Origin of the sequence: Chryseobacterium daeguense DSM 19388 (assembly GCF_000430825.1) — a bacterium.
GTDB lineage: Bacteria > Bacteroidota > Bacteroidia > Flavobacteriales > Weeksellaceae > Chryseobacterium > Chryseobacterium daeguense.
Genome location: NZ_AUMT01000001.1, coordinates 56497 through 114167, shown reverse-complemented (window position 1 = coordinate 114167; position 57671 = coordinate 56497). Strand labels below are relative to the sequence as shown.

Annotated in this window: 54 protein-coding genes, 1 tRNA gene and 1 pseudogene (1 of these 56 running past the window's edge); 35 read left to right on the top strand and 21 right to left on the bottom strand. The window is 36.1% G+C overall.

Annotated features, from left to right (window positions below):
• From alaS to H560_RS0100665, 3 genes are all read left to right on the top strand, one after another.
• Positions 1-200 carry the end of an alanine--tRNA ligase gene (alaS, locus tag H560_RS0100675; protein WP_027378249.1) on the top strand. The gene continues 2404 nt to the left of window position 1, outside the view, so the window shows 200 of its 2604 coding nt (coding positions 2405-2604); its start codon lies off the left edge, out of view; the stop codon is at positions 198-200.
• A gap of 144 nt (positions 201-344) precedes the next feature.
• A complete protein-coding gene (locus H560_RS0100670) occupies positions 345-2771 on the top strand; it encodes a peptidase associated and DUF5686 domain-containing protein (protein ID WP_027378248.1) in 2427 nt (808 codons plus the stop codon).
• Positions 2772-2923: 152 nt separating this feature from the next.
• The gene (locus H560_RS0100665) at positions 2924-3160 is read left to right on the top strand and encodes a hypothetical protein (protein WP_027378247.1); all 237 of its coding nucleotides are present in this window, start codon (positions 2924-2926) and stop codon (positions 3158-3160) included.
• Positions 3161-3181: 21 nt separating this feature from the next.
• Here the strand turns inward: H560_RS0100665 and folP are convergent, their stop codons facing one another.
• Entirely contained in the window at positions 3182-4036 is an 855-nt protein-coding gene (folP, locus tag H560_RS0100660; protein WP_027378246.1) for a dihydropteroate synthase, read from the bottom strand.
• A gap of 112 nt (positions 4037-4148) precedes the next feature.
• On the opposite strand from folP, the gene H560_RS0100655 reads away from it, so the two are divergent.
• The 6 genes from H560_RS0100655 to tpiA all read left to right on the top strand — a co-directional run bounded on the left by H560_RS0100655 (position 4149) and on the right by tpiA (position 8959).
• Complete coding sequence (locus H560_RS0100655) at positions 4149-4721, top strand: DUF1599 domain-containing protein (protein WP_027378245.1); 573 nt, start codon at positions 4149-4151, stop codon at positions 4719-4721.
• Entirely contained in the window at positions 4718-5944 is a 1227-nt protein-coding gene (locus H560_RS0100650) for an AAA family ATPase (protein WP_027378244.1), read from the top strand. The genes H560_RS0100655 and H560_RS0100650 overlap by 4 nt, the downstream gene beginning before the upstream one ends.
• 3 nt (positions 5945-5947) lie before the next feature.
• Positions 5948-6583: a hypothetical protein gene (locus H560_RS0100645; RefSeq protein WP_027378243.1), complete on the top strand. Its 636-nt coding sequence runs from the start codon at positions 5948-5950 to the stop codon at positions 6581-6583.
• Positions 6580-7692 carry a BT_3928 family protein gene (locus H560_RS0100640; RefSeq protein ID WP_027378242.1) on the top strand — a complete coding sequence of 371 codons (1113 nt, stop codon included), beginning with the start codon at positions 6580-6582 and terminating at the stop codon, positions 7690-7692. Before H560_RS0100645 ends, H560_RS0100640 begins: the two co-directional genes overlap by 4 nt.
• Before the next feature lie 82 nt (positions 7693-7774).
• Positions 7775-8122 carry a tellurite resistance TerB family protein gene (locus H560_RS0100635; protein ID WP_027378241.1) on the top strand — a complete coding sequence of 116 codons (348 nt, stop codon included), beginning with the start codon at positions 7775-7777 and terminating at the stop codon, positions 8120-8122.
• Positions 8123-8200: 78 nt separating this feature from the next.
• Positions 8201-8959, top strand: a complete 759-nt coding sequence (tpiA, locus tag H560_RS0100630) for a triose-phosphate isomerase (RefSeq protein ID WP_027378240.1) — start codon at positions 8201-8203, stop codon at positions 8957-8959.
• Positions 8960-9143: 184 nt separating this feature from the next.
• Here tpiA and H560_RS0100625 read toward each other — a convergent pair whose 3' ends face one another.
• The 4 genes from H560_RS0100625 to dnaG all read right to left on the bottom strand — a co-directional run bounded on the left by H560_RS0100625 (position 9144) and on the right by dnaG (position 14298).
• Positions 9144-10403 carry an esterase-like activity of phytase family protein gene (locus H560_RS0100625; protein WP_027378239.1) on the bottom strand — a complete coding sequence of 420 codons (1260 nt, stop codon included), beginning with the start codon at positions 10401-10403 and terminating at the stop codon, positions 9144-9146.
• A gap of 134 nt (positions 10404-10537) precedes the next feature.
• Positions 10538-11086, bottom strand: a complete 549-nt coding sequence (locus H560_RS0100620) for a type 1 glutamine amidotransferase domain-containing protein (RefSeq protein ID WP_027378238.1) — start codon at positions 11084-11086, stop codon at positions 10538-10540.
• Between the two features lie 434 nt (positions 11087-11520).
• Positions 11521-12207, bottom strand: coding sequence for an ATP-dependent Clp endopeptidase proteolytic subunit ClpP (clpP, locus tag H560_RS0100615; RefSeq protein ID WP_027378237.1), 687 nt, complete (start codon positions 12205-12207; stop codon positions 11521-11523).
• Positions 12208-12318: 111 nt separating this feature from the next.
• Positions 12319-14298 carry a DNA primase gene (gene dnaG, locus H560_RS0100610; protein WP_027378236.1) on the bottom strand — a complete coding sequence of 660 codons (1980 nt, stop codon included), beginning with the start codon at positions 14296-14298 and terminating at the stop codon, positions 12319-12321.
• Between the two features lie 355 nt (positions 14299-14653).
• Between dnaG and H560_RS0100605 the strand changes: the two genes are divergently transcribed.
• The 9 genes from H560_RS0100605 (at position 14654) to H560_RS0100565 (ending at position 23709) form a co-directional block, all read left to right on the top strand.
• Positions 14654-15550 (top strand): hypothetical protein, encoded by an 897-nt coding sequence (locus H560_RS0100605; RefSeq protein WP_027378235.1) that lies wholly within the window; start codon positions 14654-14656, stop codon positions 15548-15550.
• Positions 15489-16433 (top strand): T9SS type A sorting domain-containing protein, encoded by a 945-nt coding sequence (locus H560_RS0100600; protein ID WP_027378234.1) that lies wholly within the window; start codon positions 15489-15491, stop codon positions 16431-16433. The genes H560_RS0100605 and H560_RS0100600 overlap by 62 nt, the downstream gene beginning before the upstream one ends.
• Before the next feature lie 153 nt (positions 16434-16586).
• A complete protein-coding gene (tsaE, locus tag H560_RS0100595; protein WP_027378233.1) occupies positions 16587-16994 on the top strand; it encodes a tRNA (adenosine(37)-N6)-threonylcarbamoyltransferase complex ATPase subunit type 1 TsaE in 408 nt (135 codons plus the stop codon).
• A gap of 72 nt (positions 16995-17066) precedes the next feature.
• The gene (locus H560_RS0100590; protein WP_027378232.1) at positions 17067-18260 is read left to right on the top strand and encodes an alanine dehydrogenase; all 1194 of its coding nucleotides are present in this window, start codon (positions 17067-17069) and stop codon (positions 18258-18260) included.
• Positions 18260-18631, top strand: coding sequence for a hypothetical protein (locus H560_RS0100585; protein WP_027378231.1), 372 nt, complete (start codon positions 18260-18262; stop codon positions 18629-18631). The genes H560_RS0100590 and H560_RS0100585 overlap by 1 nt, the downstream gene beginning before the upstream one ends.
• Positions 18632-18720: 89 nt before the next feature.
• Positions 18721-19491 (top strand): histidine kinase, encoded by a 771-nt coding sequence (locus H560_RS0100580; RefSeq protein ID WP_027378230.1) that lies wholly within the window; start codon positions 18721-18723, stop codon positions 19489-19491.
• Positions 19469-20179 (top strand): LytR/AlgR family response regulator transcription factor, encoded by a 711-nt coding sequence (locus H560_RS0100575; protein WP_027378229.1) that lies wholly within the window; start codon positions 19469-19471, stop codon positions 20177-20179. Before H560_RS0100580 ends, H560_RS0100575 begins: the two co-directional genes overlap by 23 nt.
• Before the next feature lie 110 nt (positions 20180-20289).
• A complete protein-coding gene (locus tag H560_RS0100570; protein ID WP_027378228.1) occupies positions 20290-22569 on the top strand; it encodes a cation:proton antiporter domain-containing protein in 2280 nt (759 codons plus the stop codon).
• Positions 22570-22860: 291 nt separating this feature from the next.
• On the top strand, positions 22861-23709 hold the full coding sequence (locus H560_RS0100565; protein WP_027378227.1) for a prephenate dehydrogenase: 849 nt from the start codon (positions 22861-22863) through the stop codon (positions 23707-23709).
• 222 nt (positions 23710-23931) lie between these two features.
• Here H560_RS0100565 and H560_RS0100560 read toward each other — a convergent pair whose 3' ends face one another.
• The 8 genes from H560_RS0100560 to H560_RS0100515 form a co-directional block, all read right to left on the bottom strand.
• Positions 23932-25350, bottom strand: a complete 1419-nt coding sequence (locus tag H560_RS0100560) for an L-serine ammonia-lyase (RefSeq protein WP_027378226.1) — start codon at positions 25348-25350, stop codon at positions 23932-23934.
• A 211-nt stretch (positions 25351-25561) separates the two neighbouring features.
• On the bottom strand, positions 25562-26905 hold the full coding sequence (locus H560_RS0100550) for an ammonium transporter (protein ID WP_027378225.1): 1344 nt from the start codon (positions 26903-26905) through the stop codon (positions 25562-25564).
• 107 nt (positions 26906-27012) lie between these two features.
• A complete protein-coding gene (locus H560_RS0100545) occupies positions 27013-27654 on the bottom strand; it encodes an alpha/beta hydrolase (RefSeq protein ID WP_027378224.1) in 642 nt (213 codons plus the stop codon).
• A 64-nt stretch (positions 27655-27718) separates the two neighbouring features.
• Complete coding sequence (locus tag H560_RS0100540) at positions 27719-28372, bottom strand: hypothetical protein (protein ID WP_027378223.1); 654 nt, start codon at positions 28370-28372, stop codon at positions 27719-27721.
• Between the two features lie 373 nt (positions 28373-28745).
• Positions 28746-29381, bottom strand: a complete 636-nt coding sequence (locus H560_RS0100535; protein WP_027378222.1) for a YceI family protein — start codon at positions 29379-29381, stop codon at positions 28746-28748.
• Between the two features lie 78 nt (positions 29382-29459).
• Positions 29460-30026 carry a YceI family protein gene (locus tag H560_RS0100530; protein ID WP_027378221.1) on the bottom strand — a complete coding sequence of 189 codons (567 nt, stop codon included), beginning with the start codon at positions 30024-30026 and terminating at the stop codon, positions 29460-29462.
• Positions 30027-30175: 149 nt separating this feature from the next.
• Entirely contained in the window at positions 30176-31225 is a 1050-nt protein-coding gene (locus tag H560_RS0100520; RefSeq protein ID WP_027378220.1) for a glucokinase, read from the bottom strand.
• 113 nt (positions 31226-31338) lie between these two features.
• Complete coding sequence (locus H560_RS0100515; protein WP_027378219.1) at positions 31339-31902, bottom strand: hypothetical protein; 564 nt, start codon at positions 31900-31902, stop codon at positions 31339-31341.
• Positions 31903-32224: 322 nt separating this feature from the next.
• Between H560_RS0100515 and H560_RS0100510 the strand changes: the two genes are divergently transcribed.
• Positions 32225-33604, top strand: a complete 1380-nt coding sequence (locus H560_RS0100510; RefSeq protein ID WP_027378218.1) for a DUF1800 domain-containing protein — start codon at positions 32225-32227, stop codon at positions 33602-33604.
• Between the two features lie 102 nt (positions 33605-33706).
• Entirely contained in the window at positions 33707-34891 is a 1185-nt protein-coding gene (locus H560_RS0100505) for a DUF1501 domain-containing protein (protein WP_027378217.1), read from the top strand.
• Between the two features lie 146 nt (positions 34892-35037).
• Here H560_RS0100505 and H560_RS23150 read toward each other — a convergent pair whose 3' ends face one another.
• From H560_RS23150 to H560_RS0100490, 3 genes are all read right to left on the bottom strand, one after another.
• Positions 35038-35175, bottom strand: a complete 138-nt coding sequence (locus H560_RS23150) for a hypothetical protein (protein ID WP_169725959.1) — start codon at positions 35173-35175, stop codon at positions 35038-35040.
• A gap of 71 nt (positions 35176-35246) precedes the next feature.
• The gene (locus H560_RS0100495; RefSeq protein ID WP_027378216.1) at positions 35247-36266 is read right to left on the bottom strand and encodes a helix-turn-helix transcriptional regulator; all 1020 of its coding nucleotides are present in this window, start codon (positions 36264-36266) and stop codon (positions 35247-35249) included.
• A gap of 342 nt (positions 36267-36608) precedes the next feature.
• Entirely contained in the window at positions 36609-36941 is a 333-nt protein-coding gene (locus tag H560_RS0100490; protein WP_027378215.1) for a HopJ type III effector protein, read from the bottom strand.
• 99 nt (positions 36942-37040) lie between these two features.
• Between H560_RS0100490 and H560_RS0100485 the strand changes: the two genes are divergently transcribed.
• From H560_RS0100485 to H560_RS0100465, 5 genes and pseudogenes are all read left to right on the top strand, one after another.
• Positions 37041-38423 carry an RtcB family protein gene (locus tag H560_RS0100485; protein WP_027378214.1) on the top strand — a complete coding sequence of 461 codons (1383 nt, stop codon included), beginning with the start codon at positions 37041-37043 and terminating at the stop codon, positions 38421-38423.
• A gap of 415 nt (positions 38424-38838) precedes the next feature.
• Positions 38839-39392 (top strand): annotated as a pseudogene (locus H560_RS20890) (nucleotidyltransferase domain-containing protein).
• Between the two features lie 81 nt (positions 39393-39473).
• Positions 39474-40745, top strand: a complete 1272-nt coding sequence (locus H560_RS23530) for an AAA family ATPase (protein ID WP_027378213.1) — start codon at positions 39474-39476, stop codon at positions 40743-40745.
• A complete protein-coding gene (locus H560_RS23525) occupies positions 40667-41665 on the top strand; it encodes an AAA family ATPase (protein WP_027378212.1) in 999 nt (332 codons plus the stop codon). Before H560_RS23530 ends, H560_RS23525 begins: the two co-directional genes overlap by 79 nt.
• A gap of 77 nt (positions 41666-41742) precedes the next feature.
• Entirely contained in the window at positions 41743-42837 is a 1095-nt protein-coding gene (locus H560_RS0100465) for a nucleotidyltransferase domain-containing protein (protein WP_027378211.1), read from the top strand.
• A 72-nt stretch (positions 42838-42909) separates the two neighbouring features.
• Here H560_RS0100465 and H560_RS0100460 read toward each other — a convergent pair whose 3' ends face one another.
• Positions 42910-43344, bottom strand: coding sequence for a cold shock domain-containing protein (locus H560_RS0100460; RefSeq protein ID WP_027378210.1), 435 nt, complete (start codon positions 43342-43344; stop codon positions 42910-42912).
• Positions 43345-43733: 389 nt separating this feature from the next.
• Here H560_RS0100460 and H560_RS0100450 point away from each other — a divergent pair, with 389 nt between their 5' ends.
• Genes H560_RS0100450 through H560_RS0100440 form a run of 3 tightly spaced genes read left to right on the top strand, consistent with a single transcriptional unit; the run spans position 43734 to position 46617 of the window.
• Positions 43734-44174: a MarR family winged helix-turn-helix transcriptional regulator gene (locus H560_RS0100450; protein ID WP_027378209.1), complete on the top strand. Its 441-nt coding sequence runs from the start codon at positions 43734-43736 to the stop codon at positions 44172-44174.
• A 5-nt stretch (positions 44175-44179) separates the two neighbouring features.
• Positions 44180-44638: a carboxypeptidase-like regulatory domain-containing protein gene (locus H560_RS0100445; RefSeq protein ID WP_027378208.1), complete on the top strand. Its 459-nt coding sequence runs from the start codon at positions 44180-44182 to the stop codon at positions 44636-44638.
• Complete coding sequence (locus H560_RS0100440; RefSeq protein WP_027378207.1) at positions 44635-46617, top strand: outer membrane beta-barrel family protein; 1983 nt, start codon at positions 44635-44637, stop codon at positions 46615-46617. The genes H560_RS0100445 and H560_RS0100440 overlap by 4 nt, the downstream gene beginning before the upstream one ends.
• Positions 46618-46687: 70 nt before the next feature.
• Here the strand turns inward: H560_RS0100440 and H560_RS0100435 are convergent, their stop codons facing one another.
• Complete coding sequence (locus H560_RS0100435) at positions 46688-48931, bottom strand: polyribonucleotide nucleotidyltransferase (protein WP_027378206.1); 2244 nt, start codon at positions 48929-48931, stop codon at positions 46688-46690.
• Positions 48932-49416: 485 nt separating this feature from the next.
• On the opposite strand from H560_RS0100435, the gene H560_RS0100430 reads away from it, so the two are divergent.
• On the top strand, positions 49417-50838 hold the full coding sequence (locus H560_RS0100430; protein WP_034752072.1) for a sugar MFS transporter: 1422 nt from the start codon (positions 49417-49419) through the stop codon (positions 50836-50838).
• A 255-nt stretch (positions 50839-51093) separates the two neighbouring features.
• Here H560_RS0100430 and rpsO read toward each other — a convergent pair whose 3' ends face one another.
• Positions 51094-51363: a 30S ribosomal protein S15 gene (gene rpsO / locus H560_RS0100425; protein ID WP_027378204.1), complete on the bottom strand. Its 270-nt coding sequence runs from the start codon at positions 51361-51363 to the stop codon at positions 51094-51096.
• Between the two features lie 172 nt (positions 51364-51535).
• Between rpsO and H560_RS0100420 the strand changes: the two genes are divergently transcribed.
• The 4 genes from H560_RS0100420 to H560_RS23520 all read left to right on the top strand — a co-directional run bounded on the left by H560_RS0100420 (position 51536) and on the right by H560_RS23520 (position 54751).
• On the top strand, positions 51536-52087 hold the full coding sequence (locus H560_RS0100420) for a hypothetical protein (protein ID WP_027378203.1): 552 nt from the start codon (positions 51536-51538) through the stop codon (positions 52085-52087).
• Between the two features lie 312 nt (positions 52088-52399).
• Positions 52400-53746, top strand: coding sequence for a magnesium transporter (gene mgtE, locus H560_RS0100415; protein ID WP_394330250.1), 1347 nt, complete (start codon positions 52400-52402; stop codon positions 53744-53746).
• Positions 53747-53772: 26 nt separating this feature from the next.
• A complete protein-coding gene (locus H560_RS0100410) occupies positions 53773-54510 on the top strand; it encodes an ABC transporter substrate-binding protein (protein ID WP_027378201.1) in 738 nt (245 codons plus the stop codon).
• 109 nt (positions 54511-54619) lie between these two features.
• Entirely contained in the window at positions 54620-54751 is a 132-nt protein-coding gene (locus tag H560_RS23520; RefSeq protein ID WP_262486250.1) for a hypothetical protein, read from the top strand.
• A 7-nt stretch (positions 54752-54758) separates the two neighbouring features.
• Here the strand turns inward: H560_RS23520 and H560_RS0100405 are convergent, their stop codons facing one another.
• Both H560_RS0100405 and H560_RS0100400 read right to left on the bottom strand, forming a co-directional pair.
• Positions 54759-55208, bottom strand: a complete 450-nt coding sequence (locus H560_RS0100405) for a GAF domain-containing protein (RefSeq protein WP_027378200.1) — start codon at positions 55206-55208, stop codon at positions 54759-54761.
• A 12-nt stretch (positions 55209-55220) separates the two neighbouring features.
• The gene (locus tag H560_RS0100400; RefSeq protein ID WP_027378199.1) at positions 55221-56648 is read right to left on the bottom strand and encodes a nicotinate-nucleotide adenylyltransferase; all 1428 of its coding nucleotides are present in this window, start codon (positions 56646-56648) and stop codon (positions 55221-55223) included.
• A 54-nt stretch (positions 56649-56702) separates the two neighbouring features.
• Between H560_RS0100400 and H560_RS0100395 the strand changes: the two genes are divergently transcribed.
• Together H560_RS0100395 and H560_RS0100390 are read left to right on the top strand one after the other, a co-directional pair.
• Positions 56703-57470, top strand: a complete 768-nt coding sequence (locus tag H560_RS0100395) for an MBL fold metallo-hydrolase (RefSeq protein WP_027378198.1) — start codon at positions 56703-56705, stop codon at positions 57468-57470.
• Between the two features lie 78 nt (positions 57471-57548).
• Positions 57549-57628 (top strand) — tRNA-Leu (locus tag H560_RS0100390).
• Positions 57629-57671 lie beyond the last annotated feature (43 nt).

Here is a 57671-nt window from a genome sequence, read left to right as displayed (position 1 = left end):
TGTCTGATGCAGACGGAAAACCAATGATTACCGTTGGAGTTTCAGATGATTTGGCCGGAATTTATCAGGCTGGAGCTCTTATTAAAGATTTAGCAAAAGAGATCCAGGGCGGCGGCGGCGGAAACCCGGGCTTTGCAACTGCAGGCGGCAAAAACCTTGACGGTCTGGAAAATGCTTATCAAAAGGCGCTTAGTATTTAAACAACAGTAAATTCATATATAAAACTCCCGGGCTTTCGGGAGTTTTTTATTTGAAAGATAAATACAATGACAATGCATATTAATATCAATTAACAAAACTTTTCCAGAAGAATAAATATCACTAATTTTACCCAGTTTTTTCAGATGAAAAGGGTCTTACTGTTTATATTTTTATGGCTTGGTATTTTTGGTTTTTCACAATCAAAAATTACTGTTGTTGATGATACAGACAAGTCTCCTATTGCGGGCGCAGCCATTTCTTGTAAAGGGAAAATCCTCGGAAAAACAGATTCCAACGGCTTTCTTGAATTTAGTTCAAAATGCAAAAACATACAGGTTCAGGCACCCAATTATCAGAAAGAAACTACCGTTGTAGAAGATGATATTAAAATTTCACTGCTTAAAACATCTTCCAAAACCACTTCCATCGAAACCGTTATCATTGAAGATAAAAGTGACCCGCGGGCTTTGGAAATCCTGAAAAAGGTAAATCAACAGTTTAGGGAAAATTCTCCAAAATCACTGGATTCTTACACTTATAAATTCTACGAAAAAGTTTCTATGGATATTGATGAAGACAGTATTTCACAATTCAACCAGCTATTTGAGGACAGTAATTTTTTTAAAAAGAAAAGAAAAAAAGATTCATTAAATAACAGTACCGCAAGGAAAATATTTTCTAAAAGTAAACTTTTCCTTTGGGAAAGGGCTCAGGAATTTTTATACTCTAAAAAATACGGCGAAAAAATCAATATTCTGGACAACAGAATCTCAGGACTCAAACAGCCGATCTATGAAATGATCGCTCTCCAGCAGAGCAACAGAGACAAGCTTCCCTCTCAACTGAAACAGGAAAACAGAGGTCTTTACAGGTTTTTTTTAGCAGACACCATGGAAATGGACGGACGAAAAAATTTTGTTATCCGTTTCAGGGAAGTTAATTTTAAAAAACCGGATAAAAAAAGAAAATACAACGGCAGCATCTACATTGATACCGAAACTTACGGAATTAAAAAAATTGAAAATTTCAGTAAAAATAAAAATGACGGAATTATTACAAGCACCTGGATTTTCTTTAACAACAAATGGTTCCTTGCCCATGAAACCGTAAAGCTCAAAATGAGCAATATGGCCATGGAACAGGAAGACAAAGAAAATAAAGAGAAAACCGACAATATTCCCGCCGACAAGAAAAGCAAACAAAGCTTCGGAACCTATGCGTATCTGACTTCGAAATATTTTGATTTTCAATCACCCCTTGAGCACAGCAAGGATGATTTTAAAGGCTACACCTTTTCAGTAAAAAATACGGACGGAAAAACATTAGACCAATACCGTACAGAACCTTTAACAGCCAGAGAAAAAAATACGTACACCACAATCGACAGCCTTGGAAAAATTTATAATATTGACACCAAAGCCAGAGTATTAACCGGCTTACTGAACGGCCAGATCCGGGTTGGCGTTCTGGATTTTGCAGTAGATGAAATCGTAAATTATAACTCGTATGAAGGTGTCAGGGTTGGTTTAAAAGCTAAGCTTAATGAGACTTTCAATCCTTATTTCTCACCAGATTATTACTTTGCCTATGGTTTCAAAGATGATAAACTTAAATACGGAATCGGGCTTGATGTAAAGACAACTCTCGATAAAAACTCATTTTTCAGAATAGAATATGTAGATGACGTAACTGCTTCCGGAGAATTTTACAGAAGGCTCTGGAATTTCAAGATGAGAATGGCAAATTTTGGAAACAATCTTAATAATGATAAATATTTTCATTTTAAAAGTGCTTCCGTATCCTATTTAAATGACGTCAGCAACAGCCTTACGCTCGTTTTTGCGGCCAGAAGAAATTACGAGGAAGCAATGTTTGATTACCAGTTCAGAAACAAGGGAGCCGCGTTTGATAACTTTAATACGTTATTTACTTTAAAATATTCCCCGAATTCTACCAATATCATGACACCACAGGGAAAATCCCTTATCGATCAAAAATACCCGGAATTGTATTTTAATTATGAACAGAGCTACAAAATCTTAGGCGGGGATTTTAATTACACCCGTTTTGATGCTCTTTTTGTACACAATGTGAAGACAATGCTCGGAACCACTGGATTCAGGCTCTATGGCGGGATAGTTTTCGGAGAGGCGCCGATCTGGAAAAACTTTACGATGAACGGATTGGCATCTCCAAAAAGGGACTTTAATTTCAACCTCACTTCGTTCCTCGGGTTTGCAACACTGGAGGGAGGAAAATATTACAATGACAGGTTTGTAGCTTATTATTTTACCCATAAGCTTCCTTTTTATTTCAAAAGTTTTGGGAGAAATATTTCCAGCTTCGACTTTGTTTTGAGGGGAACAATTGGAAACATGAAGCATCCGGAGTATCACCAGTTCAGGTTCCGCCCGCTGAATCACCTGTATCAGGAAGTCGGACTGGAATGGAATAATTTTCTTTCGAGTTACTTTAATTTAGGATTATTTTATAGAGTGGGTTATTACACAACACCGAATTTTATGCAGAATTTTGCAGTTCAGTTTAAATTAAAGCTTTTAGAATTTTAAAATTAAAAACCACAATTTACGATCACGAAATTCCTCCTTTGGATGGGTGGTGAAAATTTCAAAGAAATTTTTGACGGGGTGGTTAACAATATAAGTAATAAGTAATAAGTAATAAGTAATAAGTAATAAGTAATAAGTAGTAAACAATAACAATGCAGAAAATCGAAATCAAAGCAGAACAGTTCTTCGAATTATTAAGGCTAAAGGATACTTCCATGTGGGAAATTTTTTCGCAGATGATTGATAAAGAAGAAAAAGAAATTATCTTTCTGGATGCAGAAAATAAAGTTTTGTTTAATTATATTCTGCCATCCACACAGGAAAAACTGGAAGAAGACCGAAAAGAATTCTCAAAACAATTCGCAGATAAACTCGCGAATCTGAATTAAAATATTGGAGAGTTTAGCATCTTAAACTCTCCCACTCTCAAACTCAATCATTGTTTTCTTCGCTTCCGCAACATCATGAACTCTGAGGATTTTTGCGCCCTGTTTTAGAACGTTCATGTGAAGTTTCTGGGTTTCTTCATTGATGTCGAGCGGAGATTTACCTAAAGGTTTATAAATAAAAGATTTTCTTGAAATTCCTATTAATAAAGGAAATTTTCCAAAGCCTAAAAATTCAACCTCATTAATCATTTTCATCTGGTCGTCCACCGTTTTTCCAAATCCAAAACCGGGATCAAGGATGATATCTTTCACCCCCTTTTTCAGTAATTCGTCTGTTTTTTGCGATAAATACTGATTCACAGAAAGCATAATATCTGCGAATTTTATTTTGTCATGCATCGTTTCATAAGAAGGATTTACATGCATTAAAATATAAGGAAGCCCGGTTTCTGCAGTAGTATCAAACATTTTCTCATCATAATGCCCGCCGGAAATATCATTAATAATATCAATTCCTTCATTAAAACCAAACTTCATCGTGTCCGAATAAAACGTATCCAGCGAAATTAGAGCTTCCGGAAACTCTTTTTTAATTAAAGAAATCATATTTCCAATTCTTCCGATTTCCTCTTCAGAAGTCAAGAATTCCGCATTCGGACGTGTGGACTGAGGCCCGATATCAATAATCTCAGCGCCATCTTTCAACATTTTTTCCGTCTGCTCCAAAGCAGATTTTTCATTATTAAACTTACCGCCGTCAGAAAAAGAATCCGGAGTCAGGTTAAGAATTCCCATAATTTTAGGCGCAGAAAGATCCACAAGCCTTCCGTTACAATTTAGTGAATGATGAGTGATGGATGATATATGATTTTGCATTCTGTAAAAATACAACTTCCGGCTTTTAACCTCCAACTTCAGCCTAAAAAACTAAGCCCTGATTCCTGATACCTAAAACCTAATTCGTATATTTGAAAGATTAAGAAATTTTATGTCAAAAACATCAGTACAGTTCGAGAAAATTATTGGCATGTGCCGTGAGCTTTTCAGCAAAAAACTACAGGATTACGGTGCGGCGTGGAGAGTTTTGAGACCGAGTTCAATTACGGATCAAATTTACATTAAAGTCAACAGAATCCGTACGTTACAGATGACCGACAAAAAAATGGTGGATGAAAGTGAAGAAGACGAGTTCATTGCTATTGTCAACTACTCAATTATCGGACTGATTCAGCTTGAAAAGGGTTTCTCTAATGATTTTAACGAAAATAAAGAAGAAATTTTAAATCTTTATGATAAATATTCCGTTGAAGCTCAACAATTAATGGAAAGAAAAAATCATGATTATGGAGAAGCGTGGAGAGACATGAGAATTTCTTCCATCACGGATTTGATTTATCAAAAGGTGTTACGAACAAAACAAATTGAAGATAATCAAGGAGTTACAATCGTTTCAGAAGGTCTTGATGCTAATTATTTTGATATGCTGAATTATGCCGTATTCTGCTTAATAAAATTCTCCGAAAAGGAAAACAACATTGAATCCAAAACTTTACAAGAATGAAATTACTCGATTTACATTTAAAAAATATAGGACCCTTTATTGATGATACGATAGAATTTGCAACTTTTGAAAACTCTAAAAAGCAAGTAACAATTTTGACCGGGGAGAACGGAACTGGAAAAACGATTATACTTGATGCAATAAGAGGATTGCTTTTGGGAAAAGTTTATGATAACTTTTTAACTAGGAAAATTTCAAATAACAATGAATTTAACTTAAATATTTCTCTATTTGTAGATAATAAGAGAATTGAAATAAATTCCCAAAAATATAATATACATTTCACTAATAGCTTTGAAACGAATTACCAATTTGGAAGTCGCTTAACCGATCAAGCTAAAGCTAAAGACAATCATTGGATAGTTAATTATTGGACATCACAAAATGATAACCAACCATTCAATATTTCAAGTTTAGATTTTTTGAAGCTCGAAGAATATTTAATTAATTCTTTAAATGGGATTCAAAAAAATGCTGAAACTACTAAAATTATAACATTTTTTGATTATTATAAATCATCAGATAAACTTGAACAAAAACAGGAAGGAGAATTTATTTATGAAACCATAAAGCGTATTTTTAAAATAAGTTTAAACGAAGGAGAATTAAAATACGTTGATAGAACTTCATTACTCCCAATAATAGATATTAATGGAAATGAGATTTCTCTAGAAAAACTAAGCAGCGGAAATTTATATTTAATCCAGAGAATGTTGGGGTTATTATCTCAAATGTATTCAGTTTATAAATTGAATAATTTAGCATTAGAAGACATGTTAAAAACTCCAGGAGTTTTATTAATAGACGAAGCCGAAAATCACCTTCATCCGAAATGGCAAAAAACGTTTTTAAATTCAATTTTAGAAATTTTTCCAAATCTTCAAATTATTGCCACAACTCATTCACCTTTTATTGTCGGATCTGTTGAAGGAGCAAAAGTTTATGTCTGTAAATCACAAGAAAATCACTCTATCATATCCGATGAAACGAGTTTCTATTCTAATAAACCAATTAATGAAATTTTGATTTCAGAAGCTTTTGCAGAAACTCAGCCATTTGCTTCCAAAGAAATTTCAGATTTAATTGAAAAAAGAAAATACGCTATTGAAAATGGCAATAAAGAACTAGAAAATGAAATTGAAGAAAAATTATTAAAATTAAATCCTCAATATTTTTCATATTTCAAACTTGACGATCTGATTGAAAAGATTAAAAATCAATAAATTATGAGGCATTTAAAAAGATTAGACAAGCCTCAAATTTTAGAGGAAAAACACATATGGACAGAAAAATTTATAGAATCTGGAAAAAAAAGACCGAGCTCTAAACAATATGACCATGAAAAAATTAAAGAAGAATTAGCGAAAATTAGCTTAAATAAATGTTTTTATACCGAAGTCTTATTTTCTGATTTATCCGAAGCGCAAGTTGATCATTATATTGAAGTAGCAGAGGATAAAAATAAAACGTTCGAGTGGGAAAATTTGTATTTAGCCCATGAAAAAAGTAACGTAGGAAAATCTTCAAATAAAGCTATTCCAAATTTAGAAACATTAGATCCATTCATTGATTATGATGACGAAATCGAAAAACATATTTTTTTTGTTGATAACAATGTCCGAGGGTTAACTGAAAAAGGGATAAAAACAATACAAAAGTATAATTTAAATAAAGGTATCTTTAATGGTTTAAGAGCAACAGAACTAATTAAATTCTACAAAGTATGGGTTGCTATTGGCGAAAACAAAAGTAATAGGGATTTTACAGACTTAGAAAAGCAAACTCTTAAATCATTTGCACAACCAGATGCACCATTTTCATTAATGTTTAGATTAATTTTAAAACAACATTCATTATTATGATAAAAGGTTTATTACGTTTCGTTATTGCTGTTATTTTCATCCTTTCAGGTTTTGTAAAAGCAGTTGATCTGGTAGGTTTTTCCTTTAAAATGGAAGAATATTTTTCACCAGCTGTTTTCAACATGCCTTTTTTTGAAAAGTTTGCCTTACTTTTTTCAATAATTGTAGTGGTTTTGGAGCTTCTTCTTGGCTTCATGCTCCTGCTTAAATTAAAACTGAAATTCACGCTATCTGCATTGATTGCGCTTTGTATTTTCTTTGGTTTCCTTACATTTTATTCGGCCTATTTCAATGTGGTTACAGATTGCGGTTGTTTCGGAGATGCTATTAAATTTACGCCCTGGGAAAGTTTTGTGAAAGATATTGTTTTGCTGATCGGGCTTATCATCGTTTTTATTTTGTACAGAAAAGAATTTAAAAACAAAGCTGATTATGATTATAACAACAAAAAAGAGCCATCAAGTAAGGTTAAATATATTCTGCTGGGAGTATTTTCATTAATCATGATTTTCATAATGTCTCAGGGAATTATGCATGAGCCGGTCATTGATTTCCGCGATTATAAAATCGGGACAGATTTGAAAGGAGAAAAGGAAAAAATTAATAAAAACCCATCTGAATACAAAACTTTTTACTCTCTGAAAAACCAGAAAACGGGAGAAGTTTTAAAGGTAAATCAGGATGATTATATTAAAGAGACAAAATACTGGGAAGAAGGCTCTCCGTGGAAGATTGAAGAAGGAAAAAATGAATCTGTACTGGTAAAAGAAGGATACAAATCTGAAATTGTAAAATTCAAAATTGAAGATCCTACTGGAATGGAAGTTACGGATGAAGTGATCCAAGCACCAAAAGCAATCCTTGTTTTTTCCTATCATCCAAAAGATATTTCACCTGAGCTGCTGCAAAAAGTGGAGGCTAAAGTTAAAAACCAGGGCGCCAATGTGGTTTACGGAGTTTCAACTGACCCGAATACTTTTAAAACCATAAAAAATATGATGATGGACGGGACAGCCATCAAAACCATTGCAAGAAGCAATCCTTTTGTCTTAATTTTACAAAACGGAAAAATTGTAGACAAGCAGCCTGCAAAGGACTATGTGAAATAAGTCAATTGTAAATGGTGAATTGTTAATTTTAAATAAACAAAAACAAATTTTAAAACACTAAACTTAAACTATATATTTTAAAATGCAAAAATCAAATAAATCGATTGCCGGTTACCACTTATTAATGATTCTCTCTTCTGTGGACGGAGAATTTGCGCCGGAAGAAGGGCTTCTTATCCAGCAATATCTTGCAGATGAGTTCCCTTTCAGAGTAGATCTTGATAATGAGCTGGAAACCATCGCTTTACTAAAGCCGGAAGACTGGAAAGATCACTTTGAATTTCATGCACGCTGTTTTCAGGATGATTCTACAGCAAAAGAGCGTGAAAAATTTATACAATTTGCTAAAACATTAATAAAGGCTGATCATAAAGTAACTGACGAAGAGCATACTTTTTACAAGCTTTTGAAAAATCTTTGGAACATTTAATAAAGAAACCAGAAGTCAGAAGCTAGATATTAGTCTAATTTCTAACTTCTAATATTTAACTTCTAAAAAATAGAATCTATGAGAAGAAAAATAGTTGCAGGAAACTGGAAAATGAACAAAAACGTAATTGATGCCCAGCAATTAATGGTTCAGTTACTAAGCTATAAGAACAATAATACCACTAACTGCGAAGTATGGATCGCACCGCCGTCTTTATATTTAATGATGGCAAAAGATATCTTCGAAAAAGATGAAATCGGTGTATTTTCCCAAGACATGAGCGAGCATGAAAGCGGTGCCTACACCGGGGAAATTTCTGCAGATATGCTGGAATCAATTGACGCTACGGGCTCGCTGATCGGGCATTCTGAAAGAAGACAGTACCATGGCGAAACAGATTCCCACTGCAATAGAAAGATAAAATTAGCTTTAGATAAAGGTTTAATTCCTGTGTACTGCAATGGTGAAACATTGGAGCAAAGAAAAGCAGGGCAGCATTTGGAAGTGGTAAAAAACCAGACTGAAGTGGCTCTTTTCACACTTTCTGCGGAAGAAATTAAAAAAGTGGTGATTGCTTACGAACCGATTTGGGCCATCGGAACAGGTGAAACTGCAAGCCCTGAACAGGCTCAGGAAATTCATGCTCATATCAGAAATATTATTGCTGCAAAATACGGCCAGGAGGTTGCTGATGAAGTTTCCATCCTTTACGGAGGTTCTGTAAAACCGGATAATGCCAAAGAAATTTTCTCTCAGCCGGATATTGACGGAGGCCTTATCGGCGGAGCTGCTTTGAAGCTGGATGATTTCTCTAAAATTATTGAGGCTTTTAATTAATTTGAATTTAAATATTATATGAAGATCGTCTTTGGGCGGTCTTTTTTATTTTCAATTTCCTACAGATTTTCACGGATTTACACAGATGATTGCGTATAATCATTAAAAAATAAAATTACATAAACATCGTATAAATCTGTGGTTGAAAAAAGCGGAAGTTAATCTCCCGCTTTACAAAATCTAATTATTGAATATCGACTATATACATTGTTCCCTTATCCTGTTTGCCGGTTTTGGGAAGAATTTTTGTTTTTGGATTGCCGTTTCCGTCATCTGTTACCCCGAAGTCATCGTCATTGAAAATGGCCAGCTTATTATTTCCTAAATACACAATTCCTTCAAATTTATCGTGCTCATACCCAATTTTTGAAACTAAATCAACCGCTAAAGTTTTAGTAACAGGCTTCAATCCGGCTGCGTTAATTTCATCCCAGGTACTTTGTTCAAGGGTTTTTCCGTTAATTTTCATTCCGTCAACGGCTGTAAGATCCGTTCCTGAGACATCAGAAGCCCCGGAAAGATTAATTCTGTATACTTTTTTAATTCCTCCTGCTGAACCGAAATTTCCATCTCTTTCAATTACTAAAAACTCAGTATTGCTGATCGGGGTAATATCGCAGACAGAATCTGATGCGCCTCCGTCCTGTTTGTATAAATACTGCTTTGTTTGTCCTGTTGCAAGATCAAAAGTTACAATTCTTGTCAGTGTTGTATTGGTGGCTAAAACTTTTGATGGAACATACATCGTAGACTGCATAGTTCCTACCAGCGTTTTTCCGTCCGGTGTCATACACATCCCTTCCATTCCTCTGTTTGGACGTCTTTTAGCGAAAACAGCCGGCAATTTTCTTGTTCCGGTATTCACCCCTATCGGGCTGATTCTTTCCATTTCTACTCCCTCTGCACTATAATGTACGATATGAGGTCCGTATTCATCAGATACCCAGAAAGTTCCGTCTGCGGCGGCAACAATACTTTCACTGTCTAATCCGTAATTATCTGTTCCCAGTACACTTCCGTCTGCTGCATAAGCGGTTTCTCCCGTACTACCCATTCCTACCGGGTTTGGAAGACCGGTGATCAATTGTCCCGAAGGATTTTTAAGCTTAATATATTTTATAACCTCAATATTTCCGTCTGCATTGATTTTAAAATGCATAATGGTAGGTGTAAAATTCGGAACAAGGATTTTAATTCCGTTTGAAAAGGCTACGTTCGGACCACGGTCTGTAATGGCGTAAAATTCTCCTTTTCTTGTAGGATGCGCCGTTGCTCCGGAACCGAAACCTCCATTGATTACATTTATCCCGTTCAGAGTCGTTAATGTTGTAAAAGGAAATTCCTGCGGAAGCTTTGAATAGTTAACATCCTGATTTGTTGTGTTGTCATCGTTATTACAAGCCAAAGAAATAACGGCAAATAATGGTAATAAGATTTTTTTCATACTCCTTTTTATTGGGAGCGAATGTAGATATTGAATATAAATTGGATATGAAATTAATGATAATTGTATTTTAATTCGCTCACAAAAAAAGCTCAGATAAAATCTAAGCTTTGTATTTTATTTTACTTTTGAAACTATATAGTCTGATCTTCGTGCTTTCCTTCCATAATCTCTTCCACCATTTTTGCATTGAAAGCCGGAAGATCTTTCGGTGTTCGGCTCGTCACCAGGCCGTTGTCTACCACTACTTCACTGTCTTCCCAATTGGCTCCGGCATTTTTGAGGTCTTTGCTGATGGAGTTTACGGAAGTCATATTTCTACCGCTTACTACCTCGGCGTTGATCAAAATCTGCGGGCCGTGACAGATGGCTGCCACAGGCTTTTGCTGCTGGAAAAAATCTTTTACGAATGATAAAGCGCTTTCATTGGTTCTCAACTGATCCGGATTAATAACTCCACCCGGCAAAACTAATGCATCATAATCCGAAGCATTAGCTTCATCCAAAGTTTTATCAACATTATATTCCTGGCCCCAGTCTTTTTCTGCCCAGGCTTTGATAGTTCCTGATTCGGGGCTGATGATGTGAGCGGTCCAGCCCTGCTGCTCCAGATGTTCTTTCGGTGATTTCAGTTCGCTTTCCTCAAAACCGTTGGTTGCTAAAATTGCAATTTTCTTTGACATAATTTTATGATTTAAGTGTTGTGACATTTTTAGTGGAAAAATAATGCCGTTCTGAGTTTTTGAGTTTATAAAAATTGTTAAAAATGACAATTGTATTTACATTAAAAAAGTCATTAATGAAAAAGACTGACATTCTTCGGTGGCTGAGGCTCCCGAAGCCACTGTTCCTGAGACCCTAGCCCCGATCGCAGCATTTGTCTGAGCTCATTTTTTGGTTTCAGGGGCGGGGCTTCGCCCCGCCCCTGAAACCAAAAAATAGCGAGTGCGGAGAGCGGGAAAAAGCTTCAAATAAAAATAAATCAAACAGCTCCTGTAAAAGCCTGGAAGATGGAAGATAGGTGATGGAAGTTTTCTACTATTGTGGAAATTTTTAATTTGGATATAAAAAAACGCACCAAATAAATTTGATGCGCTTGATTATTTCTGTGAAGAAATTACTTTTTCTCTGTTGATCTCTGTAAAACTTCGTCTACCATTCCAAAGCCTTTTGCTTCTTCGGAAGTCATCCAGTAATCTCTGTCTGAAGCTTTTTCCACCCAGTCGTAAGTCTGACCGGAATGTTGTGCGATGATATCATAAAGCTCCTTTTTAAGCTTTAACATCTCTCTGAGGTTGATTTCCATATCGGAAGCCACCCCTTGCGCACCTCCTGATGGCTGGTGAATCATCACTCTTGAGTGCTTCAGGGCAGAACGCTTTCCTTTTTCACCTGCAACCAGCAATACAGCTCCCATAGAAGCCGCCATACCTGTACAGATGGTAGCTACGTCCGGCTTGATGATCTGCATCGTGTCATAAATCCCCAATCCTGCATAAACGCTTCCACCAGGTGAGTTGATGTAAATCTGAATGTCTTTGGAAGGATCCGCACTTTCTAAGAAAAGAAGCTGTGCTGTTACGATATTAGCAACCTGATCGTCAATTCCAGTTCCCAAGAAGATGATTCTGTCCATCATAAGACGGGAAAAAACGTCCATCTGAGCAACGTTTAATCTTCTTTCTTCCATAATGTACGGTGTAAGATTGGTAGGACCATACATTCCCATATACTGATCGGTAGCCAGACCGCTGTTTCCTAAATGTTTTGTAGAGAAATCTCTGAATTCTTTTTTAATGTCCATATTTCTATTGTGTATTATTACATTTTACGAAAATTAAATTACAACTTTTATTCCTAAAAATTTATAGGACTTTTTGTCATAGACTTTTGGTTAAATGCAGTTATCGCCGACTTATCTGTCAGTATAAATTCCGGTAATTGCCGTGTAATTTAAAATTTTGGCCAATTCTACGGAAACCAGCGTGAGCATCTGGATTTTCTTCAGCTGTTCGAAATATTTTTCTTCATCTGAATCAGCGTATTCAGAAAGCTCTTTTTTAGTTTTCAAAATCAGATAATTTACATATCTGAATTTATGAATGAGAATATCCCCAGCTACCTGCTCCGGGATTTTGTCGCCATAGTTGGGAGAAATAATATTCCGGGTAGACCAGTCGTTCAACTCGCTGTAAATATTCATGGAATTTACGGCGGCTTTACTCAGCTCTTCATCCATTAAGCCGAAAAAAAAATTTCCTTTTCTCAGTTCTTCCTTTTCTATACCTTCTTTGATGTAATCAACAATTTTTTTGTTTAATTCCACCTGAAATTCGTAGCCGTCTTCTTCAAAATGATGCAAAATCTCCTCGATAACTGTGATATCATATTTCTGCTGATCCGGGGTGGTTCTTTGAAGAACAACATCTCCATAGTTCAGCATGTGATTGATAAGATCATTTTCAAGCTTTGTGACATTGAAGACAATAGGATCTACTTCTTCACGAGGCTCATTTACAATTTCAAGCTTCGCAGGCTGCTGAGTATCGGCTCTTACCTGGACTTTTTGAGTCTGATTTTGTGTAATCTGCTTCTGAACATCAAGCTCGTTAAACAAACTTTGCTCCGATAACCCGAATTTATTGGAAACTTCTTTAAGATAAACCTCCCTTTTTAAAACATTCTGAACAAATGAAACCGATTTTACGATGTCACGGATCGCCTCTGCTTTTTTTATAGGATCATTTCCTACTTCCTTTAAAAGAATTTCTGCTTTAAAATCAATAAAATCCAGCGCTTCATTTTCGATGAATTTTTCCACATATTCCTGTGGATGCTTTCTGGCAAAGGAATCCGGATCATCTCCATCCGGAAACAGAAGAACCCTAATGTTCATCCCTTCCGTAAGAAGCATGTCTATACTTCTGAAACTTGCTTTAATTCCGGCATTGTCGCCGTCAAACAGGATGGTTACATTTTCCGTTAATCTTTTTATTAATTTAATCTGCTCCGTCGTCAGTGAAGTTCCTGAACTCGCTACCACATTTTCAATACCCGACATATGAAGCGAGATGACATCCATATACCCTTCCACCAAAAGACAGACATTTTTCCGGGAAATTGCCTGCTTGCTTTGATTTAAACCATAAAGAACATTGGATTTATGATAAATTTCCGTTTCGGGAGAGTTGAGATATTTTGCTGTTTTAACATTGTTTTTAAGGATTCTCGCTCCGAAACCCAAAACACGGCCTGAAAAACTGTGAATCGGGAAAATTACCCTTTCCCGGAAACGGTCGACTCCTGAAGGTGTATTCTCCGGGAAAATGGAAAGCCCGGATTTTTCAAGAATTTCTTTTGAATATCCTTTCTCCAGAGCATAAGCCGTAAATGCATTTTTTTGTTCAGGAGAATATCCAAGCTGAAACTTTTTGATGATATCATCCTTTAGTTCTCTTTCTTTAAAATAAGCTAATCCAATAGATTTTCCTTCATCAGAATCCCAAAGTATTTCCTGGAAATAATTGTTCGCCACCTCATGGATTTTGTACAGCAAATCTCTTTCAGTATGCGCCTGTTTTGCTTCCTCGGAAAAGTCTTTCTGGTCTTCTTCGATTTCTATTCCGTATTTTTTTGCGGCGTGGCGGAGTGCCTCAGGATAGGTGAAGTTTTCAATTTCCATCAGGAAAGAAATGGCAGTGCCTCCTTTACCTGTAGAGAAGTCTTTCCATATCTGTTTTGCTGCCGAAACTACGAAGCTCGGGGTTTTTTCGTCATGAAACGGACTGAGTCCCTTATAATTAGACCCTGCCCTTTTCAACTGCACATATTCTCCCACGATCTCTTCTACGCGAATCGTTGAAAATATTTTATCTATGGTCTGTTTGGAAATCATGATGTAAAAATAAGAATATGTTTTTTGATTTCTATACAATTAATTGCCATAAAAAATAAGCAACCAATCTCAAAAATTAGTGATATAAAATGTAACGAATTAATTGTAAACCATTTAGAATGTCTATCCGACTATCTTATGGAATCAATATAAATCATAAGATACTCATTCACAATTTTTTATAAAAAAAAACAGCTCGAATCCCAAATTGCGCTGATTTTCAGATAGTTAAATTTATTTTAACTTCACCTAAATAAATTACAAAACCGTAAATCCGGACTGTGATTTTTAGTTGAAAACACAAATTATTATTTAAAAATTCTAAAGATTAAACCAAATCATTAAAAATAATAAGATGAAAAAATTTACATTTCAATTCAGGAAATGGGCATTATTAATTTTATTTTTTGCTGCAGTCAGCATCAATGCCCAAAAGAGTACGCAAAACTACAGATTAGGATCAAACGCAGAGTTTTTAAACCAGTTACAGACCCAATTGAAAGCTACAGCTGATGATAGCAAAAAAGCATCATTATTGCTGTATGCACCTGATCAGAAAGCATTTACTTCTTATGTGAATTTTCAAAAAAAAGCAAACGGAATTTTACATTTGGAAGGTGAAGTAGAAGGAGCTCCGGCCGGAACTTTCAGCATTAAAGTAAGTGAAAACAAGCTGGATGGAAATATACTTTTCCCTCAAAGCAAAAAAGCATATATCTACTATTCTGACCATAACGGAACTGCTTTTATAAAAGAAATAGACATTAATAAAATAGTTTGTGTTGATTTTCATGCATCTACCAATTCGTCTACTATTTCTGCAGCTGCAAAAAATGCAGATTCACAAAAAAGTACAGGCCCGGTAAATGTTTTTAGCCTTGAAAGCTTTCCGGGTGCTGCCGGTTGTTTATTGCTGGATTTTAACGGCCATACCCTTCCTGCAGGCAGTGGATGGAATGCAGGAAATCCTATTGTAGCCTTACCTTCAGGAATGACTGATGCCAATATTCTGGAAGCCTGGGAAATTGTTTCTGAAGATTTCAGACCTTTTAACCTGAATATAACTACCGATGAAAATGTATTTAACAGCTATCCGCTGAATAAAAGAAGAAGATGCATTATTACTCCTACAGATGTTGCATCGCCTAACGGAACGGGCATAGCTCTTATCAATAGTTTTTCTTCCGTGAGTGACGCTCCTTTGCTGGGTATTTACACTTTCAGCAGGAATTTATGGAAAAATCGTCGGTGAAGTAGCTTCCCACGAGCTGGGTCATACTTTAGGCCTCCATCACGATGGCCAGGGTCAGTATGGCTATTATGGAGGCAACGGAAACTGGGCGCCTATTATGGGTGTAAGCTACTACAAAAACGTGACACAATGGAGCAAAGCAGAGTATTCCAACGGTACCAACCATGAAGATGACCTTTCCATTATATCCAATACCAATACCAACGGAGTGGGATACAGACAGGATGTCCACGGTGATACATTTGCCACTGCCTCATATCTTATCACTTCGGGAGAGCTTGTAAATGCTTCACAAAACCAAGGAGTTATAGACCGTTCCAATGATGTGGATATTTTTAAATTCCATGCAAACGGAGGAAATATATCCCTCAAAGTACAGGCAGCAGAAAGACACAGTGATCTGTTATTAAAAGTCATTCTGTACAACAGTCAAAATAATCTTATCGCCACTTTCACCGGAAACACTTCTAATCTGGGTGATCCTGTAGTTATTAATACCAACCTTGCAGCCGGAGATTATTATCTTGCCATAAGCGGAACAGGAGAAGGAACTCCGGATACTGGATATTCCAATTATGCATCTTTAGGACTCTACAGCATTTCCGGAACGCTTCCGAAAATAGGAACCCTGAGTGTGAATGATATTGATAATATTGCCGTTTACCCTAATGTTGTTAAAAGCGGATTTACCATTGATACCAAAAACCTCGGTAAGTACGAGGTGCAGATTGTCAACAGCCTCGGGCAGCTTTTATATAAAAAAACGATTTCAGAGCAGCTTCATCAGGTTCCGTTCGAAGATAAACCGACAGGAATGTACTTTGTAGTTCTCAAAAATATGAAAACAGGTTCCCAAAAATCATACAGCATCCTCAAACAATAACTTCCATGAATAACTGCCCTGCATTTTATAATCTGCAGGGCAGTTTTGTTTATAATTAATCGTAAATTGTAGTGAATATTTTATAGTCATTGATTATTTTTGAATAGTAAAACTTCCTTTTAAACTAAAGGATATTCAAATTGAAATAAAATAATGCATTACACAATACAAACAATTGAAGACTGGCAGAAAATAGTTGACAATATCATTCCTGAGCTTAAGCACAATATTTTGCTGCTAAAAGGAAATCTGGGTGCAGGGAAAACCACTTTTACACAATTTTTGCTTAAAAAACTAGGCAGTGAAGACGAAGTAAATTCCCCTACCTACTCTATTGTTAATGAATACAATACCCCAAAAGGAAAAGTATTTCATTTTGATTTGTATCGTTTAAAAAATATCGAAGAAGTTTATGATATAGGCATTGAAGAGTATCTGGATAACTCATTTCTCTGCATTATTGAGTGGCCGGAAGTCTATGAAGATGAGCTGTACGGACTTAATTACCACGAAATGAGCATCATAAATACCGGAGACCGCCGGGAAATCAGTTTCGATTAAATATTATGTATCTTTGCTGTTGAAATTGATTGTAAAATAAATTATCTGTAAGAACCTAACATTTTTTAAAGAATGAGTACTACAAATATTTTTACTCCTTTTACTGAAGAAGAGCTGATCCCGAAAGAAGAAAAGCTGGAAGTCATCAAAAAAGGAAAACAATTCAGCATAGGAATCCCAAAAGAAACCTCCCTGAATGAAAGAAGAGCCTGCATCACGCCGGACGCTGTACAGGTTTTGGTAGAGCACGGCCATGAGATCATTATAGAAGCAGGAGCCGGTGAAGGTTCGTTTTTTACAGATTTACAATACTCCGAATCCGGAGCAAGAATCACCCAGGATCCTAAAGAAGCTTTCTCACAGGATCTGATCCTGAAAGTAAACCCTCCTACTGATGAGGAAATTGACTATATGAGACCAAATACCTATCTGGTTTCGGCACTTCAGATCAATTTACGGGATAAAGATTACTTCCTGAAACTGGCTGAGAAAAAAGTAAATGCCATCGCTTTTGAATTTATCGTTGATGAATATAAGCAGCTGGCCTTAGTAAGACTCATCGGAGAAATTGCAGGAACTGTTTCCATACTGTACGCCTCGGAGCTATTGGCTTTATCAAACGGCTTAATGCTAGGAGGAATTACAGGAGTACGACCTGCTGAAGTTGTCATTTTAGGAGCCGGAATCGTAGGTGAATTCGCAACAAAAGCAGCTATAGGCTTAGGGGCAAGTGTAAGGGTTTTTGATAATTCTCTTTCAAAATTAAGAAGACTCCATACATTGGTAGACAGCAGGGTTCCTACATCCATCATTGATCCGAAGGAACTGGGAAAAGCCTTAAGAAGAGCCGATGTAGTAATAGGAGCGCTTCCAAGGCTGAATATGACACCGATAGTGACCGAAGATATGGTCATGAAAATGAAAAAAGGCAGCGTAATCATTGATATTACCATCGATAATGGGAAAGTAATCGAAACTTCCGAGCTTACCACCATGGAAGATCCTTATGTCATCAAGCACGGTGTAATCCATTGCGGGCTCCCGAATCTTACCTCAAGAATGCCGAGAACAACCACAAAAGCAATTTCTAATTTCTTTTTATCCTATATTTTAAATTACGACGAAGAAGGCGGCTTCGAAAACATGCTGGTTCGCAAAAATGAAATGAAACAGAGCCTTTACATGTACAAAGGCAGGCACACAAAGAAAATCATCTGCGACCGTTTCGGGCTTACCTATCATGATATCAATCTTTTAATTTTCTAATGAAAAAACTGAAATTCTATGCAATCGGTCTTATTCCCGGATGTATTATTGTATTTTTTATATTAAACAAAAAAGGAGCAAGCTGCAGCGGTTACCTTCCTAACAGCCGTGTAATAGCGGAAACTTTGTCTAAAGAGTTCAAATATTCGGAAGCTGCCACAACGGAAATGAATGCTTTGAAGATTAATGAAAAATTCTTAAAAGACAGCATTATTACTCACGGAAAGATTGATTTCGACAGGAGTCACGCTCAGAAAAAACCGTGCCCGGATTATGTACTGACCTATCCGGAAAAAAATCCTTCCTATGAGATCACATTTGAAAAATGTGAGGAAACCACGACTTTAAATTCTTTAAAAAAATTGAAATAACTTAATTTTTTGATAATGACAGATGCTTCGGCAGGCTCAGCATGACATTCTGCTAATACTAAGCATTTAAAGCAAAAATTCATAAAACGATGCAAGGCAATTACTACATGATTCATGATTATCTGATATTCATTGGAGTATTTGCTATTTTCTTTTTTTTAACGTTAAGTATTTATCTGTTTACCCAAAATCAAAAAATAAAGAAAAGAAATACCAAGCTTTCTGAAACCAATAAAATTATCGAACAAAAATTAAATGAAGTTCAGCTGGAGCACATCGGCACAAAGCTGAACCCGCATTTATTTAAAAATATTTTAAATTCTGTTCAGTCACACGCTTACCAGACCTATATGTCGCTGGACAAGCTGGCGAATGTTCTGGATTATATTTTATATGAAAGCAATAATAAATTTGTAAGTCCGAAAGAAGAAATTAATTTCGCTTTAAGTTTAATTGAAATTAATAAAATAAAGGTAAATCCGCTTTTTGATTTCAGAATTAAATCTAAAATTGATAAATCAGATGAAATTTACGAAGAAAAGGTATTTGCTCCTCTGATTTCTGTGGATCTTATTGAAAACGCTTTCAAACATACTGATTTTCTGGCACAGGATTCATTTATCGCTATTCAGATGGAGCTTGAAGATGGCATTTTTACCATAAAAGTGAGCAACAAAGCATCCTTAAAAAATACGCTGGAAAAAGAGAAAAGCGGTTTTGGAAGCCAGTCTTTGGATCAAAGATTGAAAATGATCTACAATACCTATTATTCACTTCAAAAAAGCTCGAAAAACGGCATTTTCACCGCAGAATTAACAATTAATTTCAGGGAATTTTATGATAAAATGCGTTATTCTTGATGATGAGTTACTGGCGATCAGTTATTTAAAGCTTCTATGTGAACAGATTGATCATGTGGAAGTTGTAAAAGCATTCAATGATCCCAAATTATTCCTGAATGAAATTGAAACCATAGACTGCAACCTCTGTATTTTAGACATTGAAATGCCCGGAATGAACGGCCTGCAGGTGGCAGAAAAGATTTCCGGATCAAAAAAAATCATCTTTACAACCGCTTATAAAGAATACGCCGCCGAAGCTTACGATCTGAATGTAGTGGATTATGTAAGAAAGCCGATCAAAAAAGAACGTTTGATACAGGCCTTCGAAAAAGCAAAAGAACTTATCGGGACTTCACAAAAAAAAGAGTCTATTGAATGGAATACCAATATCGGCAAAACCACTATTTTCACGGAACAGATCATTTATATAAAAACTTCTGAGATCGACAGCCGGGATAAGGAAGTTACTTTATCGGACGGAACCGCCATTGTTTTAAAAAACCTGAGCTTTAAAAACTTACTTGAAATGCTTCCCGCCAAAGATTTTGTCCAGATCAATAAGAAAGAAATTATTGCAGTATCCGCCATAAAAGTTTTTTCAACTAATGATATTATCACCACCATTACGGCTGACGGAGAAAGCTTTCTAAGGCTTCACATAGGAGAAGCATATAAAAAATCCCTTACAGACTTGTTCGGAAAGTAGAACTTTTACTTTCACTGCAGAATTTTTCCCTTTCATTACATTTAAAAAAGAATATCATTTAACATACAAATATTCTTATCAACTTTGCAAAAAATAAAGGAATCATGAATTTGGGGAAATACAGAAATATTATTTTTTATGCATCAACAATAGTTTTTTTCTCTTGTCTGATGTATTGGTTTTTTGTTGAAGGAAAAACACTGGAAATCGGGGAAAATATTGCACCAAGCAAGGCAACTGGAACAACAATGTGGGAGAATTTTACAGATTCTTTTCTTACCAATCTTCACCATCCTTTAGCACTTTTACTGGCCCAGATCGTTACTATTATCCTTGTAGCCAAGCTTTTCGGATGGATTTGCGTAAAATTAAAACAGCCGTCGGTAATCGGTGAAATGATTGCAGGTATTGTTCTTGGTCCATCACTTTTCGGCCTTTATTTTCCTGAACTTTCTGCTTTTATCTTTCCGAAAGAATCATTAGGTAACTTACAGTTTTTGAGCCAGATAGGACTTATATTATTCATGTATATCGTCGGGATGGAGCTTGATCTCAGCGTTCTAAGAAAAAAAGCCCATGATGCGGTAGTGATCAGCCATGCCAGTATTATTATACCTTTTGCTTTAGGAGTGGGCCTTTCTTATTTTATATATAAAGAATTCGCTCCGGAGGGGATACAGTTTAGCTCGTTTGCCTTATTCATAGCTATTGCGATGAGTATTACGGCATTTCCCGTTCTGGCCAGGATTGTTCAGGAAAGAAATCTTCATAAAACAAAGATAGGAACCGTTGTAATCACCTGTGCAGCAGCAGATGACATTACGGCATGGTGTATTTTGGCGGCTGTAATTGCTATTGTGAAAGCAGGATCTTTCTCAGGATCGGTATTCGTGATTCTGATGGCCATTTTGTATGTTTTTATTATGATCAAAGCAGTAAGGCCGTTTCTCACCAGAATCGCAGAATCTCAAAAAGGAAAAGGCTTTATCAGCAAAGGTCTGGTGGCTGTATTCTTCCTGATTTTAATTATTTCATCCTATGCAACTGAGGTTATTGGCATCCATGCGCTTTTCGGGGCATTTATGGCGGGTACAATCATGCCTGAGAATGTGAAGTTCAGAAATCTTTTCATAGAAAAAGTTGAAGATGTGGCATTGGTATTATTACTTCCGTTATTCTTCGTTTTTACGGGTTTAAGGACTCAAATTGGTTTATTAAATGATCCACACCTTTGGAAAATAGGCGGTTTTATTATCCTTACAGCCGTTACCGGAAAATTTGTAGGAAGTGCGCTCACCGCAAAATTCCTTAAACTAAGCTGGAAAGACAGCCTTACCATCGGTGCTTTGATGAATACAAGAGGACTTACCGAACTTATTGTTTTGAATATAGGCTATGATCTGGGTGTTTTAGGTCCGGAATTGTTTGCAATGCTTGTAATTATGGCATTATTCACCACTTTTATGACCGGCCCTTGTCTCGACCTCATCAATTATCTTTTTAAAGGAAAAAAGTCCATGCTGGAAGAAGATCAGGAAGATAATGACGCAAAATACAGAGTTCTGTTATCTTTTGAAACTGCAAAATCAGGAAGCATACTTCTAAAACTGGCCGATAACCTTACCCGTAAAATGAACGGCAACAAAAGCGTTACCGTAATGAATATCGTGCCTGTAGACGAACTTCACGCCTTTGATATAGAGGATTTTGAAAAAGAACAGTTTAAAAATGTGGTAGAAACTTCGCAGGAGCTGAAACTGGAGATCACTACCCTTTTCAAGGCTTCTACCGATGTTGAAAATGATCTTACCAATATTACCAATAAAGGAAATTACGACCTACTTTTAGTCATGCTCGGAAAATCAATGTACGAAGGAAGTTTACTGGGCAGGCTTTTAGGTTTTACTACAAAAATCATTAATCCAGAAAAATTATTAAATACAGTAAAAGGAAAAGGAAATATTTTCAACAATTCCGCTTTTGATGATCTTACTTTCCAGGTATTGGATAAAGCGACGATTCCGGTGGGGGTTTTGGTAGAAAAAGATTTTCATTCTGCGGACAGGGTTTTTGTTCCTATCTTTAATTTAAGCGATTTTTATCTTCTTGAATATGCTAAAAGACTGATTAATAACAATAATTCTCAAATTATCATTCTGGATGTTGCCGGACAGATCAGAAACAATATTGAGGTAAAGGAACTCATCAGAAGCATTGAACAGGTGGCGCCCAATCACATCACTTTATATAACGAGAAAAAAATTGAGAAAGAATTCCTTAATTCGCAGGATTTAATGCTGATCAGCAGCAAAAGCTGGAAAAATCTTATCGACACAAAAAGCCTTTGGCTTTCGGACATACCATCGACATTAATTATCAGTAATCCTTGATATATCAATGGTGAATTTTGCTTCGCAAATCAATTTTAAAAAGTCAATTTCACTTCGTTATCAATTAATTTCATTGTGAATTTTAAAATTGACAATTCACTTGCAGAGCAAAATTCACCATTCACTTTTTAATCTCAGATTAAAAAAAATTCATACCTTTGTCCTGTGATTACAAACAACGGAACATATTATTATGGAATTTTTAACTCAGATTTGGGATAAGGATTTCTTGTAAATATAAAACAGACCTCGTCCTCGGACGGGGTTTTTTATTTTAAAAATTAGAGGAAAATGAAAATAAGTATAATTGGTGCGGGACTGATCGGGGGATCGATGGCTTTAAAATTAAGACAAAAAGGCATTGCAGATTTTATTTACGGAATTGATAACAATAATGAGCATCTCAATAAGGCGTTAGAATTAAAAATAATAGACGCCAAAGTAGATCTGGAATACGGAATTAAAAATTCCGATCTGGTGATCATCGCTATTCCTGTGGATGCCGCAAGAAAATTACTGCCGAGTGTTTTGGATATTATTTCTGAAAATCAAACCGTAATGGATGCAGGATCCACGAAAGCCGGAATTGTAAATGCCGTAAAAGACCACCCGAAAAGATCAAGATTCGTGGCATTTCACCCGATGTGGGGAACAGAAAACAGTGGTCCGGCTTCCGCCGTTTCAGAAAGTTTTTCCGGAAAGGCCGGAGTGATCTGCAATAAGGAAGAATCCGCGGATGATGCTTTGCAAATGGTTGAAAATATCGCCAAAAGCCTAGATATGCATCTTATTTACATGAATGCAGAAGATCATGATGTTCATACTGCTTATATTTCTCACATTTCACATATTACATCTTACGCCTTGGCGAATACCGTTTTAGAAAAAGAACGTGAAGAAGAAACCATTTTCCAGCTTGCAAGCTCCGGATTTTCGAGCACGGTGCGTCTGGCAAAATCTCATCCTGAAATGTGGGTTCCAATCTTCAAACAAAATAAAGAAAATGTTCTGGATGTTTTAAATGAGCATATTTTTCAGCTTAGAAAATTTAAAGCTGCTTTGGAAAAGGAAAACTTTGAATATCTCGAGGAACTGATTTCTAATGCTAATAAGATTAGGGGAATTTTGGACAAAAAATGATTTCTTTATCTTGAACAAAAGAAACAAAAATTCAAGACCTGGAACTGAATGCTAAAAATTAATCATATTATCTAAAAATTCGCGAGAATCTAAAAGTTATTTTATTCAAAATTTTAGTCGCGTTCAAACAAAAGAATTTTCTTAATGCTTCAGTTTCCAATGTCGATTTATCATTAAAATTGGCATGCAAAATTACTTATTGCCAATTACTCATTACTTATATTAACATTCCGCAACATTCACGGCAATCGCCAAACCACCTTCTGAAGTTTCCTTAAATCTGTCATTCATTGAAAGAGCGGTTTCCCACATGGTCTGGATTACCTGATCCAGTGATACTCTTGCTTTTACCGGATCACTTTCCATAGCAATATTTGCAGCAGTAATGGCTTTTATAGCACCCATCGTATTTCTTTCGATACAAGGAATTTGCACCAAACCTTTGATGGGGTCGCAGGTCATTCCCAGATGATGTTCCATTGCGATTTCGGCGGCCATCAGAACCTGCCCTACGCTTCCCCCAAGAATTTCTGTAAGTCCGGCTGCTGCCATTGCCGATGAAACTCCCACTTCTGCCTGACAGCCCCCCATTGCCGCAGAAATGGTAGCATTTTTCTTAAATAAAGTCCCGATTTCTCCCGCTACCAGTAAAAACCTTACAATATCATCATCGCTTGTAAATTTAGTAAAAGCCTGAGAATACATTAAAACCGCCGGGATTACACCACTGGCGCCGTTAGTAGGAGCTGTAATGATTCTTCCGAAACTTGCATTTTCTTCGTTTACAGCCAGTGCAAAGCAGGAAATCCATTTATTGATATTCGTAAAATTCTCTTCTGCATCTACTACCTGCTGAAACCATTCATCTTTATTTTTGTAGATTTTTTCGCCTAATAACTTTCTGTTGATTCCGGCTGCCCTTCGGGAAACATTCAGTCCGCCTGGAAGGATTCCTTCCTTATTTACGCCTTTATAAATACATTCTTTGATCTGCTGCCAAATGTACAGTGCTTCTTCCCTTGTTTCTTCCTGGGTTCTCCAGCTTTCTTCATTTATTAAAATTAAATCCGAAACTCTTTTTAAACCAAGTTTTTCGCAATATTTTGCAATATCAGAAGCGTGATGGCAAGGATACAATGTCCTTACACAATGTTTTTCAATAGATTTTTTTTCCTGACTCATGATAAATCCGCCGCCCACAGAATAAAAATCCTGGATTAGCTCTGTACCATCCTCAAAAATGGCTTTGAAAATCATCCCGTTCGGATGAAAATCAAGGGATTTTTGCATGTTCAAAACCAAATGATGCCCGTAAACAAAAGGAATTTCTTTTTCACCCCCGAGATTAAGGATCTGTGTGGTTTTTATTTTTTCAATCTTTTCATCGATTTTTGTAGTGTCAATTGTTTTAAAATCTTCGCCATTCAGGCCAAGCATTCCTGCGATATCCGTTCCGTGCCCGATTCCGGTTTTAGCCAAAGAGCCGAAGAATTCCAGAAAAACCTCTTTTACTTCAGCAACAGACCTTTCTCTTTTTATGATTCTGATAAATGCTGAAGCTGCATTCCACGGCCCCATTGTATGTGAGCTGGACGGGCCTATTCCTACTTTTATTATTTCAAAAACCGATATTGATTCCATATTGAAAATTCATCATTTTTCCTTATCACAAAGATACGCGATAAATCTGAAAGCAAAAGCCGAAGATGAAATTTCACCTCCGACTTTCAGAATTAAAACTATATGAACTTAAAATATGGTATTTTATGATTGTGAATGGTGAATTGTCAATGAGTCAATTCTTAGATTTAAATTTAGTTGCGTTGCAGAATTCACTATTCACAATTGACTTTTAGCAAAGACTTTCCTCATGCTGTGAAAGATCCAGACCCAGATTTTCCGACTCTTCCGAAACCCTCAATGTGATGATACTGTTCGTTATTTTATATAAAATTAATGACCCAAAAAAAGCAAATAAAGAAACCAGGACCAGCGCCATCATGTGATGAGCAAATACGCCCCACCCGCCGTGAAGCAGACTTGCATTTTCACCGTGCGCAAAAATAGCGGTAAGAATCATTCCCATAATTCCGCCAACCCCGTGACAGGCAAAAACGTCCAGCGTATCATCTATTTTCTGTAAAGCCTTCCAGTTGAGCATTATATTAGAAACAATAGCTGAAATAAATCCAATAAATAAACTCTCTGAAATAGAAACAAAACCGCATCCCGGTGTAATGGCAACCAAACCGACTACCGCCCCGATACAGGCTCCGAGAGCTGAGACTTTTCTCCTGTTGATCCTGTCAAAAAAGATCCATGTCATCATAGCAGAAGCAGACGCGATGGTGGTTGTCCCAAAAGCTGTGGCTGCCGTTGCATTTGCACTTAAAGCCGAACCTGCATTAAAACCAAACCATCCGAACCAGAGCATTCCTGTACCCAACAGCACAAAAGGAATATTGGAAGGTTTATGATGAGGATTTTTCCTGTTTCCAAGAACAATAGCTCCTGCCAATGCTGCAAAACCGGCACTCATGTGCACCACCGTTCCACCGGCAAAATCTTTAACTCCAAAATATTTATTTAAGAGCCCGTCCGGATGCCAAACCATGTGACAAAGAGGTGTATAAATAAAAATGCTGAAAAGCACCATGAATAGAAGGTAAGAGATAAAGCGGACTCTTTCTGCAAATGATCCGGTAATAAGTGCAGGCGTAATCACCGCAAACTTCATCTGAAATAAAGCAAAAAGAACAAAGGGAATGGTAGAAGCCATCGCTTTATGAGGTAAAACGCTTACCCTGCTGAAAAAGGGATAACTAAGCGGGTTCCCGATAATTCCGTAATGCTTGCCGTTGATCGTAAAGCCCAGAGAATCCCCAAAAGATAGGGAAAAACCGATAATGACCCACAAAATGGAAATGACACCTAAAGCAATAAAGCTCTGCAGCATGGTAGAAATCACATTTTTCTTTCCTACCATTCCACCATAAAAAAATGAGAGACCGGGAGTCATCAGAAGAACCAGACCCGCAGCAGCGAGAATCCAGGCTACGTCGGCACCTACTATTTTATCTTCGGTTAAAAATTCTCCGTTATTCGGGAAATCCACAATGGGGCTCCAGAACAATCCGCCCACCGCAACAAGAGTGATAATAGAAAATGAAACAATCCATTTTAAGCCTACAGTCATATAAGTTATATTTAAACCCATTCAAATTTAAATATAATTTTTGATAAAAAAGATATTTTTATTAATTAACCCCTAAAATTTTAATACAATTATAAAATTTATTCTATTTATTCAAATACACCCTCTATAATTTTAGATACTTCTTTGTATTTTGTTGCAGGAAAAAGATGAGTACCCCCTTTCACAATAAAATCAGGTTTTGAGTTTTTTATAGGAAAAACAATATCCCTGTCGCCAAGAATTTGTATAACGTCAGGATTTTCTTCAAACTTCCATTCAGATATTTTCTCGATGGACCATTTGAGATAATGCGGATCTCTTACACTGAAATATTGAAGCAGCTTCGGGTTTTTTGGATCAAATAATTTTCTTACGACAGAATAAGCATTTGTGGTTTTATCATTGAAAAACCTTAACGGCAGCATTTTCGGGATTTTTGTAACCTGCCCTACTTTTATTAATCTGGATTTTTCTTTATCGGATTTTATGCTTCCCAGAATTACTACTTTTTTTGCCGGCTTTAATTTATTGATTTCCTGCACCATAATCCCACCAAAAGAATATCCTAAAAGATAAAAAGGCTCAGAATCATCTACCTTTTCAGCCATTCTTTCTACATATTGATAAAAAGTTTCATTTTGATCAGGGATGAGCCAATCAATAAAAACAACTTCATGATGCGCTGGAAACTGTATTTTTTCCAGCACCTTAAAATCTGCTCCAAGACCGCTTACTACGTAAATTTTCATAATACTAAAATAAGAAAAAGCACCAAAATGATGCTTTCCCTTAACAAATATTATAGATTTTAAACTAATTTTTCTGAAAAGAAACCCTTGTAACACTGTCAATAGACAATTGAGTGATAGGGTCAGAAGATACCCATTCTATGATATATCCGCTGCCATTTCCCAACGGAGGAGGAAGACTTACCCCATCTGCAACCGTAGTAAAATTGTATACCAGAACACCACTGGTTTTACTGGCCGGAATTACCGTACTTGTTTCCGAGAAGAATCCTGAAGACGGATTCCTCAGGATAAACCGGATATCCTGGCTTGAAGCGTTTGAGCCTTTGGTGTAATTGATTATAATCCGCCATTGATGAATCTGCCCCATTACGGCATTTTCCACAAATCTGTTATTTTTAAATATCCTCGCATCTGAAGGCGGAGAATTATCCGGCCAGCTGGTGGTGGGAGATGCCGCATAGCTTAACGGAAACGAATACATTACCTGTTTTGTGGTGTTGGCGGGAACATTCTTCCATGTTGGTTTGGCTCCGGCAGCCCCACCGATGATTTTTACCACACCTTCATTAGATTTTGTCTCTTCTTTGCTGTACATAAGGGTGCTCCAGTAGACGCCATCAAAATAACGTATGGTTTTGTTGGTTGAGTCATAAACCAACATCCCTTCCACGGGCGCGGTTATGATGTGGGGATCAGCCAGCCTTGGAATGACCATGGTAGGTTGTTAGATACAATATCCAAAACCCCTTTTGGATTCGTGGTGTTAATACCCACCTGAGAACGTGCTCCTACAGATGTTGCAAGAGCAATGATAATGATTTTGTTTGTCATTGATGTGTAATTTATTTAGTTGTATCACACATCTTCATAAATAGTAAGTACTGCAAATATGCAGGAAATATTTTTCACAAAATGCAAGAAAGATTATTCTTCATTAGATTCCCGCAAGTATATATTTAGAATTTATATTCAAAAAATTTGATTTAAATAAATAAAACAAAACGACAGCATTAATTAAAATTTTAATTAAAAAAAAAAGTGACTTCAAAGGAAATCACTCTATTATTTTATTTAAAAAGTTTAAAACTTTATTTTTTCTTCTTTACTGGAGTTCTGTTTTCGTTATCAAGCTTCTCTGTTGACACTCTGAACTGGAAATCCATTTCGTTTTTGATAAAATAATCTTTCAGTGAAGACTGGTAGAATACTTTGAAATCTCTTCTGTTTAAAGAGAACTTAGCAGATTCTATCACTACTGTAAACTGCGTGATATAAACGTTTGCCGGGAAAGTAATGGTTTTTCTTACTCCCTTAATGGTAATATCACCATACACTGTAGAATTATATTCGCTGTTTGCTAAAGGAATAATCTTCGTTAAATGAAACTTGGCAAGAGGGAATTTTTTAACCTCGAAAAAGTTTGTGCTTTTAAGATCGTTGGTTAATTTTACCATATCTTCATCCTGGCTTGAAACATCTCCCGCCATGATAGACTTCATATCAATCACAAATTCTCCGTCTACCAGAACTGTTTTATCGAATGTGAATTTTCCGCTTTTCAGTTTTACCGTTCCGGAATGTGTTGTAGGAACTGTTTTTACAACCTTGTAACCCCACCATCTGATCTCTGATGACGTCACTTTTACCACCTTATCTCCTTTCTTTTGTGCGAAAACAAATGACATGCTTACACACATCATAGCAAACAATAGTAATCTTTTCATTCTTTTTTATTTACAATTCAACAAAAATAAAAAAAAGTGTAGAACTTCTACACTTTTAACAATCTTTTTTTGATTAAATTATTTAGCAGTCACCTTTACGACCATATCAATATCATCTTTCACAAAAACATCCTGCATGGTAGACTTGTAAGCTACATCAAATTTTTGTCTGTCGAAAGAGAATTTGTTTGATACCAAACTTACCACTCCTTTGCTGTAAGAAATCTTTGCCGGGAAGGTTACAGGGTTTGTTTTTCCTTTTACCGTAAGGTTTCCTGTTACTAAAGAGTTATAGATTTTATCGTTATTTTTCTTTACCCCTGTAATTTTGAAAGTAGCCGTAGGGAATTTTTCAACTTCGAAGAAATCTCCGTTTTTAAGGTGTCCGTTCAGTTTTTGCTGATATTCACCATTAAGGTCGGTAGCGTTGATAGAAGTCATATCCAATACGAAAGTTCCGCCTACTAACTGGTTTCCTTTCATTACCATATCACCGGATTTTACTTTTACAGTACCATCGTGAGAGCTTGCCTCAGATTTTGCTACTTTATAACCCCACCAGTGTACGTCTGATGCTACTACTTTTTTTGATTGCCCGAATGCTAAACCACCAGCTAATACTGCTAATAAAAATATTTTTTTCATTTGAAATAATAATTACTTGTTTTGTTATTTACTGATGCAAATGTAGCCAACTTCCTCAAGAGATCCTGTTGATGTACATCAATAAAAACAATTATTTTCATGAATAATATCATCCATAAAAAAACTCCGAATGTTCGGAGTTTATATTTTTAATCTTGATAATAAGCAGTGTAGAGCGCCGCACCGTTGAGGGCCGTATGATTCTGTCTGATCAGATATATCGGAATGTTTCTCAGCATTTCCTCCATCTTATCACTGATCTTGAATTTTTCGTAGAATTTATCTTTATTGATATACTGCTGTATTGCCTGCGGAATATCTCCTGAAATCAGAAGTCCACCGGTAGCTTTCAGTTTTAACGTTAAGTTATTGGCTTCTCTCGCAAGGAATTCCAGGAAAGTATCCAAAGCTATTTTGCAGATCAGAACATCTTCTTCCATTGCAGCTTTAAATAGTTCTTCCACAAAATTACCATTAGACAGCTTTTCAGCCAGCCACTCCGGTTCAGGATGTCTTTTTACATCTCTTAAAAATCTGTAAATATTGAACAAACCTGTCTTGGAAAGTACATTTTCCCAGCTTACAATTCCGTAGATATTATTTAAAAACTGATAAAATTCTACCTCCACATTGGTTCTTGGAGAAAATTCCGAGTGACCTCCTTCCGTTGCAAATGGTCTTAAATATTTCCCGTCAAAGAAATATCCGGCTTCACCCAAACCATTTCCCGGAGCCAGAATAGCCACATTTCCTTTCTCAAGATGACCGCTGGTATAGATAGGATCCAGATCACTGTCTTCCAAAAGTGCCATTCCGTAAGCGGATGCTTCCTGGTCGTTCAGCATATCTATTCTTTCAAAATCAAAATCTCTTTTAAAATCGTCAACATCAAGATTCCATCCCAGCCTTGCAGGACTACTTTTCCCGTAAAGAACGGGCCCCGGCACAGCCATTGCCAGCCTTTTTGCATTCTCCAGCTGGTTATCCTGAACAAACTTCTTCAGAATATCTGTAAAAGAAGCATATTCTTTGGTAGGATAAGTATTCTGGATCTTCATCTCAAGACCTCCGTTACTGGAAACAAAATAACCTAAAGTTGTAATATCCTCACGTAGGTTTGCACCAATGATAGAGACGTTATCATTGCTATCGTTTTTCACTCCTGGTAAATAAAGTGGGAATTTTGGATTCAAAATCATAACCTCAAATTTTATCAAATATAATAATACTTTTTGTAAATCTTGCAGGGAAGGAAAAAACCTTTCCAAGTTTCTGAAAAGGTTTGGTTAATAATTGTTTATATTAAATCTAACTACTTCCCTAATGGAATATTATAAGAGAATCCTACTCCCAGGTTTCCCACATTGTAGTCCTGATTCGGCAAATCGCCTTTATCACCTACAAATACTTTCTGATACTGCACAAAGAAATTCCAGTCTCTGTTGTGGTACCCGATTTCCGGCTTGATGTAGAAACCTCCGTCCGGTCTGTCAAGCGCATTGTTTGATGCAACTTTTTCATCTCCTATAAGGAATCCGTATCCTAAATCTGTACCGAAATAAAATCCTGTCTGCTTAGGATAAATTCTTATCAAAGCTCCTACAGGAACTACACCTACATCATTATTATCATATCCGTTATTATCTTTTCCAAAATAATGAGTATATCCTGTTGCAATACCTAACCCGAATCCCGGGGTAATAAGGTTCTGATAAGCTACATCCACGCCCACAGAAGCAGAAACATTATCTGCAGGAACAGCCAAACCAGCATTAGCACCCACCTTGATCATATTGTTCATCTGTGCACTTTGTGCGCTTACAACGCCTGCCGTTAAAATACCGGCCAGTACAATTGCCTGTTTAAACATTTTCATAACTCTGATTTTTAATTTTACTAAACACTAGGATGTAAAAATCATGCCAAGCAAAGCCGTTTTTTTCAATTTAACATTAATAAAATTCACAAAATAATGAAAATCAGCGAATTAATTTTAGTAAAATTTAAATGATTGTTTAAGTAAATATTCTGAAGGCCGGAAGCTAGAAGACGGAGGCTGGAAGTAATATTGTACCACAAACTTCCCGCTCGAGCTCCCAGCTTCCTAATTATCAAAAACTTAGAGTAATATTAACAATTCTTAACCGTTTTAATTTTTAACCTTTTTTATTAATCAGTATCAAAAAATAAAACAAAATATGACAGTTCCTTCATTAATCAATAATAAACATCTTCTGTGGCGTGCAGGTTTTGGTGCAGGAATCAATCAACTTGAAAATCTGGATAAAAAGGATATAAAGACCTTAATCAATGATCTTTTTAAGGAAGAGACATTTACCTATATCAATTATGACACCCCGGATGTGGAGACTGTGGATTACATGAATGATAAATCCCCTGCGGAAAAACGAAAAGAAATCCAGAAGATCAACAGAGAGCAGAATCTCGAGCTGAACCTTAATTTTCTTGATAAAATGGTCAACAGTAAAGATCAGCTGAGAGAAAAAATGTCCTTTTTCTGGCACGGACATTTTGCTTCAAGGGTACAAAACCCCAAATTCAACAGGCAGATTTTAAATGTAATCAGGAAAAATGCATTAGGCAGCTTTAAAGATCTTCTGTTTGAGGTGAGCCAGGCTCCTGCCATGCTTAGTTTTTTAAATAATCAACAAAATAAAAAAGATCATCCCAATGAAAATTTTGCCCGTGAAGTCATGGAATTATTTACCATGGGAAGGGGAAATTACACAGAAAAGGACATCAGGGAAGGCGCCAGAGCTTTTACAGGATGGGGATTTGATAAAGAAGGAAACTTTGTAGAAAGAAAAAAGCAGCATGATGAAGGCACAAAAACCTTTCTCGGGAAAACAGGAAACTTTACAGGTTCTGATGTTTTGAATATTATTCTTGAACAAAAAGCTACCGCAAAATTTATCACCGCAAAAATTTATAAATTTTTCGTTAATGAAATTGTGGATGAGGCTATTGTAAGCAAACTGAGCGAGAATTTTTATCAATCAGGATATGATATTAAAAAACTAATGACCGAAATCTTTTCAAGCTCATGGTTTTATGATAAAAAGAACATCGGAAACAGGATAAAATCTCCCATTGAGCTTATGGCAGGGATCATGCGAACTCTCCCGATGAATATTCAAAACCCGGAAAATCTTATTGTTTATCAGAAATTACTGGGACAAATGCTCCTCTATCCACCGAATGTTGCCGGCTGGCCCAACGGAAAATCGTGGATTGACAGCTCCACCTTGATGCTGAGACTGCAGATTCCACAGATCTGGTCCGGTTTACGGCCTTTGGAGTACTCCCCAAGACCGGATGACGACATAGATATGGGAATGAAATCCCGAGAAACTGCATTGAACAAAACTTTCAAAAATCCAAATATACAGATCGATTGGTCCCGGGTGGAAAAAGTTTTTGCCGGTAAAAACTGTGAAGATTATTTAATTCAAAATTCAAAATCAATGGATATGAATTCTATAAAAAATTTCTCAGATAAAAGCGTGAAAATGAATATCATTAACTTAATGTCTACACCGGAATATCAGTTAATGTGATTTGATACAGCAATTGTGGCAGATTTTAGCTGACACTTAATACAAGTGTAAACTGCAACCTAAAATCTGTAACCTATTATCTATTACCTAAAACCTAACTTTATGTTAATCAAAAGAAGAGAATTCCTAAAAATAAGTTCATTGGCTACCGCATCATTTCTGATACCTAATTTTCTGAAAGCCATGACATTTGATGAAGCCTTAGAACCCAATCAGAAGATATTGGTGGTGCTTCAGTTTACAGGCGGTAATGATGGTCTAAATACAATTATTCCTACAAAAAATGATATTTACTTCAAAGAAAGAAACAGCATTGCGATCAAAGATTCTTTACAGCTGAACGATGAAGCAGGAATTAACCCTGCCCTATCCTATTTTAAAGAGCTTCATGATAACGGCGAGCTTTCAGTAATGAATAATGTAGGCTATCCGAATCCTGATAAATCCCATTTCCGAAGCATGGACATCTGGCATTCTGCCAGTAAAAGCGACGAATATCTGGAAACAGGCTGGCTGGGGCGTTTCCTGGATGAAGAATGCTACCGTTGCGACCATCCTACGCAGGCATTGGAAGTGGATGATATGCTTAGCTTAGCCTTAAAAGGTGAAAATAATAAAGCTTTTGCCTTCAAAGACCCAAAAAGATTATACCAGACCAGCCAGGAAAAGTATTTCAAATCTCTGTATGACCACCATCATGATGATGAAACGGTTTCATATTTATACCAGACTTTAGGTTCAACCATCAATAATGCAGATTATATTTTCGAAAAAAGCAAAACCAAAAAAACAGACCAGACTTACCCGAATTCACAATTGGGAAAAGATTTTAAAACAGTTGCTTCTTTGATTAAATCTGATATCAATACAAGGGTTTATTATCTTTCCGTAGGAAGTTTTGATACCCACGTGAATCAGAATGACCGCCAGAAAAAACTGTTCAATGATATAAATGAAGCTGTAAAATCCTTTGTTGCAGATATGAAAAGCAACGGGCTTTTTGATGACATTCTGCTGATGACGTTCTCTGAATTCGGCCGTCGTGTAGCTCAAAATGCCAGTAATGGAACCGATCACGGGACAGCCAACCAAATGTTTTTCATCAGTGGCGGACTGAAAAGGAAAGGACTTCTGAATACTCTTCCCGATTTACAAAATTTAAATGAAGGAGATTTGATTTACACCGAAGATTTCCGGAAAGTCTATGCAACCATCCTGAAAAACTGGCTCAAAGCAGACTCCGGAAAAGTTCTCGGCTGGAAAAACGGAGTGTATGATTTTATATAAATAATATGTGGCTTCGAGAGTCTCAGCCTTCAAATTGTTATTTGTAAACATGCATAACGGTGGCTGAGGCTCTCGAAGCCACACAATATAAAAAGAGACTGCTTCAATGAACAGTCTCTTTTCTATAATTTTAAATTCGAACTACTTTAGTGGGGTGACGGAAGCTGTTTAGGCTCCGTTGCCGGCTTTTTCTTATCCAGCTTTTCTGATATTTTTTTTACAATAAATTCGATTACTAATGGGGCCACAAGAGCTACTACCGCTTTTAATATTCTTGATTTCATAATAGTTTATTTTATAGAAAAATTAATACAATTTCCAAGCCATTATAAAATGATGATCGGCAAAATATCAATTAGTCTTCATCTTCCACAATAAGATTTTCATAGTTCCGGCTGCCAGCTTTAAATTTTTCCTCCAGTCTTAATCGCAGTCTGCGGGGTTTGTAAACTATCAGGCAATCTCCGAAACCCAACAGAAGCCTTTCCAGCTCATAGTTTAACTGGACACAAATCTTAAAAACCGTTCCTTTTTCATCTTCACTTACTATCTCCTGACTTTTATGGAGCGGTTTCGTTTTTACGTAAGGAGCGTTGGAAGAATCTACAAAAAAGACCACATTACGTGGTTTCATCGTATCGGAAACCGTAACTCCCACAATATCTTTAAAATATTCGTCGCCATCCAGGTGATGATCAATATATTCCAGATTTTCTTCAACAGTAATGCTTTCCATTCTGTCCAGGGCGAGATTATACATTTTTCCTTTGTGAAGGCAGATTAAAAACCAGCGGTTGTTAAATTCTTTCAGCAGCTGCGGATGAACTACATAAATATTTGATTCCTTTGCGGTAAAGCTTTTATAAAGAATTTTTAATACCTTCTTATTTAAAATCGATTCATACAGAATATCAATATGTTCCAGCCCTTTCAGCTGTTCATTTTTATCCAGATGGATGATGGATTTCTGGCTGGTAGAATGAATAGAATCTTCCAGCTTCTGAATGACCCCGTTCATCTCTTTAAACATTGAAAAATCCTTGAATTGCTTTAAAATCTGAACCGCATTATTCATCGCTTTCAGGTCACTTTCATTCACTGAAATATTATGGATGCTGTAGTCAGGGTCGCTATATCGGTAGTATTTCTTTTCATACACCTCAATCGGCGCTTCATACCCGAATTTCTCGCTTCGCATATTCTGCAGATCCAGCTGTACCGTACGCTTGCTTACAAAAGACTCCTTGCCTTCAAATTCAAAAAGAGCTTCGGAACATTCATCGATGAGATCTTCCAAAGTATATTTTCTATATTTATTTTTCAGGCATTTATCTAAGGTTTTATAACGGATTAATGCATTTTTATTTGATGACATTTTATTTTTATTTGGGCGTGTCCCTACGTTTTTCCAATTCTAAACCTCATAGGTTTTAAAAACCTATGAGGTTTCCTGCACCGTCACTCCGGGCCGGGCTGCTTCAGGCTCCACTTCGTTTCGGTTCGGGCTCGGGGCTTCGCCCCAAGCCCGAACTCCTCTTTTCAGTCGGACCTTGCGTATCCCTCACGCGGAGGCGGTTTTTAGTTCACTTTTCGTTCTGATTGTCATCGCCAAGAGCTTGCGGAGCGGCAATCTCAAACATGCCATATTTTAAAGAGATTGCATCGTCACTTCTGAACTACGTTCGCAGACCTCCGGTCTGTTCGCAATGACGAAAAACTATTTTTTACTCAAGGCTTCCCCTTCAAAAGAAATCCCATCCCAGCCAAACTCCATGAAATTCCGGATATTCTGATGGTCTGTTCCTTCTGGATTTTTCAGAACATCTTCTCTGTAAAACTCTCCAAAAAGATTCAAAACCTCATCTTTAGACAGATTATTCAATTTTCCAAAGCTGAAAACTTTGCAGGAACCATTATTTTGGTCGGCTTCATTTATGGTATTACCATTTGTAAATTTAGTGGGTGTGAAATTGTAATTCTCATCAATATAGGAGATTACCTCCTTAAACTCAATTGTTTCGGGGGAGTTTTTTAATTGTTCCAAGATCATTTTTTAATAATTTTATTCAAAAATATTCAAATAAATTCAACTACGCAAAAAGATTGCACACTTGTATTCTTACTTTGCATCAACAAAATGAAACAATAAATGGAATTTAACGGAAATCAATTAATAGAATTAGGATATAGACCGGCAAAATGGTTCAAAGAAGCTATTGCTCATATCAATGAAAATAAATTAGACGAAAATCAAATCAAAGAATATTTGGAGCAATTCAAACAGCCTGAGTTTATTCCGCTTCATGAAACAGCAAAAGATTTTGTCATCAATATCAGAGCAGAGCATGAAAGTGAGAACGATAACGTGGAAAAAGTAATCAACACCATGAAAGTTTTGATGAAAACACCAACATTAGTTGCAGGTGCCATTATGCCCGATGCCTGTCCTACAGGTCCTGAAGGTCATATTCCTGTTGGCGGAGTTGTAGTGGCAAAAAATGCCATCCATCCCGGATTTCACAGCGCAGATATCTGCTGTTCTGTAATGCTGACCGATTTTGGAAAAGCAGACCCTAAAGAAGTTTTGGATGCTGCCCATTCGATCACCCATTTCGGATATGGAGGAAGGCCAAGAGGCGAGCAAATGCAGATGTCTCAGGAATTGATAGATGCTTTCAGAGCAAATGATTTCCTGAATGATGAAAAATTAATAAGCATCGCCCGCTCTCATATGGGAACGCAGGGTGACGGAAACCATTTCTTATTTGTCGGGATTTCAAAAAATACCGGAAATACAATGTTGGTAACACATCACGGTTCAAGAGCGCCGGGAGCTGCATTATATGATAAAGGAATGAAGGTGGCAAACAGATTCAGACAGGAAATTTCCCCTGAAACATTGAGAGAAAATGCCTGGATTCCGTATGAAACCGAAGAAGGAAAATCCTACTGGGAAGCACTTCAGCTGGTAAGAACATGGACGAAAGAAAACCATACTTCTATCCACGATGCCGTTTTAACTAAATTGGAAATTGAAAAACAAGACAGATACTGGAACGAGCATAATTTTGTTTTCAAAGATGGAGATTTATTTTACCACGCAAAAGGTGCAACGCCTTTGGACGATAAATTTATGCCGGATATTACGGGACCAAGACTGATTCCGCTAAATATGTCAGAACCTGTTTTGATTGTAAAAGGGACCACCAACGAGAGAAATCTCGGTTTTGCACCACACGGAGCGGGAAGAAATTTCAGCAGAACCCAGCATAAAAAATCTTTGGCTCATAAAACCATTGAAGAAGTTTTTGCAGAGGAAACAAAAGGACTTGACGTTCGTTTCTTTACTAATGAAATTGATATTTCCGAGCTTCCGACGGCTTATAAAAGTGCCAAAAACGTGAGAGCCCAGATTGAAGAATACGGACTTTGTGAAGTTCTGGATGAAGTGATGCCTTACGGATGTATCATGGCGGGAGATGTTCAGAAGAATGCGCCCTGGAAAAGGAAGAAGAAACTTAGAAAAGCTTAATATTTCTTTTGTCTTGAAACAAAAGAAACAAAAATTCAAGACTTAGAAACTTCCGCTAAAAATTAAAAGTTAATCCTAAAATTCCCAAAACTTGCGCGAATTTAAGATTGTTCTTCGGTTCAAGATTTTGGTCGCGCTTCAAACAGTGGAAATTTTTTAACGGATTAACTTTTAATTTTCTTAACGCTCCATTTTCCTAAGTCTCATTAAAGTAAATTAAGAATCAAAGTTTTTCATGCAAATGTAATTTTATCGAAGATAAAATCATTGTGCCTTAAAGCAGAAAGTTTTTAAACAAGTTGCGCCTTTATTTTTAACCAAAAAAACAACGAAAACATGTTACCAAAAATATTAGAAAAATTAAAAGAAGTCGAGGAAAAACGCGCCGTGGGATAAAGATGAAACAATAGAATTCATGACCGAAGATGATCTGGATGGTTCGGGATGGGATTTAAGGAAAACTTTTCATTTGCTGTTGAGGTCAAATGCCGCTTTATTAAGCTGGTTTTATTCACCGATCGTTTATGTAAAGAATGAAAATTTTATGATTTGTTTAAGCCTCTGGCGGATGAATGTTTTTCTCCGATAGCAGTTTCTTACCATTATCTGAGCATGAGCAAAAAATACCTGGAAACCAGCAGAACCGATGAAGTAAAATTGAAATCTTATTTTTACTGCCTCAGAACTTCTCTAACCGGAAAATGGATACTGGAAAAAGGAACTGTTCCCCCAGTTTTATTCAGTGAATTGCTGGTTTTAGTCGATGATTTTACGAGAACGAAAATAGAAAATTTGATCACTTTAAAAGCTACAAAAGGAGAATCTTATTATCATCCAAATGACTGGGAATTGTTTGGATTTTTGGAGAAAATGGTGAAGGATAATGAGGAAAGAGCGAAGAGTTTGAAGGGTGGAAATGCGGATAAAGGTGAGATGGAGAGGGTTTTTAGAGAGATATTAGCAATATAAATAAGCGATTACGGGAATCCGTAGTCGTTTTTTATACTATTCATATTATATTTACAGTAAACTATTAATAACCTTCAACTTATGATAACAAGAATTGAACTTAATCAAGTTGCCACCTATAAAAACCTTACTGAAATAAATGATCTCAAAAAAGTAAATTTCTTTTTTGGTAATAATGGTTCTGGAAAGTCTACAATTGCGCGTTTATTTTATAATCTTTCTCAAAACGAAGTTCTCGTAAGCCCCTTCAATAAATGCTCTATTAATGCTTTTAATCGAAGTGAAGAAGAAATAATTGTATTTGATTCCGATTTTGTGCAAAATAACTTTTACATCAAAACTGAACTATCCGGAATTTTTTCACTGGATGAAAAGAATGAAGAAATTGATGAAAATATAAAAAATGAATATTTAACATTACAAAACATTGAAAAATCAATTTTAGATAAAGATGAAGAAAAACAAAAGCTTGAAAATTCAAAAAAGCAAGAGTATGTTAATATAGTAGAAGATTGCTGGAGTTACAATAGGCAATTTCAAGAGAACTTTAACAAAATAAATTTAGGAGGAAGAAAAGATCCTTTTTATGAAAAACTTGTTGAAATAAACAATACAGAATACACTTCACAAAACTTAAATTATATTTCTGAAAAATATAAAAAATACTATTTAGAAGAATTAGTTAAAATAGAGAATAATATTTCCGTTAATTATTTTAATGAAATACTTGATTTAGAAAAAGAACTTAATAATGCTTTAGAAGAAATTATTTTAGGAAGTAATGATGTTCCTATTGCTTTTATTATTAATAAATTAAACAATAGTGCTTGGGTTCAACAAGGAATTAATTTTTTGAATAAGGAAAAAGAAATTCAAGATTGCCCTTTCTGTCAGAAACAAACAATTGATAAAGATTTATTAAAGCAATTTGAAAGTTATTTTGATACTACAAGAGAAGAAAAAATTAAAAATCTTAAAGAATTATATTCTAATTATGTTAACAAAACTTCCTCTTTTGATTCAACATTGAAAGCTTTAACAGATTCAGATTTGGTTAAGTTTGATATCCTAAAAATACAAAATCAACTAACAAAGATTTTGAATAAAAATGAAAAAGAAATTCAGGCTAAAATTGATAATCCTAATGAAAAGAAAAAGTTAGAAACTATTGAATTATTTAAAATCGAAATTGAAAAAGTCAACGAAAATATTAGAATTCATAATAAAGAAATTGACAACAAAGAACAAAACCAACAAGAATTAACAGATGAAATATGGAGTATATTTCCTATCAGGTTAAAGACAAAATCAATTCTTTTAAGATTGCGGATAATTACAGTCTTGAAAAATTAGAAAAATTAAAAGCAGAAATTGATACTTTTAAAAATCAAAAAATTGAATCAAAAGATAAAATTAAAGAATGGCAAAGCCAAACAATTAACACTCAAAAAGCTGTTGATAATATAAATGATTTGCTATTAAAAAATAATTTTACAGGATTTAAAATTGAAAGAAAAGAATCTGAAAATAATATCATCAAATATTTTATTTTGCGAGAAGGAGAAACCTCGAATAATCATATCTTTAAAACATTAAGTGAAGGAGAAAAAAATTTTATAGCATTTTTATATTTTTATCAATTATGTCTTGGAACAAATGATACTGATAATTCCTCAAAAAAGAAAATTATTATAATTGATGATCCAGTATCAAGTATGGATAGTCAAGTTTTGTTTTTTGTTTCAACTTTAATTAGAAGGCTAATTGCAAAAAAAGGGAAAGGAAAAGATCAACAAGGAAATAATTTCATTGATCAATTAAAAAATGAAAATATAGAACAAGTTTTTATCTTAACACATAACATTTTCTTCTATAAAGAGGTAGCTTTATATTTTGGTAAAAGAATATGTAATTCAACCTCTTATTTTAATCTAAAAAAAACAAATAATACTTCTGTTATAGAAAGAATTACCAAATATGAAAATGTTGCATTCAACGATTATCAATTATTATGGCAGGAAATCAAAAAAGATAATTCTCAAAAAATTTCAATATCTCTTATGAATAATATGCGTAGAATTGTTGAAAGCTACGGAAATTTTATGGGACTAATAAATGGTGTTGATTTATGGAGCCTGCGAGAAGATACACCTGAAGAAAGTTCAGAGAACTTAATCATTACAGCATTAATTTCTGAAATGCAAGATGGAAGCCATAGTGTATCTACAAATGATGAAATTTATTTTACAAGAATCTCTGATGAATCTAAATAAGTTGCATTAAAAACTTTCGAACTATTATTTGAAAAAATAGGCGGTAAAAGTCACTATGATAAAATGATGCAAATATGATTAATATCCAAGACATAAAATCCCGCAACCTCATCCTCTTCCAATCCATCTCCGGAAGCCGCTCTTTCGGGCTCGCAACGGAAAACTCGGATACAGATATCCGAGGAGTGTATTATTTACCGAAAGAAGATTTTTTTGGCTTAAACTATATTCTGCAGATTTCCAATGAAACAAATGATATTACGTATTATGAGATCGGGAGATTTGTAGAGTTATTGCAGAAAAACAATCCGAATATTCTGGAAGTTCTGGCGAGTCCGGAAGACTGTATTCAGCATAAAAATCCGTTAATGGATTTGCTGAAGCCTGAAGATTTTCTTTCCAAATTATGTAAAGATACCTTTGCAGGGTATGCCATTTCGCAGATCAAAAAAGCAAAAGGACTCAACAAAAAGATTCTGAACCCAATCGACAAAGAGAGAAAATCCATTCTTGATTTCTGTTATATTTTGCAGAATCAGGGTTCCGTTCCGTTGAAGAAATGGCTGCAGGAATTCCCCTCATCTGGAGGGCTGTCCGAAGGAAGGGGTGGTTTGGTTCAGGAAAAATGCGGTCTGATAAGCATTGACAATACCAAAGGAATGTTTGCACTTTTCTATAATGAAACGGGGGATCTTAATTACAAAGGAATTATCCAGAATGAAGAAGCCAATCAGGTTTCCGTATCATCGGTCCCGAAAGGTGAAAAGCCACTGGCCTATCTCTTCTGTAATCTTGATGCCTACTCTACGTATTGCAAAGACTACCGGGAATATTGGAAATGGGTTTCCGAGCGGAATGAAGACCGTTACAATGTCAATCAAAACCACGGGCAGAATTATGACAGCAAAAATATGATGCACACCATCCGTCTTTTGCAGTCCTGTGAACAGATTTTCAAAACAAATTTCCTGAATATCTGCGTAGAAAACCGGGACGAACTGCTGGACATAAAAGCCGGGAACTGGCCGTATGAAGCAGTAATGCAGAAAGCAGAAGACTTGATCCGGTCCATTGAGCATTATCACTTAGTTTCTACTCTTCCGGAAACACCAGATATCTCGAAAACTACAAAAATCCTGGTGGAAATCCGTGAAAATCTATACAACAGCTAAATGAAAATTTTTAACTAAACATAAAAAAAGAGCTCCGAAGTACGGAGCTCTTTTCTATATAAATTGGTGTGTTTATCTTACAATTTTAATATCTACTGCAGAAAAACCTTTTGGTGATTTCTCTTTTTCGTAAGAAACTTTATTTCCTTTTTTTACAGGTTCAGAACAGTTATTGCTGTGGAAAAATACATTTTCTTTTGTTTTATCCTCAGTAATAAATCCGTACCCTTTTTCACTGAAAAACGTGATGATTCCAGATTTTCTGATTTCCTCAGCTTCTATAGGTGCTGCACCCAGACGTATTTCTTCAACGTTAATCTCAGGATTGTCACTGGCATCCGGCGGCGTAGTTGTAAGCTGGCCGTTTGCATCCACATACATAAACATCTCATCCAGAGCTTTTCCTTTGTTGTTGCTCGATTTACGCTCTTCACGTTTAAGAGCTTTTTCTTTTTGCTTTTCGATTTTTTTCTTAAGATTTTCTTTTTTAGAGAAAGAATCTGCCATATATACTTGTAAATTAATTGTTATTCAATGAGTTCACTTTTCGGAATGAAAAGAAATAAAAAGCTTTTTAATGTTCCGGATCCATCTTTCAGGCCATGGAAACTATTAAAAAATGTCAGCTGAAAAGCAAAAACTGGAGAGAAAAAAATTGAAATTCTAAACTTTACAGAGAAGCAAAGGCAGAGACCTTTTTATTAATTATATACAAATATACGAAAAATTCACCGAACTGGTGGCATTTTAATTAATTGAATTTCAATTCATTTTATGAATCACAATTATTTTTTCAAAATTTTCAGCCTCTTTGTAACAAATTTTAAACTTCATCAACTTATTAATTGATATATCAATGTTTGATAAATCATTTTAAATTTAACTAAAAAATTATCATGGAAAAATTAGACTCAATCATATTCTATAATCTGGATAAAGCCATCCGAACCTATAGAAATTATGCCCAGAGACAATTAAAGGCGAATAATTTTAATATAACGATTGACCAATGGCTAATTATTAAAGCTATTCTTGAAAACCCGGGAATCACACAAAACGAAATCGGGGATATTGTTTTTAAAGACAATGCTTCCGTAACGAGAATCATTGAATTGCTTGTAAAATCAGAATATATTACAAGAAACACCCATACAGAAGACCGCCGGAAGACCAATCTGGAAGTCACAGAATCCGGAAAGGAAATCATTAAGAAAGTCCAGCATCTTGTAGAAGAAAACAGGAAAACCGCATTGAACGGCATTTCGGAAGAAATGCTTGAAATCATGAATTCCGCTTTGCTTACAATATCAAAAAATTGTATTAATCCTAATAAATAAACACAATGGCCAGAATATTTTTACTCATTTTCGTTTGGATCCTTTCAGCTTTCAGCATGCTGCAGGCACAAACAGTGCAGAACTTTTCCTTAACCGGAAAAATTGATTCCGAAAAAATGAATCAGATAGAAATCAATTTATTTAATTCTGAAAATAAATTAGTCAAAACAGAAGTTGCAGATCAGAAAGGAAATTTCAGCTTCAATGATCTTGCTTCGGGAAATTATTCAATTAAAATCAATAGAAACGGAGCTGAAACGTATGCATCAGACAACATTTCGGTAACAGGAGACACTACCCTTCCTTCAATATCATTGAATGAAAAAGCTATAGAAGCCGTAACAATCACAAAAACAAAACCTTACATTGAAAGGCAGGACGGGAAAATGATCCTGAATGTAGAAAACAGCATTGTAAGCACCGGAAATTCGGCATTTGAAGTACTTGAAAAAGCCCCGGTGTGAAAGTGGACAACAATGACAATATCAGCCTCCGCGGAAAGGGAAATTTGCTGGTACAGATCGACGGAAAAAACACACCGATGACCGGAACCGACCTTGCTAACTATCTTCGCGGAATTCCATCTGCAAGTGTAGAGAAAGTGGAATTCATCACCAATCCTTCATCAAAATATGATGCAGCCGGAACTTCAATCATTAATATCAAGCTTAAGAAAGATCAGAGAAAAGGAACAAACGGAAGCGTTTCAACAGCTTTGGGAACCGGAAAATATATTAAAAACAACAACAGTTTCAACATCAATCACAGGAATAAAAAAGTAAACCTTTTCGCTAACTACAGCTTTGCATACAGGGAATTTTTTAACCATCTGATGCTGGACAGAAATTTTTACGATGAAAACGGAGCCTTCCAGAAAGCTTATGTACAGGATAATTTCCTTAAAATGAATTTCCGGAACCACATCGCAAAAGCCGGGATGGATTATTATGCAAATGATAAAAATGTCTTTGGATTTTCCGTTGGTTTTATCAGCAACAGGTTTGATCCCACAAGCAATAATGAGACTTTGATTTTAAATAACAATTACCAGCCTTCGGGAACGTCAAATACAGAAAGCAACAACCGCGATCACTGGAAAAATGTTTCTCTTAACCTTAACCATAAGCTTACGATTGATTCTTTAGGTTCGGAGCTTGTAACGGATATGGATTTTATTAATTATTCCAATACATCCATGCAGAATTTTATTACCCGTAATTTTGATGTAAACGGAAATCCTGTACCTTCAACTTCCCTGGCTCCCAATCCTTATAACCTGAAAGGAGATTTAGACGGAAATCTGAACATTTATTCCCTGAAATCTGATCTTACCAAAGTTTTCAAAAAGAACTGGAAATTAGAAACCGGAATTAAAACAAGTTTTGTAAAAGCAGATAACGATCTTCAGTTTTTTAATGCAAGTTCAGGAAGCCTGATTTTGGATCAATCTAAAACGAATCATTTTATTTATGAAGAAAATATTAATGCCATTTATGGAAATTTAATAAAAAACTGGGACAAATTTAAGGTAAATTTCGGTTTGAGAGTGGAAAATACCAATGTGAAAGGGAATCAGATTACCACTAATCAGATCAACAAAAAGAATTACACTCAATTATTTCCAAGCGCTGTTTTTTCTTATGATCTGAATGATAAAAATACAGTAGAGCTCAATTTCAGCCGAAGAATTACCAGACCGACATACCGACAGCTGAATCCGTTCAAATTCTATCTGGATCTCACTACGTACCAGGCAGGAAATCCGGATCTGAATCCACAAACTACGATGAATTATGAGCTTACTTACAGCTTTAAAAATAAATATTTCGCCACCCTAAGCTACAGCAAAACGAAGAATAATATTACAGATGTTCTGAAACCAACGGTGGAAAACGGGAATATTGTAGTGGTTCAGGCTAATGAAAACCTGAGTTCCGCTTCATATTACGGATTGAATCTTATTGCTCCTGTAAAAGTGACTAAATGGTGGGATATGAACAATAACGCCAATTTCTACTACGGCAGCTATACGGGAAATATTGCTGATACTTCCATTAAAAACCAGGGGAATTTTACCTTTGATATCAACAGTATCAACTCTTTTAAACTAGGAAACGGGTTTTCTGCCGAGCTTACAGGAAATTATAAGGCAAAAGAAGTGTACGCTTACATGTTCCTGAAACCAATGTGGTCTGTAAATATTGGTGCTCAGAAGAAATTTAAAAATAACAGCACGCTGAAATTTTCTTTCAATGATATTTTCCTTAAAAGCAATCCTGAGGCGAGAAATGTTTATTCAAATTATGTAGAAAACTTTGTAGTAAGAAGAGATACGCGTGTTGCAACGCTTTCCTACACCTATAATTTTGGTTCCGGAAAAACCGGGCAGCCAAGAAAGACGGGCGGCGCGGAAGATTTGAAACAGAGAATCGGAAACGGATAGAATTATTAAGCAAAAATAAAATCCCTCAAAAATTACTTTGAGGGATTTTTTATATAAGAATTTAATGTTCTTAAGCTTCAGTCGGAGGATTTTGATGATCCGCAGGCTTTTCACCCTGAGGTTTTTGTCCTTCCGGTCTGTTTGGTCTGTCGTTAGGTCTTCCCTGGCCTTCCGGTCTTGGTTTTCCTTCCGGTCTTGGAGGTCTAGGTAAAAGAACTTTTCTTGAAAGTTTCATTTTCTTACGGTCATCATAACCCATGAACTTCACTTCCACTTCATCACCTTCTGCATAAGGAACTTTATCTAAACGAGACCATTCAATTTCTGAGATATGAAGAAGTCCTTCAGTACCTTTAGCAATTGCTACAAAAGCTCCGAAATCCATTACTTTCACTACTTTACCTTTGTAAACTTCGCCTACTACAGGTACGAAAGTAATTTCATTGATCTTAGCAACAGCATTATTGATTTTTTCTCTGTCAGTTCCTGCAATCTCGATACGTCCGATTTCGCCTTGTTCTTCAATAGCAATAACCGTATCCGTATCTTTCTGTAACTGCTGAATGATTTTTCCACCAGGCCCGATTACTGCACCGATGAAATCTTTCGGGATTTCCATTACTACCATTTTCGGAGCGTGAGGTTTTACGTCTGCTCTTGGTTCAGAAATAGTTTCCGTGATTTTATTTAAGATATGTAATCTTCCATCTTTAGCCTGCATCAAAGCTTTTTCCATGATATCCATAGAAAGCCCCTGGATTTTGATATCCATCTGGCACGCTGTGATACCGTCTGCAGTTCCCGTCACTTTAAAGTCCATATCCCCAAGGTGATCTTCATCTCCTAAGATATCAGAAAGTACCGTAAATTTACCGGATTTTGTATCCGTGATCAATCCCATTGCAATACCTGAAACAGGTTTTGTAATCTGTACACCAGCATCCATCAAAGCCAATGTTCCTGCGCAAACCGTTGCCATTGAAGACGAACCGTTTGATTCAAGAATATCGGAAACAATTCTGATAGTGTAAGGATTTTCAGCAGGAATTACAGCCTGTAAAGCTCTCTGTGCCAGGTTTCCGTGTCCTACTTCTCTTCTTGAAGTACCTCTTAAAGGTCTTGCTTCACCTGTTGAGAACGGAGGGAAATTGTAATGTAGGAAGAATTTTTCGTCGTGCTGCGACATTACGCTGTCAACCATGTTGGCATCTTTTACCGAACCTAACGTTACAGCTGTTAACGATTGAGTTTCCCCTCTCGTAAATACAGCAGATCCGTGAGCTCCCGGAAGATAGTCAATCTCTGACCAGATCGGGCGGATCGTCTGAGGATCACGACCGTCAAGACGTATATTGTCTTCCAAAATCATCTGACGCATCGCTTCTTTCTCTACATCATGATAGTATACTTTCACGAAAGGTGTTACTCTTTCCAATTCTTCTGCATTATCTACATATTGCGCTAAGAATTCATCAAGAACAGCCTTGAATTTTTCGTGTCTTTCTTCTTTATTTGATGGAGTTTTTGCTACTTCATATACTTTATCATAGCATTCTTTCCATACTTTTTCGCGGATCGCTTCGTCGTGAACTTCGTGGGAATATTCTCTCTTTGGGAAAGCTTTTCCTACTTTCTCAGCCAGCCTTTCCTGTGCTTCGATTTGTTTTTTGATCTCACCATGACCGAAGATGATAGCTTCCAGCATTTCCTGCTCAGAAATCTCCTTCATCTCCCCTTCTACCATTACGATAGAATCTTTCGTAGCTCCTACCATGATATCAAGCTCAGAATTTTTAAGTTCTTCAAAGCTTGGGTTAATAGAAAGCTGTCCGTCAAATCTCACAACTCTTACTTCAGACATAGGCCCGTTGAAAGGAATATCGGTAATGGCAATCGCAGCAGATGCCGCCAAACCTGCCAAATCATCAGGAATTGACTTTCCGTCATAAGAAAGTAAGGAAATCATTACCTGAACTTCAGCATGGAAATCTTCAGGGAAAAGCGGTCGCAATACCCTGTCTACAAGACGCATCGTCAGAATTTCCTGATCCGAAGGTCTTGCCTCTCTACGGAAAAAATTCCCGGGAATTTTTCCACCTGCATAGAATTTTTCTCTGTAATCTACTGTTAATGGTAAAAAGTCTACACCTGGATTTGCTTCTTTATTGGCTACAACAGTTGCTAAAAGCATTGTTCCGCCCATCTTAACTACCACAGATCCATCGGCCTGCTTTGCCAACTTCCCTGTTTCAATGGTGATTTCTCTGCCGTCTGCAAGAGTAATCATTTCTGTAAACGCTTGAGGTATACTCATAAAATTTTTCGTCTCTTGTACTCCGTATTGAGTACGATTAATTATTTAAACTTTTTAAATTTTCGATGCAAAGGTAATATATTATAATGATTTTTTAAATTTTTAGCACCAAAATATGAAAATCTACCGCTAAATATTATTGAATAATTCCTTTCTGATGTAAAATAAACAGGCTTTATTATCTCATTTTGATAAAAACAAATAAATATCATTTTTTAAATAGAATTAACATTAATAAACCGAATTTTATTTTAAATAAATAAAATTAATCATCTCAAACAATATATTTTAAAATCATCAAAAATAAAATTTATATTAAAAACTTAATAAAGTTTGCATCAAAACTTCCCGTCCCTTATATTTGCTAAGCTTCTGGGTTTTCGATTAAAATTTTTAATTATTTTAGGATTTAACAGAAGATTTCAAACCGTTGTGATGATTTGAATTAAAAGAGAACAGAAATTTCTCTTACTAAATATGTGTTTATGATTAATAATGAAGTAAAATCGCAAGGCAGGAATTACACTGTTCCGCTTATTACCATTACTCTTTTGTTTTTTATGTGGGGATTCATCACTTGTATGAATGACATTTTGATCCCTTACCTGAAACAGCTTTTTAAACTGAGCTTCTTCAAATCCATGCTCGTTCAGTTTTGTTTTTTTGGAGCTTATTTTATCGGATCCCTGATCTATTTTTTCATTTCAATTTCCAATGGAGATCCCATTAACAAAGTAGGATACAAAAAAGGAATTTTATTCGGAATCGGTCTGGCAGCTTTAGGCTGTATTTTATTCTATCCGGCCGCAACTTTTTCTTCTTATCCTTTATTCCTGGGAGCTTTATTCATTTTAGGATTAGGATTTACCGTATTGCAAATTACTGCCAATGCCTATGTTTCCTTACTGGGATCAGAAGAATCCGCATCCAGCCGGTTGAATATGACTCAGGCTTTCAATGCATTCGGGACTACAATTGCACCGGTTTTAGGAGGACATTTGATTTTTGAGCTTTTTTCTGAGCCGGACGGGTCTTTCAGTGCGGTGGCAACCAGAATTCCGTATTTAATCTTCGCTGCTATTCTTTTATTAGTAGGCTTACTCATTTCAAGAGTAAAACTCCCTTCATTCACCACGGAAACCGAAGAAATCGTAAAAGGTTGGGGCGCATTAAGGCACAATCACCTGATATTCGGGGTTTTTGCAATGTTTTGTTATGTGGGCGGCGAGGTAGCCGTGGGAAGCTTCATCATCAGCTTTCTGGAACAGCCGCAAATTATGGGATTCGATGAAACGATCAGTAAAAACTACCTTTCTTTATATTGGGGCGGGGCTATGATCGGTCGTTTTCTGGGAGCAATTTCCCTGAATCAATCGATCAGTCAGGCAAAAAAAGCGGTTTTCATGCTTGGAGCTGCAGCTTTAGTTTTTCTTGTGATCTTCAGCGTTGTAAATCTTAGCTTTGCCCAGATCAGCTTTTTCATTGTATTTATCCTGCTCAATTTTGCAGCGTTTTTTATCGGGAAAGCAGCTCCGGCAAGAACACTTTCTATTTTCGCGGCGGTAAATGTTATTTTATTAATCTCCACAATAATCAATCAGGGTGAGATGGCCATGTACAGTGTTTTGGGAATCGGAATATTCAATTCTATTATGTTTTCTAATATTTATACGCTGGCAATTTCAGGATTAGGAAAATATACCAGCCAGGGCTCTTCTTTAGTGGTAATGGCCATTCTGGGAGGTGCTATTGTACCAATTTTCCAAGGATTTTTAGCTGATATTTTTGGTGTTCAGACCTCATTCATCATTCCGGTTTTCTGCTATGTGGTTATATTAATTTTCGGCGCTTATTGCACCAGGTATTTGAGCCATGTAAAAACAACCGAGGCAAAATCCGGACATTAACTTTAAAATAAATATTGAAATGGGATGCTTTTAGCGTCTCATTTTTTTTGTATAAATATTTAAAATCTATATTTGATCCTTCGACTTCGCTCAGGATGACACTGGCAAATTATTCCGAATATTTTTAAGACATAGTATCGTGATGTCATCCCGAGCGATGTCGAAGAGTCTCATCAAATAATTTCAAAACACTAAAAATTATCACAAAAAAAAGCAACCCCTTTCGAGATTGCTTTTATCTTAAAATCTTGTAGATTATTTTCTTAAACCTAGTTCAGCGATAATCGCTCTATATCTGTTGATATCTTTGTTTTTAAGATAATCTAGTAATCTTTTTCTTTTACCTACCAATTTAACCAAAGATCTCTCTGTGTTGAAATCATGACGGTTAGCCTTTAAATGCTGAGATAAATGATTGATTCTGAAAGTGAAAAGTGCTACTTGTCCTTCAGCACTTCCTGTGTCCTGTGCAGATTTCCCGTGTTTAGAGAAAATTTCCTGCTTTTTTTCTGTTGTTAAGTACATTCCAATATTGTTTAATGATTATTATGTAACGGGTGCAAAAGTACGACTTTATTTTTATTCTGCAAACATTATTGATTCTGTAAATGAAATTTGATAGAAAAAAATGTTAAAAATATCTTAAAAAAATTATGGTATCCCATTAAAAGGCAGTAATTTTGCATTCGAATTAGTGATGAGAAAATTTATATCCTTTACAACTGTTACCCTAATCATATTTCTAAGTGCTTCTTCCCTACAGGCACAAAGAAATTCCGAATCAAAAATAAAAAAAGTACTGTACTTCAATCCCGAAGTAGAGCCAGACATCGAGGAGATTAAAGAACCTACCAATCTGGCATTTTTTACAGCTGTTTCTGATAATTTAAGCGAAAGAAAAAACAAAATGATCCGTACGGAAACACAAATTTCTTTCGACAGTATTGATAAGCAGACCATTGCAGATTATAACTCCAACAATGATGCAGATTTTGCCGTAGTTTCCAAAGTGAAATATTTTAAGGTGGGAATAGGTAAATATGTATTTTCCAATCAGGTAGTGGTAAGTATGAAACTTTTTGATTCCGAAGGAAATCTCCTTACAGAAACCGATTACGATACCTATAAAAAGAATATGCGTCTTCTGGGTTCAACCGTAAATTCCGTAAAAATAGGGACCAATGGCGCCATCAAAGGAATCATCAAACAATTAAGACAATTGAAACCTTCTTCTGACGCAGGATTTTAACCTTTTCTATCAATTCAGATAATATTTTCAATTTTTAGCTATTTATCTTTTCACGCAACAAACTTAAAGACAAAATCACCTTGTTTTTTCATAATATTATGCAGACCATTGAATTTCATCAATTTAAATTCATAAAATGGTGAATAATTTAAATTATTTTATTAATTTAGACTAAACATTTCATTCAAACAATCTCAATTGAAATTTCTTCAGAACACCCGTGTTTTTCGCGGGTGTTTTTATTTTTACTGAAATTTAATAAATCCTTAAATTTACCAGATCATTGGCGATTCTTAAAAATTTGGGTTATTTTTGCATATCCAAAAAATCCAAGCTTTGAATTCCAGAGACGAACTTATCTTTAACCCTGCCGATATTGCCGAAACTCTTAGTGGACTTCCCGCTGATGAGAGGCTTCTGGCATTTTTGAAGGTTCCCAAAGAATATAAAGCCGATGTCTTTTCTCATCTAGACCCTGATTTTCAGGAAGAAACGATCAGAAGTATCGGAAGCGACGAAGTTTCCGAGATCCTGAATGCAATGACGCCGGATGACAGGACTGCCCTGTTCGAGGATTTTCCGGATGAGCTCATCAAATACTCCATCAATCATCTGAACCCACAGGAAAGAAGAATTGCACTGAAGCTTTTAGGCTACGATTCGGATTCCATTGCCCGTCTGATGACCCCTTATTATATTCAGATCCGAAAAGAGTGGACGATAAAAAGGTGTCTTCAGCAAATAAAAAAAGTCGGGAGCAGGGTGGAAACCATGAATTACCTCTATGTTGTAGACGAAAGAAACCGTCTGATTGATGATATTGCTCTCGGAAGTCTGTTATTGGCGGAAGAAGACACGTTGGTTTCAGATATTACTGACAATCATTTTGTTGCTATCACCACTACCACCTCAAAAGAAGATGCCGTTCAGTATTTCGAAAAATATGACCGCGCTGCACTGCCGATCGTTACGGAATCCGGCGTTTTGGTGGGAATTGTAACCATTGATGATATTTTAGATCAAATCGAACAGCAAAATACCGAGGATATTCAAAAATTCGGGGGTCTTGAAGCCCTGGATGTTCCTTATACCCAGACTTCCCTGATCGAAATGGTGAAGAAAAGAGGCATGTGGCTGATTATTTTGTTTTTCTCCGAAATGCTTACCGCTTCGGCGATGGGATATTTTGAAGATGAAATTCAGAAGGCGGTTGTTCTCGCTCTGTTTGTACCATTAATTATTTCTAGTGGAGGAAATTCCGGCTCGCAGGCCGCAACGCTTATCATCCGTGCAATGGCGCTCCAGGAAATAGGATTGAAAGACTGGTGGTATGTCATGAAAAAAGAGATTTTCACCGGATTATTTCTTGGTGGGGTTTTAGGAATTATCGGTTTTTTAAGAATTATGATCTGGCATAAAGCAGGCTTTTTCGATTATGGCATGCATTGGGCTTTTGTAGGACTGAGTGTGGGCGTTTCCTTAGTAATGATCGTACTTTGGGGTACACTTTCCGGCTCTATGGTTCCTTTTATTTTAAAGAAATTAAAACTCGACCCCGCTACTTCTTCTGCTCCATTTGTAGCCACTCTGGTAGACGTAACCGGGCTTATTATTTATTTTTCCGTGGCAGGACTTTTCTTAACGGGTAAACTTTTGTAATTTTAGACAGCATCTAAAACAGTATAATGAAAGTTATTTCTCTTGTTCCCTCAATTACTGAGGCTTTATTTGATTTGGGTTTGACGGAAAATGAAATCATCGGCAGGACAAAATTCTGCATTCATCCTGAGGAAAAAGTAAAAAATGTGGCTGTTATCGGCGGAACAAAAAACATTAACATTGATAAAGTCAAAGCATTACAACCCGACCTGATTCTGGCCAATAAAGAAGAAAATGTAAAAGAGCAGGTGGAAGCACTGATGAATGATTACAAAGTAATGGTGACGAATGTAGAAACTGTTGAAGACAATTATTATTTGCTTAAAAATCTCGGAAAAATCTTTAACAAAGAGGATAAAGCCCAACATTTCAATCTTAAAATTTACGAAGTTTTAAATCAGGCTAAAATTCAATCGAACATAAAAGTCGCTTATCTGATCTGGAAAAATCCTTATATGACCATTGGTTCAGATACGTTTATTCATAAAATACTTGGTGAGATCGGTTTTGAAAATATTTTTACAGACAAAACGCGTTACCCAGTCATTGAAACTGAAGATTTAGCTGAAGCAGATATCATCATGCTTTCTTCCGAACCTTTTCCTTTTAAAGAGAAACATATTGAAGAATTGAAAGAGTTTTATCCCGATAAAAAAATTATGATTGTGGATGGAGAGGCTTTTTCCTGGTATGGAACACATATTGCGAAATGTGGGGATTATTTTGTGGAATTGCTTACTGACCTTAAACATGAATTTTACTAATTTTTACTAATTTTTACTAATTTTTACTAATTACCTAATTCTTTATAATTAATTTTTTAAGTTTTAGCTAAAGCCTTTATATTATTTAACGGGCTAAAGCCCGCTCCTATTGAAAGATCTTATTGTGGCTTCGAGAGCCTCAGCCACCAGAATGCCAGTTGCCAGACTGCAGTTGAATTATAAACAATATTCAGAAGAAAAGACTCCGGCCCTTCGGGCCGGAGTCACTATTTTAAAGTAAATTTTAATTACAAAATCTTTGAAACCTCGTTACAAAGCCATTCCAGCAATTCCCGGTCTTCGGCCGTAAAAGGATCAATAGTATGAGAATCAATATCTATCTGGCCTACATTTTTCCCATCCTTAAAGATAGGAACTACGATTTCAGCTTTTGTATCGATTGAGCAGCTTAGGTAATTACTTTCCTGATGAACATCAGGAACTACAAAAGTTTCATTGGAAACTGCAACCTGACCGCAAATCCCTTTCCCATAAGGAATAATGGTATGATCGGTCGGTGCACCTACATAAGGCCCCAGTTTCAGCTCATCTTTATCTCCATTCTTAAAATAGAAGCCCGTCCAGTTGAAATAAGATATTTCCTGATCCAAAAGGTGACAAACTTTTTCAAGCTTTTCATCTGTATTATGTTTAGGACTTTCCAGGATAGACGAAAGTCTTTTCTTTAATTCTGACATTATATATTGTTTTTAAGAGAATTGTTTTAAGGAAAGTTCTTCTTTGTAGCCGAACATTCCGCGTTCTTTGATCATTTCCGCAACACCCTCCGGAACCTGGTTTTCCCAGCCTTTGATATTGCATGCAATTTTTTTCAAAATATCTCTTGAATAAATTTCCAAAAACTCCGGATTGTAGCTTGTAATGTCTACAATACGTTCATTGTGCTTGAAATATTTATAAAGCTCTTTTAAATTTTCTTCCACTTTTAAAGTATCAGAATTCAACAGTTCGTGTGTTTCCGGATCTTTGTAAGGATATAAATATACCCTCATCCCGTTCCTGAAAAACTTCCCGAAAGCTTCCAGAATTCCACCTGATAAATTCTTATAATATTTCTCGTCAAATACCATTAAAAGGTTGTTAACCCCCATTGCAACACCAATGTTTCCTCCCGTGTAGGAAGCGAAATAATCTATAAGACGGTAATATTCAGAATAATTTGAAATAATAACCGTATAGCCTAATTTACCTAAAATATCCACCCTGTCAAGGAAGTCCCTTTCATCAATATCTCCGTCTGCGCGGAGATTGGAAATGGTAATTTCAATCAGAACTTCTGTATCTTCCTGGGTGCAGATGGCATCTTTAAGGAACAGATCCATGCCGTTTTTCAGCATATCAATATTTACCTTGGTTACCGGTCTGAAGCTTCCTCTTACCGCAAAAATATTTTTTTTGTATAAAATATCTGCCGGAAGCATATTATTTCCTTCAGAATTAAAAATTACGGCATCCGTCATTCCGTGTTTTACCAGCTGTAATGACATCAATCTGTTGTCCACATAAGAAAAAGCAGGCCCGCTGAAATCAATCATATCAATTTCAAGGTTGTCTTTCGCTACATCATCGTATAAAGATTCAATTAAATTTCTTGGATTATCAAAATAATGAAACGCCCCGAAAATAAGGTTTACTCCAAGATTCCCTAATGTTTCCTGCTGAAGGGTAGCATCATTTTCCTTGAATTTTACGTGAATTACAATTTCATTATAATCTTCATTTTCCTTTACCTGGAAACGGATTCCCACCCATCCGTGACCTTTAACTGTTTTATCAAAATTAATGGTTGTAACCGTATTTGCGTAAGAGAAAAACTTTCGGTTCGGGTTATTTTCCCTTGAAATTCTTTCCTCGATAAGGGCTACTTCATAACGAAGCATTTTCCGAAGTCTGTTTTGGGTAACGTACCTGTTTTTTACCTCTTTTCCGTAAATGGCATCACTAAAATCTTTGTCGTAAGCGGACATTGCCTTGGCAATTGTACCGGAAGCTCCTCCTGCTCTAAAAAAGTGTCGAACAGTCTCCTGCCCTGCTCCAATTTCCGCGAAAGTACCATAAATAGTAGGATCTAGATTAATTGTTAATGCTTTTTGTTTAGGAGTTAGTTTCTGATACATTAGGACATTAAATTTTTCGTAAATTTACCAAAATTAAACCAACCTCAAAAGAAAATGAAGTTGAAATTTTTAGGAACTGGAACTTCCCAGGGTGTACCCGTAATTGGCTGCACTTGTGAAGTGTGTACTTCAGATAATCCCAAAGACAGTCGTCTTCGATCTTCTGTAATGGTAACTACTGATGAAAACAGGAAAATTTTAATCGACTGCGGTCCTGATTTCAGGCAGCAAATGCTTTCAAATAAGGAAAGTCATGTGGATATTGCTCTTCTTACCCATGAGCATAATGATCATGTGATAGGCCTTGATGACATGCGTCCGCTGATTTTTAAAAGCGGGAAAGACATGCCGCTTTATTGCTATTCGAGGGTTGGCCGGGAAGTAAAAAACCGCTTTCCATATGCTTTTGCAGACGTAAGATATCCGGGAGCGCCGGCTTTTGATCTTCATGAAATTGAAAATGCACCGTTCACCGTTTTGGACACGGAAATTACCCCGATTGAAGTGATTCATTTTAAGATTAACGTTTTTGGTTATAAATTTAAAAAACTTGCTTACATTACTGATGCCGGTTTTATTTCAGAGACTGAAAAGGAAAAACTGAAAGATCTGGATTTCCTTATTTTAAACTGTATCCGGAAATTTGATCCGCACCCTGCACATTTTATTCTTCCTGATGTGATCAGGTTATTTGAGGAGCTTCAGCCTAAAAAATTATTTTTAACCCACATCAGTCACCATCTCGGGCTACATGATGTTGAAGATAAACAACTTCCAACCGGAATACACCTTGCCTACGATGGTTTGGAACTCAATTTTTAAAAATTTTTCGTTAAAAAGTTTTTGAGAATTAATAAAAGTTTCTATATTTGCACACCAATTAAAAGCATGGTAACACCAGCCCAGGTGGCGGAATTGGTAGACGCGCTGGTCTCAAACACCAGTTCTTAGGAGTATCGGTTCGATCCCGATCCTGGGTACAATTATCTCTGCAAACCCCCTTCCACAAAAGGTTTGCAGAGT

Bases quoted from the DNA above. Each gene is read 5' to 3' on its own strand.
- folP (WP_027378246.1), bottom strand. From the start codon at position 4,036: ATGCAAAATCATATATCATCCATCACTCATCATTCACTAAATTGTAAC.
- H560_RS0100620 (WP_027378238.1), bottom strand. From the start codon at position 11,086: ATGTCAAAGAAAATTGCAATTTTAGCAACCAACGGTTTTGAGGAAAGC.
- H560_RS23530 (WP_027378213.1), top strand. From the start codon at position 39,474: ATGATAACAAGAATTGAACTTAATCAAGTTGCCACCTATAAAAACCTT.
- H560_RS0100405 (WP_027378200.1), bottom strand. From the start codon at position 55,208: ATGTCAGAATTAAAGAAAAGACTTTCGTCTATCCTGGAAAGTCCTAAA.
- tpiA (WP_027378240.1), top strand. From the start codon at position 8,201: ATGAGAAGAAAAATAGTTGCAGGAAACTGGAAAATGAACAAAAACGTA.
- H560_RS0100520 (WP_027378220.1), bottom strand. From the start codon at position 31,225: ATGATTTTGAATCCAAAATTCCCACTTTATTTACCAGGAGTGAAAAAC.
- H560_RS0100445 (WP_027378208.1), top strand. From the start codon at position 44,180: ATGGCCAGAATATTTTTACTCATTTTCGTTTGGATCCTTTCAGCTTTC.
- H560_RS0100490 (WP_027378215.1), bottom strand. From the start codon at position 36,941: ATGATCTTGGAACAATTAAAAAACTCCCCCGAAACAATTGAGTTTAAG.
- H560_RS0100655 (WP_027378245.1), top strand. From the start codon at position 4,149: ATGTCAAAAACATCAGTACAGTTCGAGAAAATTATTGGCATGTGCCGT.
- H560_RS0100580 (WP_027378230.1), top strand. From the start codon at position 18,721: ATGCAAGGCAATTACTACATGATTCATGATTATCTGATATTCATTGGA.
- H560_RS23525 (WP_027378212.1), top strand. From the start codon at position 40,667: ATGGAGTATATTTCCTATCAGGTTAAAGACAAAATCAATTCTTTTAAG.
- H560_RS0100550 (WP_027378225.1), bottom strand. From the start codon at position 26,905: ATGACTGTAGGCTTAAAATGGATTGTTTCATTTTCTATTATCACTCTT.
- H560_RS0100585 (WP_027378231.1), top strand. From the start codon at position 18,260: ATGAAAAAACTGAAATTCTATGCAATCGGTCTTATTCCCGGATGTATT.
- H560_RS0100400 (WP_027378199.1), bottom strand. From the start codon at position 56,648: ATGTATCAGAAACTAACTCCTAAACAAAAAGCATTAACAATTAATCTA.
- H560_RS0100420 (WP_027378203.1), top strand. From the start codon at position 51,536: ATGAGAAAATTTATATCCTTTACAACTGTTACCCTAATCATATTTCTA.
- H560_RS0100510 (WP_027378218.1), top strand. From the start codon at position 32,225: ATGACAGTTCCTTCATTAATCAATAATAAACATCTTCTGTGGCGTGCA.
- H560_RS0100645 (WP_027378243.1), top strand. From the start codon at position 5,948: ATGAGGCATTTAAAAAGATTAGACAAGCCTCAAATTTTAGAGGAAAAA.
- H560_RS0100395 (WP_027378198.1), top strand. From the start codon at position 56,703: ATGAAGTTGAAATTTTTAGGAACTGGAACTTCCCAGGGTGTACCCGTA.
- H560_RS0100635 (WP_027378241.1), top strand. From the start codon at position 7,775: ATGCAAAAATCAAATAAATCGATTGCCGGTTACCACTTATTAATGATT.
- H560_RS0100515 (WP_027378219.1), bottom strand. From the start codon at position 31,902: ATGAAAATGTTTAAACAGGCAATTGTACTGGCCGGTATTTTAACGGCA.
- H560_RS0100430 (WP_034752072.1), top strand. From the start codon at position 49,417: ATGATTAATAATGAAGTAAAATCGCAAGGCAGGAATTACACTGTTCCG.
- dnaG (WP_027378236.1), bottom strand. From the start codon at position 14,298: ATGATTTCCAAACAGACCATAGATAAAATATTTTCAACGATTCGCGTA.
- H560_RS0100505 (WP_027378217.1), top strand. From the start codon at position 33,707: ATGTTAATCAAAAGAAGAGAATTCCTAAAAATAAGTTCATTGGCTACC.
- H560_RS0100495 (WP_027378216.1), bottom strand. From the start codon at position 36,266: ATGTCATCAAATAAAAATGCATTAATCCGTTATAAAACCTTAGATAAA.
- H560_RS0100650 (WP_027378244.1), top strand. From the start codon at position 4,718: ATGAAATTACTCGATTTACATTTAAAAAATATAGGACCCTTTATTGAT.
- H560_RS0100605 (WP_027378235.1), top strand. From the start codon at position 14,654: ATGAAAAAATTTACATTTCAATTCAGGAAATGGGCATTATTAATTTTA.
- H560_RS0100560 (WP_027378226.1), bottom strand. From the start codon at position 25,350: ATGGAATCAATATCGGTTTTTGAAATAATAAAAGTAGGAATAGGCCCG.
- clpP (WP_027378237.1), bottom strand. From the start codon at position 12,207: ATGGACATTAAAAAAGAATTCAGAGATTTCTCTACAAAACATTTAGGA.
- H560_RS0100665 (WP_027378247.1), top strand. From the start codon at position 2,924: ATGCAGAAAATCGAAATCAAAGCAGAACAGTTCTTCGAATTATTAAGG.
- H560_RS0100590 (WP_027378232.1), top strand. From the start codon at position 17,067: ATGAGTACTACAAATATTTTTACTCCTTTTACTGAAGAAGAGCTGATC.
- H560_RS0100670 (WP_027378248.1), top strand. From the start codon at position 345: ATGAAAAGGGTCTTACTGTTTATATTTTTATGGCTTGGTATTTTTGGT.
- H560_RS0100460 (WP_027378210.1), bottom strand. From the start codon at position 43,344: ATGGCAGATTCTTTCTCTAAAAAAGAAAATCTTAAGAAAAAAATCGAA.
- H560_RS0100545 (WP_027378224.1), bottom strand. From the start codon at position 27,654: ATGAAAATTTACGTAGTAAGCGGTCTTGGAGCAGATTTTAAGGTGCTG.
- H560_RS0100575 (WP_027378229.1), top strand. From the start codon at position 19,469: ATGATAAAATGCGTTATTCTTGATGATGAGTTACTGGCGATCAGTTAT.
- tsaE (WP_027378233.1), top strand. From the start codon at position 16,587: ATGCATTACACAATACAAACAATTGAAGACTGGCAGAAAATAGTTGAC.
- H560_RS0100640 (WP_027378242.1), top strand. From the start codon at position 6,580: ATGATAAAAGGTTTATTACGTTTCGTTATTGCTGTTATTTTCATCCTT.
- rpsO (WP_027378204.1), bottom strand. From the start codon at position 51,363: ATGTACTTAACAACAGAAAAAAAGCAGGAAATTTTCTCTAAACACGGG.
- H560_RS0100565 (WP_027378227.1), top strand. From the start codon at position 22,861: ATGAAAATAAGTATAATTGGTGCGGGACTGATCGGGGGATCGATGGCT.
- H560_RS0100450 (WP_027378209.1), top strand. From the start codon at position 43,734: ATGGAAAAATTAGACTCAATCATATTCTATAATCTGGATAAAGCCATC.
- H560_RS0100485 (WP_027378214.1), top strand. From the start codon at position 37,041: ATGGAATTTAACGGAAATCAATTAATAGAATTAGGATATAGACCGGCA.
- H560_RS0100530 (WP_027378221.1), bottom strand. From the start codon at position 30,026: ATGAAAAAAATATTTTTATTAGCAGTATTAGCTGGTGGTTTAGCATTC.
- H560_RS23150 (WP_169725959.1), bottom strand. From the start codon at position 35,175: ATGAAATCAAGAATATTAAAAGCGGTAGTAGCTCTTGTGGCCCCATTA.
- H560_RS0100540 (WP_027378223.1), bottom strand. From the start codon at position 28,372: ATGGTCATTCCAAGGCTGGCTGATCCCCACATCATAACCGCGCCCGTG.
- H560_RS0100410 (WP_027378201.1), top strand. From the start codon at position 53,773: ATGAAAGTTATTTCTCTTGTTCCCTCAATTACTGAGGCTTTATTTGAT.
- H560_RS0100435 (WP_027378206.1), bottom strand. From the start codon at position 48,931: ATGAGTATACCTCAAGCGTTTACAGAAATGATTACTCTTGCAGACGGC.
- H560_RS0100625 (WP_027378239.1), bottom strand. From the start codon at position 10,403: ATGAAAAAAATCTTATTACCATTATTTGCCGTTATTTCTTTGGCTTGT.
- H560_RS0100535 (WP_027378222.1), bottom strand. From the start codon at position 29,381: ATGAAAAGATTACTATTGTTTGCTATGATGTGTGTAAGCATGTCATTT.